The 48,492-nt window shown below is 66.6% G+C and carries 41 protein-coding genes; 27 read left to right on the top strand and 14 right to left on the bottom strand.

Annotated features, from left to right (window positions below):
* Positions 1 to 75: 75 nt before the first annotated feature.
* Genes ACTIMF_RS09200 through purD form a run of 4 tightly spaced genes read left to right on the top strand, consistent with a single transcriptional unit; the run spans position 76 to position 5,880 of the window.
* Positions 76 to 1,335, top strand: a complete 1,260-nt coding sequence (locus ACTIMF_RS09200) for a glycosyltransferase (RefSeq protein ID WP_442349984.1) — start codon at positions 76 to 78, stop codon at positions 1,333 to 1,335.
* Positions 1,332 to 3,377 carry an ArnT family glycosyltransferase gene (locus tag ACTIMF_RS09195; RefSeq protein WP_442349983.1) on the top strand — a complete coding sequence of 682 codons (2,046 nt, stop codon included), beginning with the start codon at positions 1,332 to 1,334 and terminating at the stop codon, positions 3,375 to 3,377. The genes ACTIMF_RS09200 and ACTIMF_RS09195 overlap by 4 nt, the downstream gene beginning before the upstream one ends.
* A 25-nt stretch (positions 3,378 to 3,402) precedes the next feature.
* Entirely contained in the window at positions 3,403 to 4,614 is a 1,212-nt protein-coding gene (locus ACTIMF_RS09190; RefSeq protein ID WP_442349982.1) for a low temperature requirement protein A, read from the top strand.
* Positions 4,615 to 4,617: 3 nt separating this feature from the next.
* On the top strand, positions 4,618 to 5,880 hold the full coding sequence (gene purD / locus ACTIMF_RS09185; RefSeq protein WP_442349981.1) for a phosphoribosylamine--glycine ligase: 1,263 nt from the start codon (positions 4,618 to 4,620) through the stop codon (positions 5,878 to 5,880).
* A 32-nt stretch (positions 5,881 to 5,912) separates the two neighbouring features.
* Here purD and ACTIMF_RS09180 read toward each other — a convergent pair whose 3' ends face one another.
* The gene (locus tag ACTIMF_RS09180) at positions 5,913 to 6,842 is read right to left on the bottom strand and encodes an alpha/beta hydrolase-fold protein (protein ID WP_442349980.1); all 930 of its coding nucleotides are present in this window, start codon (positions 6,840 to 6,842) and stop codon (positions 5,913 to 5,915) included.
* Between the two features lie 180 nt (positions 6,843 to 7,022).
* Here ACTIMF_RS09180 and purB point away from each other — a divergent pair, with 180 nt between their 5' ends.
* From purB to ACTIMF_RS09165, 3 genes are all read left to right on the top strand, one after another.
* A complete protein-coding gene (gene purB / locus ACTIMF_RS09175; protein WP_442349979.1) occupies positions 7,023 to 8,450 on the top strand; it encodes an adenylosuccinate lyase in 1,428 nt (475 codons plus the stop codon).
* 62 nt (positions 8,451 to 8,512) lie between these two features.
* A complete protein-coding gene (locus ACTIMF_RS09170) occupies positions 8,513 to 9,403 on the top strand; it encodes a phosphoribosylaminoimidazolesuccinocarboxamide synthase (protein ID WP_442349978.1) in 891 nt (296 codons plus the stop codon).
* Entirely contained in the window at positions 9,403 to 11,529 is a 2,127-nt protein-coding gene (locus ACTIMF_RS09165; RefSeq protein WP_442349977.1) for a S9 family peptidase, read from the top strand. The genes ACTIMF_RS09170 and ACTIMF_RS09165 overlap by 1 nt, the downstream gene beginning before the upstream one ends.
* Positions 11,530 to 11,593: 64 nt before the next feature.
* Here the strand turns inward: ACTIMF_RS09165 and ACTIMF_RS09160 are convergent, their stop codons facing one another.
* Positions 11,594 to 13,111: a DHA2 family efflux MFS transporter permease subunit gene (locus ACTIMF_RS09160; RefSeq protein WP_442349976.1), complete on the bottom strand. Its 1,518-nt coding sequence runs from the start codon at positions 13,109 to 13,111 to the stop codon at positions 11,594 to 11,596.
* The gene (locus ACTIMF_RS09155) at positions 13,108 to 13,581 is read right to left on the bottom strand and encodes a MarR family winged helix-turn-helix transcriptional regulator (protein ID WP_442349975.1); all 474 of its coding nucleotides are present in this window, start codon (positions 13,579 to 13,581) and stop codon (positions 13,108 to 13,110) included. The genes ACTIMF_RS09160 and ACTIMF_RS09155 overlap by 4 nt, the downstream gene beginning before the upstream one ends.
* Before the next feature lie 80 nt (positions 13,582 to 13,661).
* Between ACTIMF_RS09155 and ACTIMF_RS09150 the strand changes: the two genes are divergently transcribed.
* Genes ACTIMF_RS09150 through ACTIMF_RS09135 form a run of 4 tightly spaced genes read left to right on the top strand, consistent with a single transcriptional unit; the run spans position 13,662 to position 16,426 of the window.
* Positions 13,662 to 14,150: a glutathione peroxidase gene (locus ACTIMF_RS09150; RefSeq protein WP_442349974.1), complete on the top strand. Its 489-nt coding sequence runs from the start codon at positions 13,662 to 13,664 to the stop codon at positions 14,148 to 14,150.
* A gap of 53 nt (positions 14,151 to 14,203) precedes the next feature.
* Positions 14,204 to 14,443: a phosphoribosylformylglycinamidine synthase subunit PurS gene (purS, locus tag ACTIMF_RS09145; RefSeq protein WP_442349973.1), complete on the top strand. Its 240-nt coding sequence runs from the start codon at positions 14,204 to 14,206 to the stop codon at positions 14,441 to 14,443.
* Positions 14,444 to 14,450: 7 nt separating this feature from the next.
* On the top strand, positions 14,451 to 15,131 hold the full coding sequence (purQ, locus tag ACTIMF_RS09140; RefSeq protein WP_442349972.1) for a phosphoribosylformylglycinamidine synthase subunit PurQ: 681 nt from the start codon (positions 14,451 to 14,453) through the stop codon (positions 15,129 to 15,131).
* A 17-nt stretch (positions 15,132 to 15,148) separates the two neighbouring features.
* Positions 15,149 to 16,426 carry a M18 family aminopeptidase gene (locus ACTIMF_RS09135; protein WP_442349971.1) on the top strand — a complete coding sequence of 426 codons (1,278 nt, stop codon included), beginning with the start codon at positions 15,149 to 15,151 and terminating at the stop codon, positions 16,424 to 16,426.
* Here ACTIMF_RS09135 and ACTIMF_RS09130 read toward each other — a convergent pair.
* Positions 16,423 to 16,815: a winged helix-turn-helix transcriptional regulator gene (locus ACTIMF_RS09130; RefSeq protein WP_442349970.1), complete on the bottom strand. Its 393-nt coding sequence runs from the start codon at positions 16,813 to 16,815 to the stop codon at positions 16,423 to 16,425. The genes ACTIMF_RS09135 and ACTIMF_RS09130 overlap by 4 nt on opposite strands.
* Before the next feature lie 131 nt (positions 16,816 to 16,946).
* On the opposite strand from ACTIMF_RS09130, the gene ACTIMF_RS09125 reads away from it, so the two are divergent.
* Positions 16,947 to 17,804 (top strand): NmrA family NAD(P)-binding protein, encoded by an 858-nt coding sequence (locus ACTIMF_RS09125; RefSeq protein WP_442349969.1) that lies wholly within the window; start codon positions 16,947 to 16,949, stop codon positions 17,802 to 17,804.
* Positions 17,805 to 17,842: 38 nt separating this feature from the next.
* Here the strand turns inward: ACTIMF_RS09125 and ACTIMF_RS09120 are convergent, their stop codons facing one another.
* Genes ACTIMF_RS09120 through ACTIMF_RS09110 form a run of 3 tightly spaced genes read right to left on the bottom strand, consistent with a single transcriptional unit; the run spans position 17,843 to position 21,357 of the window.
* The gene (locus ACTIMF_RS09120; RefSeq protein WP_442349968.1) at positions 17,843 to 19,141 is read right to left on the bottom strand and encodes an outer membrane protein assembly factor BamB family protein; all 1,299 of its coding nucleotides are present in this window, start codon (positions 19,139 to 19,141) and stop codon (positions 17,843 to 17,845) included.
* 27 nt (positions 19,142 to 19,168) lie between these two features.
* The gene (locus ACTIMF_RS09115; RefSeq protein WP_442349967.1) at positions 19,169 to 19,807 is read right to left on the bottom strand and encodes a DUF305 domain-containing protein; all 639 of its coding nucleotides are present in this window, start codon (positions 19,805 to 19,807) and stop codon (positions 19,169 to 19,171) included.
* Positions 19,804 to 21,357, bottom strand: a complete 1,554-nt coding sequence (locus ACTIMF_RS09110; RefSeq protein WP_442349966.1) for an LVIVD repeat-containing protein — start codon at positions 21,355 to 21,357, stop codon at positions 19,804 to 19,806. Before ACTIMF_RS09110 ends, ACTIMF_RS09115 begins: the two co-directional genes overlap by 4 nt.
* Before the next feature lie 322 nt (positions 21,358 to 21,679).
* Between ACTIMF_RS09110 and ACTIMF_RS09105 the strand changes: the two genes are divergently transcribed.
* From ACTIMF_RS09105 to ACTIMF_RS09095, 3 genes are all read left to right on the top strand, one after another.
* The gene (locus ACTIMF_RS09105) at positions 21,680 to 24,229 is read left to right on the top strand and encodes an ATP-dependent Clp protease ATP-binding subunit (protein ID WP_442349965.1); all 2,550 of its coding nucleotides are present in this window, start codon (positions 21,680 to 21,682) and stop codon (positions 24,227 to 24,229) included.
* A 203-nt stretch (positions 24,230 to 24,432) separates the two neighbouring features.
* A complete protein-coding gene (locus tag ACTIMF_RS09100; RefSeq protein ID WP_442349964.1) occupies positions 24,433 to 25,383 on the top strand; it encodes a hypothetical protein in 951 nt (316 codons plus the stop codon).
* Between the two features lie 126 nt (positions 25,384 to 25,509).
* The gene (locus tag ACTIMF_RS09095; RefSeq protein WP_442349963.1) at positions 25,510 to 26,415 is read left to right on the top strand and encodes an SGNH/GDSL hydrolase family protein; all 906 of its coding nucleotides are present in this window, start codon (positions 25,510 to 25,512) and stop codon (positions 26,413 to 26,415) included.
* A 15-nt stretch (positions 26,416 to 26,430) separates the two neighbouring features.
* Here the strand turns inward: ACTIMF_RS09095 and ACTIMF_RS09090 are convergent, their stop codons facing one another.
* Positions 26,431 to 27,978, bottom strand: a complete 1,548-nt coding sequence (locus tag ACTIMF_RS09090; protein WP_442349962.1) for an acyltransferase — start codon at positions 27,976 to 27,978, stop codon at positions 26,431 to 26,433.
* Positions 27,979 to 28,186: 208 nt separating this feature from the next.
* On the opposite strand from ACTIMF_RS09090, the gene ACTIMF_RS09085 reads away from it, so the two are divergent.
* The gene (locus ACTIMF_RS09085; protein ID WP_442350027.1) at positions 28,187 to 29,230 is read left to right on the top strand and encodes an alpha/beta hydrolase; all 1,044 of its coding nucleotides are present in this window, start codon (positions 28,187 to 28,189) and stop codon (positions 29,228 to 29,230) included.
* A 4-nt stretch (positions 29,231 to 29,234) separates the two neighbouring features.
* On the opposite strand, the gene kstR is transcribed toward ACTIMF_RS09085, so the two are convergent.
* Positions 29,235 to 29,888, bottom strand: coding sequence for a cholesterol catabolism transcriptional regulator KstR (gene kstR, locus ACTIMF_RS09080; RefSeq protein ID WP_442349961.1), 654 nt, complete (start codon positions 29,886 to 29,888; stop codon positions 29,235 to 29,237).
* Between the two features lie 127 nt (positions 29,889 to 30,015).
* On the opposite strand from kstR, the gene ACTIMF_RS09075 reads away from it, so the two are divergent.
* From ACTIMF_RS09075 to ACTIMF_RS09040, 8 genes are all read left to right on the top strand, one after another.
* Positions 30,016 to 32,160, top strand: a complete 2,145-nt coding sequence (locus ACTIMF_RS09075) for an acyl-CoA dehydrogenase family protein (RefSeq protein WP_442349960.1) — start codon at positions 30,016 to 30,018, stop codon at positions 32,158 to 32,160.
* Between the two features lie 71 nt (positions 32,161 to 32,231).
* Complete coding sequence (locus tag ACTIMF_RS09070; protein ID WP_442349959.1) at positions 32,232 to 33,254, top strand: acyl-CoA dehydrogenase family protein; 1,023 nt, start codon at positions 32,232 to 32,234, stop codon at positions 33,252 to 33,254.
* The gene (locus ACTIMF_RS09065; RefSeq protein ID WP_442349958.1) at positions 33,245 to 34,396 is read left to right on the top strand and encodes an acyl-CoA dehydrogenase family protein; all 1,152 of its coding nucleotides are present in this window, start codon (positions 33,245 to 33,247) and stop codon (positions 34,394 to 34,396) included. Before ACTIMF_RS09070 ends, ACTIMF_RS09065 begins: the two co-directional genes overlap by 10 nt.
* A gap of 26 nt (positions 34,397 to 34,422) precedes the next feature.
* Positions 34,423 to 35,421, top strand: a complete 999-nt coding sequence (locus ACTIMF_RS09060) for a bifunctional MaoC family dehydratase N-terminal/OB-fold nucleic acid binding domain-containing protein (protein ID WP_442350026.1) — start codon at positions 34,423 to 34,425, stop codon at positions 35,419 to 35,421.
* The gene (locus ACTIMF_RS09055) at positions 35,418 to 35,870 is read left to right on the top strand and encodes a MaoC family dehydratase (RefSeq protein ID WP_442349957.1); all 453 of its coding nucleotides are present in this window, start codon (positions 35,418 to 35,420) and stop codon (positions 35,868 to 35,870) included. Before ACTIMF_RS09060 ends, ACTIMF_RS09055 begins: the two co-directional genes overlap by 4 nt.
* Positions 35,867 to 37,057, top strand: coding sequence for a lipid-transfer protein (locus tag ACTIMF_RS09050; RefSeq protein WP_442349956.1), 1,191 nt, complete (start codon positions 35,867 to 35,869; stop codon positions 37,055 to 37,057). The genes ACTIMF_RS09055 and ACTIMF_RS09050 overlap by 4 nt, the downstream gene beginning before the upstream one ends.
* A 24-nt stretch (positions 37,058 to 37,081) precedes the next feature.
* Complete coding sequence (locus ACTIMF_RS09045) at positions 37,082 to 38,695, top strand: AMP-binding protein (RefSeq protein ID WP_442349955.1); 1,614 nt, start codon at positions 37,082 to 37,084, stop codon at positions 38,693 to 38,695.
* Between the two features lie 72 nt (positions 38,696 to 38,767).
* Complete coding sequence (locus tag ACTIMF_RS09040; RefSeq protein ID WP_442349954.1) at positions 38,768 to 39,148, top strand: DUF732 domain-containing protein; 381 nt, start codon at positions 38,768 to 38,770, stop codon at positions 39,146 to 39,148.
* Between the two features lie 11 nt (positions 39,149 to 39,159).
* On the opposite strand, the gene ACTIMF_RS09035 is transcribed toward ACTIMF_RS09040, so the two are convergent.
* Together ACTIMF_RS09035 and ACTIMF_RS09030 are read right to left on the bottom strand one after the other, a co-directional pair.
* Positions 39,160 to 40,788 carry an ABC-F family ATP-binding cassette domain-containing protein gene (locus tag ACTIMF_RS09035; RefSeq protein ID WP_442349953.1) on the bottom strand — a complete coding sequence of 543 codons (1,629 nt, stop codon included), beginning with the start codon at positions 40,786 to 40,788 and terminating at the stop codon, positions 39,160 to 39,162.
* A gap of 12 nt (positions 40,789 to 40,800) precedes the next feature.
* Complete coding sequence (locus ACTIMF_RS09030; protein ID WP_442349952.1) at positions 40,801 to 41,433, bottom strand: TetR/AcrR family transcriptional regulator; 633 nt, start codon at positions 41,431 to 41,433, stop codon at positions 40,801 to 40,803.
* A gap of 108 nt (positions 41,434 to 41,541) precedes the next feature.
* On the opposite strand from ACTIMF_RS09030, the gene ACTIMF_RS09025 reads away from it, so the two are divergent.
* The gene (locus ACTIMF_RS09025; RefSeq protein WP_442349951.1) at positions 41,542 to 42,870 is read left to right on the top strand and encodes a flavin-containing monooxygenase; all 1,329 of its coding nucleotides are present in this window, start codon (positions 41,542 to 41,544) and stop codon (positions 42,868 to 42,870) included.
* Complete coding sequence (locus ACTIMF_RS09020) at positions 42,867 to 43,994, top strand: serine hydrolase domain-containing protein (protein WP_442349950.1); 1,128 nt, start codon at positions 42,867 to 42,869, stop codon at positions 43,992 to 43,994. Before ACTIMF_RS09025 ends, ACTIMF_RS09020 begins: the two co-directional genes overlap by 4 nt.
* A gap of 10 nt (positions 43,995 to 44,004) precedes the next feature.
* Here ACTIMF_RS09020 and ACTIMF_RS09015 read toward each other — a convergent pair whose 3' ends face one another.
* The gene (locus ACTIMF_RS09015; RefSeq protein WP_442349949.1) at positions 44,005 to 45,636 is read right to left on the bottom strand and encodes a substrate-binding domain-containing protein; all 1,632 of its coding nucleotides are present in this window, start codon (positions 45,634 to 45,636) and stop codon (positions 44,005 to 44,007) included.
* A 175-nt stretch (positions 45,637 to 45,811) separates the two neighbouring features.
* On the opposite strand from ACTIMF_RS09015, the gene ACTIMF_RS09010 reads away from it, so the two are divergent.
* Positions 45,812 to 46,222: a VOC family protein gene (locus ACTIMF_RS09010; protein WP_442349948.1), complete on the top strand. Its 411-nt coding sequence runs from the start codon at positions 45,812 to 45,814 to the stop codon at positions 46,220 to 46,222.
* A 1-nt stretch (position 46,223) separates the two neighbouring features.
* Here the strand turns inward: ACTIMF_RS09010 and ACTIMF_RS09005 are convergent, their stop codons facing one another.
* Both ACTIMF_RS09005 and ACTIMF_RS09000 read right to left on the bottom strand, forming a co-directional pair.
* On the bottom strand, positions 46,224 to 46,676 hold the full coding sequence (locus tag ACTIMF_RS09005) for a helix-turn-helix domain-containing protein (protein WP_442349947.1): 453 nt from the start codon (positions 46,674 to 46,676) through the stop codon (positions 46,224 to 46,226).
* Between the two features lie 70 nt (positions 46,677 to 46,746).
* A complete protein-coding gene (locus ACTIMF_RS09000; RefSeq protein ID WP_442349946.1) occupies positions 46,747 to 48,345 on the bottom strand; it encodes an MFS transporter in 1,599 nt (532 codons plus the stop codon).
* Positions 48,346 to 48,492: the final 147 nt, after the last annotated feature.

Genomic DNA, 48,492 nt, shown 5'->3' with positions numbered 1-48,492 from the left:
GGCGGCGGGATTGGCTCAGGAAGCTCACAGGTTAGTCGCAGAGGGGCCGGAGGTTGGCGGCCGAGAGTTGCTGGCATGACGACAACACTCGAACCTCAGCAAGCCGACGAGGTCGACGAATCCGCGGAATCGTGCCCGCCGGTCCTCGACATCGTCGTTCCGGTCTACAACGAGGAGGACGGTCTGGAGACGGCGGTCGAGCGCCTCCGGGACCATCTCAGCACACACGTGCCGTATGCCTCGCGCGTCACGATCGCCGACAACGCGAGCACCGACGACACCCTCCCGATCGCGCGCCGCCTCGCAGCGGAGTACGACGACGTCCGCGTCGTCCAACTCTCGAAGAAGGGTCGCGGCGGGGCCCTCAACCGAGTCTGGCGCACGAGCGACGCCGAGATCGTCGCCTACTGCGACGTCGACCTGTCGACGGACCTGAACGCACTGATGCCGTTGATCGCTCCGCTCATCTCCGGTCACTCGGACATCGCGATCGGGACACGGCTCTCGCGCTCGTCGCGGGTGGTGCGCGGACCGAAGCGAGAGATGATCTCGCGTTGCTACAACCTGCTACTGCGCACCACGATGCACGCACACTTCTCCGACGCCCAGTGCGGCTTCAAAGCGATGCGGACCGACGTCGCTCGCCGCATTCTCCCGTATGTCAAGGACACCGGTTGGTTCTTCGACACCGAACTGCTGGTGCTCGCCGAACGCATCGGCCTGCGAATTGCGGAAGTGCCCGTCGACTGGACCGACGACCCGGACAGTTCGGTGGACATCGTCGCGACGGCCGTCGCCGACCTCCGCGGGTGCGCTCGTGTCGCGTGGGCGTTCGCGCGGGGCACCTTGCCGATCGCGCAGCTGCGCGCCACTCTCGGACGAGACCGTCGTCCCGGGCCGCAGGTCGACGGCGTGCCCCACGGAATGGTCGGACAGGTCGTCCGCTTCTGCGCCGTGGGCGTCGCGTCGACCATCGCCTACGCGCTGCTGTACCTGCTGTTGCACTCGGTCCTCGGGGCACAAGCCGCGAACTTCGCGGCACTCGCCCTCACTGCGATCGCGAACACCGCGGTGAACCGTCGATTCACGTTCGGTATCCGTGGCTCCGACCGTGTACTCCGCGACCAGTTCGTCGGATTGTGCGTCTTCGGGTTCGGGTGGGCGGTCACCGCGATGGCCCTCGTCTGTCTGCACAGCTTCGCGCCCGATGCGGGGCGTATCGCCGAACTCGCAGTGTTGGTGGTCGCGAACCTCGTTGCGACCGCGACCCGCTTCGTCGGGCTGCGCACCCTGTTCTCAACTCGAGCGCGATCGGCCGAAGGCGAATCCGCATGAGCGACGACGTCTCCACTGATCGAACATCAGGTGGATCACCGTCGACTGAATCACCGTCGACTGAATCACCGTCGACTACGGTCACCCGGGCATCGCTCGCTGCGCTCCTCGTCGGCACTGCCGTCCTCTACCTGTGGAACCTGTCGGCCAACGGGTGGGCGAACTCGTTCTACACAGCCGCGATCCAAGCGGGTTCTCAGTCGTGGAAGGCCTGGTTCTTCGGATCGTCCGACATGGCGAACTCGATCACCGTTGACAAACCGCCTGCCTCCCTGTGGATTCCGGGCCTTGTGGTGCGCGCCTTCGGATTGAACTCGTGGACGGTCCTGGTCCCCGAGGTCCTGATGGGCGTCGCGTCGGTGTTCCTGCTCTACCTGATCACCCGTCGGATCTTCGGGCATTGGGCGGGAATCGGAGCAGGCGTGGTGCTCGCGCTGACTCCCGTCGCCGCGCTGATGTTCCGCTTCGACAACCCCGAAGCACTCCTGATCCTGTTGATGATCGCCGCGTGTGGCGCGCTTCTGAAGGCGACCGAGACCGGTCGTCTGCGCTGGATGATCGCCGCGGGCGTCGCTGTCGGCTTCGGCTTCCTTGCGAAGCAGCTCGAAGTGATGTTGATCGTCCCCGCGATGGTCATCGTGTACTTCGTGGCCGCGCCCGGCACGTGGCTACGCCGCGCGGGGCACCTTCTCGCAGCATTGGTCTCGCTCGTGGTCGGTGCCGGTTGGTGGGTCCTCGCCGTCACGCTCTGGCCGGCATCGAGCCGTCCGTACATCGGTGGCTCCCAGAACAATTCGATTCTCGAACTGACCTTCGGATACAACGGACTTGGCCGACTCTCCGGCAACGAGGAGGGCAGCGTCGTCCCCGGTGGGGGGATGGGCGAGGGTCCCGGCGGCTTCGGTGGCGGTCCAGGAGGCGGCCCCGGCGGCGGCATGTGGGGCCAGACCGGATTCTGGCGCATGTTCGACGCCGAGCAGGGCGGTCAGATCGCTTGGCTGATCCCGGCGGCGGTCATCACCTTCATCGCGGCGATCGTCGTCATCGGTCGCGCGCCGCGTACAGACCGGCGGCGCACCTACCTACTCCTCTTCGCGGGCTGGCTGGTGTCGGTGGCAGGCACCTTCAGCTTCATGGCGGGAATCTTCCACAGCTATTACACGGCGGCACTGGCGCCTGCGATCGCGGCAGTCCTTGCGGCGTCCGTCGCCGTGCTCTGGCCGTATCGCGAGCAATTGTGGATCCGCCTCACTCTCGCAGGCGGGACGTGGGCGACGGCAGGTTGGGGCTTCGCGCTGCTGGCGCGTTCGGCCGACTTCGTGCCGTGGTTGCGCTGGTCGGTCCTGGTCCTCGGCATCGCTGCGGGCGCAGCACTCCTCGTTACAGGCGGCAAGTCGTGGCAGCGCCGCGTCGCCGCGGCGGCTGGGACCGGCGCGATCCTCGCCGGATTGGCCGGACCCACCGCGTACACGATCGACACGATTGCCGCCGGGACGCAGGGCTCGATCGTCAGCGCCGGTCCGAGCAGCGGAATGGGTCCGGGTGGTCACGGCGGGCCCGGTGGACATGGCGGCGGACCGGGTGGACGAGGTGGTGGCCCCGGTGGCCGCCACGGCATGCGACCTCCGGGACAGATGTCCCCGATGCCGTTCGGCGAGATGAAGGGGCCCGGTGGTGGGCTGCTCAACAGCTCGGAGCCGAGTGAGCGACTCACCGCGACCCTGCGGACGGACGCCGACGATTTCACGTGGGTGGCCGCGGCAGTCGGCTCCAATGAGGCGTCCGGCTACCAGATCGCGACCGGCTACTCGGTGATGCCGATCGGTGGCTTCAACGGAACCGACCCGTCGCCGACACTGGCCGAGTTCAAGCAGCTCGTCGCGGACCGGGCGATCCACTACTTCATCGGTGGCAGTGGCGGAGGATTCGGCGGCTCCAGTGATTCGGACGGGACGTCGGCCCAGATCAAACAGTGGGTGGAGGCCAACTTCACCTCCACCACGATCGACGACGTGACTCTGTACGACCTGAGCGGCGGCTAGCGTGCGGAGGTACTAGCCTGACCACGTGCCTGTGCGAACTCAATTGCGGCGGATGGCGGGGCGAGACCCCGACGAAGGCGAGCGGGCCGGGAGTGGGCTCGAGGTCTTCTACGACCTGATCTTCGTCGTCCTGTTCTCGGTGGCCGGGGTCCAACTCGCGGACTACTTGGCTGAGGGGAAGGTCTTCGCCGCCGTCGTCGGCTACGTCCTCGTCTCGTTCAGCGCGATATGGGCGTGGATCAACTTCGCCTGGTTCGCGTCGGCGTTCGACACGGACGATCCGTGGTTTCGTCTGTCGGTGCTCGTCCAGATGGTCGGTGTCTCGGTGATGGCAGTCGGCGTCCCGCCGGTGTTCGCGTCGATCGAGGCTCACGCTCACGTGGATCTGAAAGTCATCGTCTTCGGATACATGGTGATGCGGATCGGGTTGATCCCGCAGTGGCTGCGCGCCGCCAGTCAGTCGACGCGGTACCGGTCGACCTGTCTGACGTATGCGGTGGCGTGCATCGCCGCCCAGGCGGGTTGGACTGTCGTCGCACTCGCGCCGATGGGACTGACCACGACGCTGATCGCGATCGCGGCCTGTGCCGTGGTCGAGTTCCTCGGGCCGTTGTTCGCGGAGACGAGAATTGCCAGTACACCGTGGAATCCGTTCCACATCACTGAGCGGTACTCGACGCTCATCGTTATCACGCTCGGTGAGGGTGTCGTCGGCACCGTCGCCGTCCTACAAGCGGAGATCGGTCTGACCGGGTGGACGCTGCAGACCGCCGTGCTCGGTGCGACGGCGCTCGGTGTCACCTTTGCGATGTGGTGGCTGTACTCGGTGATGCCGAACGGCGAAGCGCTCGCCGAGAACCGCGGCCGCTGTTTCCCGTGGGGCTACGGGATGATCCCGGTATTCATCGCGTGTGCCGCGGTCGGGGCGGGTATGGATCTGATCGCGAAGTGGATAGCGGGCGAGACCCACGACTCCGAGTTGACAGTGATGCTGGCAGCGGCGATTCCGCTGGCGATCTTCACCGTCGGCGTGATCCTCGCGCATTACTACCTCGCTGGGTCCTCCGGCATGGAGGTGGTCCTCATCGCAGCCGCACTCGTACCGATCATCGTCGCGATCGTGTCGGTCGCTGTCGGTGTGCCGCTCCTGATCGGGGTCGTTATTGGATCACTGGCTCCGGTCCTGCCGACCCTCGTCATCGAATTCAGCACCAAGTTCGAACCCGCTACGCTGTGACACGTGCGCGTACTGGTGATCGGCTCGGGCGGCCGCGAACACGCCCTTCTCCTCGGTCTCGACCGTGACCCGTCGGTGACGGAACTCCATGCGGCTCCGGGCAACGCCGGGACCGCGACGCTCGCGAGGAACCATTCCGTCGACGCGAAATCCGGGGACGCCGTCGTGGCTCTTGCCCGCGAGATCGGCGCAGACCTCGTCGTGATCGGGCCCGAGGTCCCGCTGGTGCATGGGGTCGCGGACGCGCTGCGCGACGCGGGCATCGCCGTTTTCGGTCCGAGCGCGACCGCCGCCCAGATCGAGGGCTCCAAGGCGTTCGCCAAGGACGTCATGGCCTCGGCCGGAGTCGCGACGGCGCGTGCCGAGAGCGTCACCGCTATCGCCGACGTCGACGCGGCTCTCGACCGCTTCGGACCCACCTGGGTCGTCAAGGACGACGGACTCGCGGCGGGCAAGGGGGTCGTGGTCACCTCGGACCGTGACGAGGCCCGCGCGCACGCGGTGGCCGTCATCGAGGGCGGGAACCCGGTACTGCTGGAGAGCTTCCTCGTCGGACCCGAAGTGTCGCTGTTCTGTCTCGTCGACGGTGAGACCGTCGTTCCGCTCCTTCCCGCCCAGGACCACAAGCGCGTCGGCGACGGCGACGAGGGGCCGAACACCGGCGGCATGGGCGCGTACGCGCCGTTGCCGTGGTTGCCCGATGGCATGGTCGACCGGATCGTCGACGAGGTAGTCGCGCCGGTTGCGACTGAGATGGTTGCCCGCGGTGCCGGTTTCTCAGGCCTGCTGTATGCGGGGCTGGCGATCGGCCCCGACGGGCCGTCCGTAGTCGAATTCAATTGCCGCTTCGGCGATCCCGAGACCCAGGCCGTCCTCGACCTGCTGGAGACTCCGCTCGGGGAGGTGCTCGGCGCGGTCGCGAACGGGACGCTTGCCGAACTCGAGTCCCTGCGTTGGTTCGAGGGCAGCGCTGTTGTCGTGGTCCTGGCGGCGGAGAACTATCCGGGTGCGCCGCGTACCGGTGACGTCATTTCCGGTCACGAGGCCGATGGTGTCCTGCATGCGGGCACCGCCTGGAACGATGCGGGCGACGTCATCTCCTCGGGCGGCCGTGTGCTGTCGGTCGTCGGACGTGGCGCCGACCTCGCGCGGGCTCGGGCCCAGGCATACGATCGTCTGGACTCGGTGAGCTTGGCCGGTTCGCATTTCCGCACCGACATCGGTGCGGCGGCGCAAGCGGGTCGGATCAGTATTCCCGCAGGTTGAGCGTGCGTGAGGTGGCCGTCGAGGCAGGGCCGTCAGGCCGCCAGTTCCCGACCCAGAAACGCCACTTGGTCGGCCATGACCGAACGCCAATAGCGAGTGGTGTGCCCGCCGGGCCCCGTCGCGAACGCCGCGGGTGGGTGCAGGTGCGCCGCCCATTGGCGGGTGTATAGGTAGAACTGATCCGATGTTCCGACGCTGATCATCAGCGGGATGTTTGCGAAGACGTGCTGCTGACCGAACATCGAGTTCGACTGGTAGTCAGCTTGGGAGTCGAAGGCGCGCGGCGGGAACGCAGTGGGATCGGCCCACAGCGCGGGGGAGCTGACGGCGATCGCCGCTACCCGTTGAGGACCGAGTATTGCGCCGATTCGCAGCGCCCCGTAGCCGCCCATCGACCAGCCGAACAGCCCGACTTTATCGGTCCGCAGATCGAGTTCCGGATTCTTCTCGAGCATCGGAATGAATTCGTCGATGATCATCGCGGCGCCGTCGGTTCCGTCGGTTCGCTGATGGTAGTAGTTGCGGCCCACGCCTACTGACGCGACCGCGAACGGCGGGTTCCCTGCGTCGACGTGCCGCTGGACGACGCCTTGGATGTTCAACGCCTCGCCGAAGATGGACTTCTCATTGGTGTTCAACGCGTGCGCGACGACGACGACCGGCAGTTCGCCGGTCACGCCGCGGGGCCGAGCCATCGCCCATCGGGTGGGGCGTCCGGCCATCTTCGCGGATACGAATTCTCCGGTGATCACCGGCGGATCGTCGGGGATGTTCGGCGGCGTCGTCTCGATGGCCAGTTCGTCGTCCGCCCCGGTGTGTGCCGCGCCCTCCGGGGTCAGCGCATCGTTCTGCGCACACGCCGCCAGCCCGAACCCGGCCAGACCGGCGGCCAGGCCGGTTCCGCCCACCAGGAGGGTGCGACGGGAGACCGCCCGCGCGGCGGTTTCCGGTGACGTCCTCACTCGTCAGCGAGGGCAGGTGCAGCGCTGGTCCTGCGGTAGCGGCATCATGACCTCGTCGATATGGGCGCCGCAGCCGTCCCACGTGGTCTTGCCGCAGGTCTTGCAGGTGACGGGGTAACACATGGCCTCCAGGATACGCGATTTTCGCTCCCACGATGCACCGGCACTAGACTGCACCACGTGGGAAAACCTGCTATCAGTAATGTCCTCGCCAATCGGTACGCGTCCGCAGATCTCGCGCGGATATGGTCGCCGCAGCACAAGATCGCGTTGGAGCGACAGCTCTGGATCGCGGTGATGAAGGCGCAGTGCGATCTCGGGATCGACGTCCCCGCGGAGGCGATCGCCGATTACGAGAAGGTCGTGGACCAGATCGACCTCGGGTCGATCGCAGACCGCGAGCGCGTCACCCGCCACGACGTTAAGGCGCGGATCGAGGAGTTCAACGCTCTCGCGGGCCACGAACACATTCACAAGGGCATGACCAGCCGGGACCTCACCGAGAATGTCGAGCAACTCCAGGTACTCCTGTCGCTGCAGCACGTTCGCGCCCACGGTGTCGCGGTGCTCGCCCGCATCACCGAGCGCGCAGCCACGTACGCGACCGTCGTCATGGCCGGCCGCAGCCACAACGTCGCCGCTCAGTCGACGACCCTCGGAAAGCGATTCGCGTCCGCGGCCGACGAGTTGATGATCGCCCTGACCCGTGTCGACGAGTTGATCGCCCGCTACCCGCTCCGCGGGATCAAGGGCCCGATGGGCACCAGTCAGGACATGCTGGACCTCCTCGACGGTGACGCTGACCGACTCGACCGACTCGAAGGCGCAGTCGCCGAACATCTCGGCTTCTCCAACGCGCTGACCTCCGTGGGTCAGGTGTACCCGCGCTCGCTCGATTACGATGTCGTCTCTGCGCTCGTCCAGGTCGCGGCAGGCCCGTCATCGCTGGCGACCACGATTCGTCTGATGGCTGGCCATGAGCTGGTCACCGAAGGTTTCCAGCCGGGACAGGTCGGCAGCTCGGCGATGCCGCACAAGATGAACACTCGCAGCTGTGAACGCGTCAACGGACTGGCGGTGATCCTGCGCGGCTACGCGTCGATGACCGGTGAGCTCGCAGGCGCACAGTGGAACGAGGGCGACGTGTTCTGCTCGGTGGTGCGCCGCGTCGCGCTGCCGGACGCCTTCTTCGCGATCGACGGTCTCATCGAGACGTTCCTGACGGTCCTCGCCGAATTCGGGGCTTACCCGGCCGTCATCGCCAACGAGCTCGACCGCTACCTGCCGTTCCTCGCCACGACCAAGGTACTGATGGCGTCGGTGCGCGCGGGTGTCGGTCGAGAGAGCGCGCACGAGGCGATCAAGGAGAACGCTGTCGCTGTCGCGCTCGCCATGCGTGAGGAGGGACGCGAGCCGGATCTACTCGACCGGCTCGCCGCCGACAGCCGCATCCCGCTCGATCGGGCACAGCTCGACGCACTGATCGCCGACAAGTCGGCGTTCTCCGGCGCTGCCGAAGCCCAGGTCGCCTCCGTCGTGCGGCAGGCGCAGCGATGGACGGACGCATACCCGGACGCCGCAGCGTACACGCCGGCCCCGATCCTCTGAGGCGAACTCAAGCCGCCTCGACTCATCTCCACGAAGACCGACCCGTAAGGTTCACCCACTCCATGCGTCCAGCACTCGAGTCCTACCGACACATCGCGTCCGGTAAGGTCCGCGACATCTACGAAATCGACGAGCAGACCCTGTTGTTGGTCACCTCTGACCGGATCTCCGCCTACGACTTCGTCTTGTCGACGCCGATCCCCGACAAGGGGCGGATCTTGACGGCGGCCAGCTTCTTCTGGTTCGAGGCGCTCGGGGTGCGCAACCACCTGGCGGGTGGCCCCGACGACGAGCGGATCCCCGCCGAACTCGTCGGGCGGTCGATGGTCGTGACGAAGCTGCCGATGGTGCCGGTCGAGTGTGTGGCGCGCGGCTACCTCACCGGCTCCGGTCTCGTGGACTACCGCGAAACCGGTTCGGTGTGCGGGGTCGCGCTACCGGACGGTCTCGGGGAGTCGGACAAGCTGCCGGAGCCGATCTTCACCCCGGCGACGAAGGCCGCAGTGGGAGACCACGACGAGAACGTCTCGTTCGAACGGGTCGCGGCAACCGTCGGCGACGACCTCGCGCAGGCGTTGCGACACGCGACACTCGACATCTACGGACGCGGTGCCGCGCTCGCTGCCGACCGGGGAATCATCCTGGCCGACACCAAGTTCGAGTTCGGTCAGGCAGCCGACGGGTCACTCGTCCTCGCCGACGAGGTCCTGACCCCCGACTCCTCCCGATACTGGGACGCGCAGGCGTACACGCCGGGGCGGGTGCAGCCCAGTTTCGACAAGCAGATCGTCCGCGATTGGCTCACCAGTGGTGACTCCGGGTGGGACAAGGCGTCTGAGCAGCAGCCGCCCGCCCTTCCGGACGACGTCGTCGAACGCACCAGAGAGCGCTATATCGAAGCGTACGAACGCATCTCGCAACTGCGTTTCGCCGACTGGGCGGATCGTCTCTGATGTCGGCCGCACCGGTGGCGAAGAAGGTCCGCTCCGAGCGCGTGCACCACGGCGACGTGTTCGTCGACGATTACGAGTGGTTGCGCGATAAGGCCGATCCCGAGGTGATCGCCTACCTTGACGGCCAGAACGCGCACACCGAAGCGCAGACCGCCGATCTCGCTGACCTTCGGGCCGCCATCTTCGGCGAGATCAAGGCCCGCACCCAAGAGACCGACATGGGACTGCCGACGCGCAGCGAAGGCTATTGGTACTTCGCGCGCACCACCGAGGGGCAGAGTTACGCCAAGTACTGCCGGTGTCCGATCCGTGGCGGCGACGACTGGACGCCGCCGGAGGTGTCCGTCGACGCGGCGCTGCCGGGCGAGGAAGTGTTCTTCGACGCCAATCGCGAAGCGGCGGGCACCGAGTTCTTCAGCATGGGCGCACTGTCGGTGTCGCACGACGGCGCTCGGCTCGCATACAGCGTCGACACCGAAGGCGACGAGCGGTACACGCTGCGATTCCGGGACCTCGGGACCGGCGTCGACCTGCCGGGCGAGGTCCGTGACACCGCGGGCGGGGCCACCTGGTCCAAAGACGGCCGGTTCGTCTTCTACCTCACCGTCGACGACGCCTGGCGTCCGGACACTGTGTGGCGTCACGAGGTCGGCGCAGGCGTCGACGACGTGAAGGTGTTTCACGAGCCCGACGAGCACTTCTGGGTGGGCGTCGGATCGACGCCGAGCGACGAATACCTGTTGATCGGGGCCGATTCGAAGCTGACGTCGGAGATGTTCGTGCTGTCGGCCGACGACCCGACCGGCGAATTCGTCTCCGTCGCGGGCCGAACCCCCGGCACCGAGTACGGCGTAGACCACGCGCGCATCGACGGCGAGGACTATTTCCTGATCGTCCACAACGGGGAGGTGGACGGCGCCAAGGCCGTCAACTACGCGGTGGACATCGCTCCCGTCGACGACGTCGCCGCGCGCCGACCGTTCATTCCACACGATCCGGCCCGTCGCATCGAGGACATCGACAGCTTCCGTGACTACCTGGTGCTCTCGTACCGATCGGACGCATTGCCCAAGCTGGCCGTCGCGGATCTACGTGCCGTGCACGGTGTCCCGACGATCGAGGACTTCGTCGACGTGCGATTCGACCAGGATCTGTGCTCAGCGGGTCTTGGATCCAACCCCGAATGGGGAACGCCGCGTCTGCGGATCGTCTACACCAGTTTCGTCGACCCCGTGGAGGCGCTCGACCTCGATGTCGCGACCGGCGAGCGGACGTTGCTTCGTCGTCAGACGGTGCTCGGCGACTACGACCCGTCCGAATACGTGGCGACCCGCGACTGGGCGACCGCCGAGGACGGTACCCGTGTCCCGGTCTCGTTGGTGCGGCGACGCGACCTACCCGACGGTCCGGCACCCGTTCTGCTCGTCGGCTACGGCGCGTACGAGACCCCGATCGACCCGGGTTTCGCGGTGTCCCGACTGTCTCTCCTCGACCGCGGAGTCGTCATGGCGTACGCGCATGTCCGCGGTGGCGGTGAACTCGGTCGCCCGTGGTACGAGGGCGGTCGACTCATGCACAAGCGCAACACGTTCACCGATTACATCGCCGTCGCCAGGCACCTCGTCGACACCGGACGCACATCGCCGCAGCAGTTGATCGCCGACGGCGGCTCAGCGGGCGGCCTCCTGATGGGCGCGGTCGCGAATATGGCTCCGGACCTGTTCCGCGGCGTGTTGGCAGCGGTCCCGTTCGTCGATGCCCTCACCTCGATGCTCGATCCGAGCCTGCCGTTGACCGTGACCGAATGGGACGAGTGGGGCGATCCCTACCACGACCCGAACGTGTACGAGTACATGAAGTCGTACTCGCCGTACGAGAATGTCGCCCCGCGCGACTACCCGGCGATTCTGGCTCTCGCATCGCTCAACGACACCAGGGTGCTCTTCACCGAGGCGGCCAAATGGGTTGCACGGCTGCAGGAATCGACGACGTCGGGTCGTCCTGTCCTGCTCAAGACGGAGATGTCGGCAGGTCACGGCGGTGTGAGCGGTCGGTACAAGCAGTGGGAGGAGACGGCGTACGAGCTGGCGTGGATCCTCCGTGAGTCCGGAGCGGTGACGCCGTAGCTGCGTACAACTGTGCCCCGCTGCTGTCGGCAGCGGGGCACAGTCGATGTGATCTCAGGCGTTGTCAGTGTGCCAGGACAGGTACTGCCTCGGCGTCCTCAGTCTGAGCGATCTTCTTACGGGGTAGGAAGAGCGCGGGGATGATCGTCAACGCGACCAGCACCGTACTGACGATGAACGTGGTGGCGAACGCCGACGCCGCGTCGTCGAACCCGAGGTCGAGGACACCCTGCGGAACGTTGGCGGGCACCATGTCGGGTGCGACGTTGGATCCGATGGCCAGGGTGGCGCCCGCGCTCAGTAGCCCGGTGTAGATCACCGTGATGACGGCGGAACCGATCGACGACGAGGTCTGCTGGACGACGTTCACCAGGGTCGAGCCGTCGTTGACCTGCTCGGGCTTCAGGGTGGCCAGAGCGGCCGACATGATCGGCATCATCGTCATGCCCATACCGAGACCCTGCACGAACAATGCGGCGCACAGGTACAGGTACGAGGTGTCCGGTCCGAGGAAGACAAACGCGCCGACACCGATGACGAGCAGCACCAGGCCACCGAGGACGAACTTGCCCGGGCCCATCTTGTCGGTCATCTTGCCTGCGATCGGCATGGTCAACATGGCGCCGATGCCCTGCGGGGCCAGCAGCAGACCCGCGATGAGCGTGGTCTCGCCGCGGACACCGATGAAGTACTGCGGGTACAGGAGCGACGATCCGAAGAACGCGATCATGAACGTGACCATGGTGATCACCGAGACCATGAGAGTCCGGTTCTTGAACAGGCGCAGGTCGAGCAGCGGCGTCTTGGTACGCATGGCGTGGAAGACGAAGCCGATGATGAGCAGGGCGCCGATGATCATCGGGAGGTACACCTTGGGGGCGTTGAACGTCGACTCCTCGGCACTCGAGGAGACGCCGAACAGGAACAGGGCGAGACCCGGCGACAGGAGGAGTAGACCGATGCCGTCGATCGACGGGCGGATCTTGTCCTTGTCGGTGGGCAGCACGAACCAGGCGTAGACGATGGCGATGAGGCCGATCGGGATGTTGATCAGGAAGACCCAGTGCCACGAGGCGATCTCGATCAGCCATCCGCCGAGGATCGGGCCCGCGATCGGGCCGAGGAGCATCGGGATACCGAGGACTGCCATGACGGAGCCGACGCGAGCCGGGCCGGCCGCCTTGGTCATGATCATCATGCCGATGGGCATGAGGAGACCACCACCGAGACCCTGGATGACACGGAATGTGACCAGGGTGCCGATGCTCGTGGCCAATGCGCACAGGATCGACCCGATCAGGAACAGGACGAGGGAGGCGAGATAGACGTTGCGCGTGCCGAACCGGGAGGCCGCCCAACTCGCAATCGGAATCACGGCGGCCAGGGCCAGCGTGTAGCCGGTCATCGACCACGCCACGCTGGCGGGTGTCGACGAGAACTCCTGCGCGAAGGTGTTCTGTGCGACGCCGACGACGGTCACGTCGAGGATCGACATGATCGCACCGAGGACGACCACACCGGCGACGATGAATACATCGCGGCCGAGTTTGTCCGGCGCAGGGGCCGAGACGGATGAAGTCATGAGGTCACTTTCTCTGATGAGAGGTGGGTGAGAACGTCAGACAGAGTGCTGCGCAAGGTGTTCCGCAGCTGCTCTGGCAATTTGGTGATCACGTCGGCGAGATCGTCGGAATGCTGCGTGAACTGTTCGGCCAGCAGCGTGCGCCCCTTCTCGGTGAGTGAGAGTCGCTTCACTCGGCGATCATCCGGATCTTCCCGGCGATCGACGAGCTCGAGACCGACTAGCCGATCGGCACCGCGACCCGCGGCCGCGAGCGAGAGGCCCACTGCGTCGGCCAGTGTGTTCACCGAGACCGCTTCGTCCTCGCGCCCCAGTGTGAAGAGCATTCGCAGATGCGAGAGCGGCATGTCGACCGCTGCGAGCGAATCTGCAGTGTGGGCGCTCTGTTGACACGCGAGTGTGTCGAGGAAACGGAACAGCACAGCACAGGTTGCGGTGACTGATTCGTCGGCGACAGCGGTAGAAGGCACGTCAACAACTTACGGCGACGCAACTGTTGCCGCAACACAACCAGTCGTGAGGTTGCTCACCGATGATTAAGCTGTGGGGCATGAGTCACTCGAACATCAAGTCCATCCCCGTGAACGCACTCGACGGCTCGCCGCTGAACCTCGGCGACCTGACCGGTCCGCTGCTCGTGGTCAACGTCGCCTCCAAGTGCGGGCTCACCCCGCAGTACACGGCACTCGAGCAGTTGCAGAAGACTTACGGACCCAAGGGGCTGACGGTCGTGGGCATGCCGTGCAACCAATTCATGGGGCAAGAGCCGGGAACCGCCGACGAGATCGCGACCTTCTGCTCCACCACATACGGCGTCAGTTTCCCGCTCTTGGAGAAGGCCGACGTGAACGGCGACGACCGTCATCCGCTGTACACGGCTCTGACGCAGACCCCGGATGCCGACGGCGAGGCGGGCGACATCGCGTGGAACTTCGAGAAGTTCCTCGTCTCGTCCGACGGTGAGGCCGTCGCCCGATTCCGGCCGCGCACAGAACCCGACGCACCCGAAGTGGTCTCGGCGATCGAAGCCGCTCTCTGAGAGCCGGGTACGATACCGCCGTACGACTTTCTCACCGAAGGAGCGGTTGCCTGATGGCACGTGTAGTGGTCGATGTCATGCCGAAGGCCGAGATTCTGGATCCCCAGGGGCAGGCGATCGTCGGCGCGCTGGGGCGTCTCGGATTCACCGGCGTCGCAGACGTCCGGCAGGGCAAGCGATTCGAGTTGGAGGTCGACGATTCGGTCAGCGACGCCGATCTCGAGCGCATCGCCGAAGACCTCCTGACCAACACGGTCATCGAGGGGTTCGCCGTCTCTCGAGTGGCGGAGTGATCACCAGATGACCGCACGCATCGGAGTCATCACCTTTCCCGGCACGCTCGACGACGTCGACGCTGCCCGTGCCATCCGTCTCGCGGGCGGCGAAGCCGTCGATCTGTGGCACGGCGACCCCGCCCTGAAGAGTGTCGACGCCGTCGTCGTCCCTGGCGGCTTCTCGTACGGCGACTACCTGCGGACCGGTGCCATCGCCAAGTTCGCGCCCGTGATGGGCGAAGTGGTCTCGGCGGCCGCCACGGGGATGCCGGTCCTGGGCATCTGCAACGGCTTTCAGATCCTGTGCGAAGCCGGGCTGCTACCCGGGGCGCTGACCCGCAATCAGGGACTGCATTTCGTGTGCCGCGACCAGTGGCTGCGCGTCGAGTCGAATGTCACGGCCTGGACCAGCCGCTACGAGCCGGGTGCCGAGATCCTGATCCCGCTCAAGTCGGGCGAGGGGCGCTACGTCGCGTCCGACGAGACGCTCAAGGAACTGCAGGGCGACGGCCGCATCGTGTTCACCTACGCGGGCGACAACCCGAACGGCTCCCAACTCGACATCGCTGGGATCGCCAGCGCCAACGGCCGTGTCGTCGGCCTGATGCCGCATCCGGAACACTCGGTCGAGGCACTCACCGGCCCGTCCGACGACGGCCTCGGCCTGTTCTACTCGGCGCTCGACGCCGTCATGGCCGCCGTCTGAGGCAGTCGGACAGAGCTATGGACACGACAGCGACAGCAGTCGGCCTCGGCGGGTTCGTCGACGCCTCGCCTTCGCCGTTCCACGTGTGCGCGAGTGTCGCGGAGTCCCTCGACGCCGCGGACTATACCCAGGTGTTCGAGGCGCAGCCGTGGCCCGCCGACGTCCGACGAGGATATGTCGTGCGCGGAGGGTCAATCCTCGCGTGGGACGCCGCGGTCCTCGATACCGTTGCGACTCCCACACGGGTGCCGTTCCGCATCATCGGCGGGCACACCGACAGCCCCAACCTGCGCCTCAAGCAGTATCCGGACCGGCGGGCCGCGGGGCTGTCGACCGTCGCATTGGAACCCTACGGCGGTGCCTGGCTGAACTCGTGGCTCGACCGCGACCTCGGGCTGTCCGGTCGGCTCGCGTACGCCGACGGCTCATCCGTCGCGCACGCCTCGGTGCGGATCGACGATCCGATCCTGCGCGTACCGCAACTGGCGATCCACCTGTCCGAGGACCGCAAGGGCGTGCACCTCGACCCGCAACGGCACGTCGACGCTCTATGGAGCCTCGACGAGAATGCCTCCATCGTCGACGTCGTCGCCGAACGGGCAGGCATTGACCCCGCAGCGATCCTCGGATGGGAACTGATGGCGCACGACGTCACGCCGTCGCGCATCGTAGGCGGCGGCAGCGAGTTCCTCAGCGCGCCGCGGTTGGACAACCAGGGCACCTGCTACGCGGGGCTCCGTGCGCTCCTGGACGCACAGCCGGGCCGAAGCGTCGCCGTCCTCGCGCTGTTCGACCACGAAGAGGTCGGGTCCGGCTCCGAGCGGGGAGCGTCAAGCGACTTCCTCGTCACCGTGCTGGAACGGCTCGTCGCCGCGAACGGCGGCGGCCGCGACGAATTCCTTCAGGCGATGGCGGCCAGCGTCTGTGCGTCCGGCGACATGGCGCACGCCACCCACCCCAACTATCCGGACCGTCACGAGCATGGACACCAGATCGCGGTCGGCGGGGGGCCGGTCCTCAAGGTGAATCAGAATCTGCGCTACGCATCCGACGCGACCGGCGAGGCCGAGTTCGCGATGGCCTGCCGGGATGCCGACGTTCCGCTGCAGCGCTACGTGCACCGTGCCGATCTGCCGTGCGGGTCGACGATCGGTCCGCTGACCGCGACGCGCACCGGGCTGCTGACCGTCGACGTGGGCGCCCCGCAGCTGGCGATGCACAGCTGCCGTGAGCTGATGGGCGTCGACGATGTCGCCATGTACTCAAAGGCTCTGCGGGCCTTCCTGGAACGCTAACGAGCGTCGTAGTCGTCTTGGGCCTTCCGCACCTCGGGTAGCCTGCCTTCGACGAGTTCGATCAGGCCTGCCAGGCGATCTGCCACCTCGGCTCCGAGATCGGTCAACGAGTACTCGACGCGCGGCGGGATCGCTTGCAGCACTGTGCGATTGACGAAACCGTCGCGTTCGAGCGACTGGAGGGTCGACGACAGCATCCGCTCGCTGACGCCGTCGACACGGCGTCGCAGGGCGTTGAATCGGAGCTCGCCGTCGCCCAGTGCCACGAGGGCGAGGAGTCCCCACCGGCTCGTCGCGTTCTGCAACACCGGTCGTGAGGCGCAGTCACGCGAGAAGACGTCCGGCTCCAGCGTCGGATCGACGTCGTCGGGTACAGATGTCGCTGTCATGGTCACCATTTTATACCTCCCGAAACATCTGTACTAATGTATGCAGTTGCACTGCACTTTAAGTAAGTGCACGATGAATTCGTACCGGCGTTCCAGTCAGTGGCAGCGTCGACGGATCGAAGGAGAATCGCATGACCACGTATGCAGTGACCGGAGCGACCGGCGGACTCGGCGGAGCCGCAGTGGCCGCACTCACAGCGCGGGGCGTCACCCCGTCCGACATCGTCGCATTCGTCCGAGACGAAGCGAAGGCGACGGCTCTCACTGAGGCCGGCGTCGTCGTCCGCGTCGCCGACTACGAGCAGTCCGACGCGCTGGACGCCGCGCTGGACGGCGTCGACCGTCTGCTGCTGGTGTCGAGCCCGGAAGTGGGGAAGAGGTCACCGCAGCACCGGAACGTCGTCGACGCGGCTAAGCGGGCAGGCGTCGCCTTCATCGCGTACACGAGTCTGCTCAACGCCGACACGTCGCCGTTGCTCCTGGCCGACGAGCACCGCGAGACCGAGGCGTACCTCGCCGACAGCGGAGTCGATCACGCTGTCCTGCGTAACGGCTGGTACTCGGAGAACTATGCGGCGTCTGCACAGGCCGCGATCGACGGCGGGGAATTCGTCGGATCGGCGGGCACCGCGACCGTGGCGCCCGCGGCCCGGGCCGACTACGCAGATGCGGCAGCGGCAGTCCTCCTCGCCCCGGACGCCGGGCGCGTCTACGAACTCGCGGGCTCACAGCATCTGACGTACCCGGACATCGCGGCCGCGTTCAGCGAGGTCGCCGGGACGTCGGTTCGCTACCGGGACGTTCCGGCCGCCGATTACAAGGCGTTGTTGATCACCGCCGGTGTGCCCGCGGGCGGGGCCGCGATCGTGGCCGACTCCGACAGCGGAGCCGCACAGGGTGCACTGGACTCGTCGTCGACGGACCTCGCCGACCTTCGGGGCGTCGAGAGCACGCCGTTCGTCGACGTGATCCGACGCGTGCTCGGCTAGTTCGGGCTCAAGACACCCTAGTTCGGGCTCAAGACACCCTAGTTCGGGCTCAAGACACTCAGTGTCGAACCTTGGCTCAGGACGATCCGTCCGTCGACGTCGGTCGCCTCGCCGTTGATCGGCAGAGTCCACGCCTGCTCGCCCGTCGACGGACGGAATGCGGTCAGCTGGCTGCTGTTCCCGAAGACCGCGACGTCCTCGGACGCGCCGACACACGAGAGCATGTCGACGTCCGAATCGGGCCGGTCGAACTCCGGTTCGGCGAGTTCGCCCACCCGATCGCCGCTGTCGAGTGCGAAGAAGACGCGCGAGCGGTCCTTGAGGGCGAAGGACACCTGCGGTCCGCAGGGGCGGGTGTGCGCTTTGGACAACTCGGTGTCCGAGACCTCCCAGGCGGCGTGGCCGGTCGCGGGGTCCATCACCTGGTAGCGGCCGTGCGCCTGCAGGACGGTGTCGCCTGCGGCCGTGACCACCGGCAGAGTCGACGGGCCAGGGACCAGTTGCAGGCCGTCGGCGCTCGAGACGCGAGCCGGGGCGACGACGCCGTCGGACACACGATAGAAATCGAGCGTCGTCGTGCCGTCGTGGCTGCGGGAGACGACGACGCCGGTCGGGTACGTCGTCACCTCGCAGTCCTGGCATGCGGCGATGTCCTCGCCGGTCTCCGGATCGATGACGAATCGTGCACCGTCTGCGGTCGCGACGGTTAGGACGCCGTCCTCGACGCGTGGACGCGCAGACGCGGCGAACGTGCGACTCCAGCGCTCGTCGCCGGACGACGACCGCAGGGACACCTGGTAGCCGCTGTCGTTGACGTGCACGAAGTCGGTGCCGACCCCGACCAATTCGGCGGTATCGGAACCGCTGGACGTCAGTTCCATGCTGCCGTTCTCACGGTCGACGACGAACAAGCCGTTCTCGGGGCCGTCGGTCCGAGTTCGTACCGAACAGCCGATCTCGCCGGAGTCGTCGAACGCACACGCGCCGAAACCGGCGTTGACCGGCTCATCCCATTGCTGTGCGCCGGTGTCCGCGTCGACGAGGACGTACATGCGGCGGATCCCTGCCGTGTACGAGACGAGCCACTCGTCCCCGGAAGTGTCGGCGATCGTGATGTCGCCGTCGCCGGTCAGTCCGGGCAGCGATTGATCGTCGAGCGTCCACGCGGTCGACGGTGCCGACGAGTACTCGGCCAACACACCGTGCCCTCCGGTGCTCGCATCGTCGGAGGACTGGCCGAGGACCAGGCCCGCCGTGACTACGAGGGCAGCAGCACCCACGGCGGCGACGGAGCCCATGCCGAACGGCAGACGTCGGAATCGGGTCGCAAGCGGCATGCGGTCAGTCAATCACGGGGCGGCCGATCATGGGGCGACGCCACGAGCGCGCAACAGGAGAGTCATCTGCCCGATCTCGTCGCCCTGCTCGGTGATCATCGACAACGCCAGCCTCCGGGTGGCCGCCGATGCGGTGTCCGAGTTCTGCGCGGCCGTCGCCATCTCGACGCCGCCGCGATGGTGTCGGATCATCAGTTGCAGGAACTCGATCTCGGCGGCGGCGCCGCGGGCGTCCGACAGTCGGGCGATCTCGTCGGAGCTCGCGAGCCCGGGCATCGGCGGCTCGTCGGCGTCGGTGGGCTCAGACGGTCCATGCTCGTGCTCCCCGGGATGCATCCATTCCATCGGATGGTCGGAGGTGAGCGGTAACGCGAACCAGTCGAGCCACCCGCGCATCGTGGCGGCCTCGGCAGCCTGTGTCGCGGCGATCCGGTCGGCCAGTCCACGGATCTCCGGGGCCACCTCGGTCGTCAGCGTGTTCGCGATCAGAATCGCCTGATCGTGGTGGACGCTCATGTCCTGGGCGAACCCGATATCGGCGGGGGTCGGTTCGTGCGATCGCTGTTCGGCGCGGTGGTTCTCCCAAGCGACTCCGCCGAAGAAGCCCGCGACGGCCAGAAGAAGTGCCAGGAGCACTGCGCACACCGCAGTAGTGGCTCGAGTCATCCGGAGACGGACTCCTGATCTGCGGGCGGCGTATAGACGTCCGGACTCAGTTGCAGAGCGTAGAACCCGCCGTCGGCGCAGGTGGTCCACAGTTGGTCGCCATGGAACTCGGGCGGGGAGAAACACCAGTCGGTGGACATGTCACCGCCGACGACCATCCCCGAGCGGGGGCCGAGGGCGTCGTTGAGCTTCGCTTTCCCGTTCACGATCGACATGCCGAGGCTCAGGAACTCGATGGCGGGCACCCCGATGATGGAGCCGAGTACGTGGGCGGAGTTCGGCAGTTCGGCGATGGTCGCGTTCTTCTGCGCGGGTGGATTGAAATAGGCGATCTCCCGGATCTTCGACAGATTGCGGATGTCGAACACGCGGATACCGGACGACTCCCACGAGCACGCGAGCGTCGTCGGATCGTCGGGGCGGTCGGCCGCGCAGTAGTGCGGGTTGCTGCTGAACAGGCTGTTGCCCATCGAGTCGGCCAGGTTCGTGTCGAGGTTCTCCGGCAGGTTGATCTCGAGTTTGATCTGCGCCGCGTACTTCGGTTTGTTCACTCGCGTCACGTCGAACACCTTGACGCCGCCCGAGCCGCCCTCGTCGGCGGTGATGATGTGCGGTCGGCCACGGTAGGTGACCGGGATCGAATGCTGATTGAGTTGCCCGTCGGGCCACAGATAGGCGGCCACGTGCCGTACCTGCGGGAATCGGGCTCGTCGCTGGATGGAGCTGATGTCGAGGACCGTGACGCCCGCCATGTTCGAGATGTACATGCGGTTCCCGTCGGGGGTGATGCCGAAACCGTGCCCGAGGAAGCTGTGCAGGCCCTGCCAGATGACGCGGGGCTTCCGGGGATTCGAGACATCGATGGCGCTGAGGTGCCCGGGGAAGACACCGGACGCCCAGTAGGTGCGTCCGTCCGGCGACCATCCGCCTTCGTGCGAGGTGAAGGGGAGCGGGGTCGCGGTACCTGGGCCGGGATTCAACAGGCGCGGGTGCGCGCAGTCCGAGATGTCGTAGACGGCGAAGTATCCACCGCCCCACAGCAACGGGACAGATGTGGCCGCGAGCAGCTTGCGCTTCTTATTGACCTTGAGGGTCTCCCAGGTGCCGCCGCGCATGGCGGGCGAGGTCAGTGACCCGACGACGTTCGGCGCGCTGGGATCTGCGACGTCGACCACCTGCACGCCGGGCTGGCGGACGAGGTTGTTCCCGGGGAACAGGCTGCCCGTGTAACTGCAGTGGTCGTACGTGACCGAGGTGATGCCACCGCCTGCGCCGCGGACGTTGCCGATCTCCGAGAGGTTGCAGTGGTAGCCCCGGCGCGAGCGACCCGAGTTCCGGTCCTCGACGGTGACCTGTCCCTGGAGGGCTCGCTCCGGGCTGGATCCGGGGCCGCAGTCGGCTCGGTCGACTGCGACGTCGGAGATGTCGCCGAAGAAGTGGTTCGCGGCGTTCGCGTCGGGCGCGACGGCCAACGACGCGGCGAGCGCGATCACCGACCCGATCGCGGTGACGGCGACGTATCGCCTGATCGATGGTCGTGCACGTGTCATGGCCGGTCCCCGACTTGCTGAGTGATTATGGCGTGCCGCAAGCTAACACGTAGATGGCGTCCGCCGGGTCCGGTTCGAGTGAATCGATGATCGATCGGGTCGCGTTGAGCGCCGTTCGCTCACGGCGTAGTCGTTCGGGAACATCATTCCTGCGTGCAGCGTTGTCAACCTCAGACCCCCATCGTGGTCGACGGCATCCGCCCGAGACCGGAGTAATGAGCGGGCGGCTGGTCGCGACCACTAAGGTGGACGTAGGGCTGGTCGTCATACTCTGCCGCGGGTGCGCGGCAACGACCGGGGCGCAAGCAATCGAGGGAGAACAATGTTCGAACGGTTCACCGACCGCGCACGCCGGGTTGTCGTCCTGGCGCAAGAAGAAGCGCGGATGCTCAACCACAACTACATCGGCACCGAGCACATCCTGTTGGGCCTCATCCACGAGGGTGAAGGCGTGGCGGCGAAGGCGCTCGAGTCGCTCGGCATCTCACTCGAGGCCGTGCGCAGTCAGGTGGAGGAGATCATCGGCCAGGGCCAGCAGGCTCCGTCCGGTCACATCCCGTTCACCCCGCGCGCCAAGAAGGTCCTCGAACTGAGTCTGCGCGAGGCTCTGCAGCTCGGCCACAACTACATCGGCACCGAGCACATCCTGCTCGGACTGATCCGCGAGGGCGAAGGCGTCGCCGCGCAGGTGCTCGTCAAGCTCGGCGCCGACCTGAACCGGGTCCGCCAGCAGGTCATCCAGCTGCTGTCCGGCTATCAGGGCAAGGAGCCGGAGACGGCAGGGACCGGTGGACGCTCGTCCGACTCGGGCACACCGTCGACGTCGCTGGTACTCGATCAGTTCGGCCGTAACCTGACGACCGCCGCGTCGGAGGGCAAGCTCGACCCCGTCATCGGGCGCGAGAAAGAGGTCGAGCGGATCATGCAGGTCCTCTCGCGTCGCACCAAGAATAACCCGGTCCTCATCGGTGAGCCCGGCGTCGGTAAGACCGCCGTCGTCGAGGGACTCGCCCAGGCCATCGTGTCGGGCAACGTCCCCGAGACGCTCAAGGACAAGCAGTTGTACACCCTCGACCTGGGTTCGCTGGTCGCGGGCAGCCGCTACCGCGGTGACTTCGAGGAACGACTCAAGAAGGTCCTCAAGGAGATCAACACTCGCGGCGACATCATCTTGTTCATCGATGAGCTGCATCAGCTCGTCGGCGCGGGCGCCGCAGAAGGTGCGATCGATGCGGCCAGCATCCTGAAGCCGAAGCTGGCCCGCGGCGAGCTGCAGACCATCGGCGCGACCACGCTCGACGAGTACCGCAAGTACATCGAGAAGGATGCGGCCCTGGAACGTCGTTTCCAGCCGGTCCAGGTCGGCGAGCCGTCGGTCGAGCACACCATCGAGATCCTCAAGGGTTTGCGCGACCGTTACGAGCAGCACCACAAGGTGTCGATCACCGACGGTGCGCTCGCCGCCGCGGCCTCACTCGCGGACCGGTACATCAACGACCGTTTCCTGCCGGACAAGGCCATCGACCTCATCGACGAGGCGGGCGCGCGTATGCGCATCCGCCGGATGACCGCTCCGCCAGACCTGCGCGAGTTCGACGATCGCATCGCCGACGCGCGCAAGGAGAAGGAGTCGGCGATCGATGCGCAGGACTTCGAGCAGGCTGCGAGCCTCCGCGACAAGGAGAAGAAGCTCGTCGCCGAGCGTGCCGAGCGCGAGAAGCAGTGGCGCGCGGGTGACCTCGACGTGGTCGCCGAGGTGGACGACGAGCAGATCGCCGAGGTCCTCGGCAACTGGACCGGCATCCCCGTCTTCAAGCTCACCGAGGAGGAGACCAAGCGTCTGCTCCGTATGGAGGACGAGCTGCACAAGCGGATCATCGGCCAGGAGGACGCCGTCAAGGCCGTCTCGAAGGCGATCCGTCGTACGCGTGCAGGCCTGAAGGATCCGAAGCGTCCGTCGGGCTCGTTCATCTTCGCCGGCCCCTCGGGCGTCGGTAAGACCGAGCTGTCCAAGGCACTCGCCGGCTTCCTGTTCGGTGACGACGACGCACTCATCCAGATCGACATGGGCGAGTTCCATGACCGGTTCACCGCGTCGCGACTGTTCGGTGCTCCTCCGGGATACGTCGGCTACGACGAGGGCGGTCAGCTCACCGAGAAGGTCCGCCGCAAGCCGTTCTCCGTCGTCCTGTTCGACGAGATCGAGAAGGCCCACTCGGAGATCTACAACACCCTGTTGCAGGTTCTCGAGGACGGTCGTCTCACCGACGGTCAGGGTCGCACGGTCGACTTCAAGAACACGGTGCTGATCTTCACCTCCAACTTGGGCACCGGCGACATCTCGAAGGCCGTCGGCATGGGCTTCAGTGGCACCGACGACGGTCGCGGCTCGAACTACGAGCGGATGAAGCAGAAGGTCAACGACGAGCTGAAGAAGCACTTCCGGCCCGAGTTCCTGAACCGTATCGACGACGTGATCGTGTTCCACCAGCTCAAGGAGAACGAGATCCTTGAAATGGTCGACCTGATGATCGCGCGCGTCGAGACGCAGCTCAAGAACAAGGACATGGAGATCGAGCTGACCGAGGAGGCCAAGGGACTGCTCGGCAAGCGCGGCTTCGACCCGGTGCTCGGTGCGCGTCCGCTGCGTCGCACCATCCAGCGCGAGATCGAGGACCAGCTCTCCGAGAAGATCCTGTTCGAGGAGATCAAGGCAGGTCAGATCATCCTGGTCGACGTCGAAGGCTGGGACGGTGAAGACGACGGCGAGGACGCCTACTTCACCTTCACCGGTTCGGACAAGCCGCGGGGCATCCCCGACGACGCGGTCGAGTTGACCAAGACGGCGGGAGGCGGCGAGAGCGACTCCTGAGCGAGCGCTGATCCCGCAGTAGACCCGGTACGCGAGCGGCCGACGGACTCCCGTCGGCCGCTCGTGCTCTGTCCGGAGCCCGCGGCGATTCGGAGTCGGGCGAATGACGCGACCTGACTGCACCTCGGCAGACGGTCTACGCTGCACATGTCGATTCGTCCTGCCGGTCGAATCGTGAACGCAACGAATCGGGAGCAGAATCCATGTCGTACGGACCGCCGAACCAGCCGCAACCCAACTTCGGCCAGCCGCCGCAGCAGGCCGGTGTGCCCGGACCCTCGAAGCCGTCCGTGCAGAGCAAGCTTCTCGCACCGACGGGTGCACGGAGCCGAAACAGCCTGATCGTCGGGGCTGGCGCCGCCGTCCTCGGTGTGCTGCTGATCGTTGTCAGCTTCCTGACCTGGCTGTCTCTGAACGCATCGATGTCGCATTCACTTGCCGGCGCCGGCGAGATGACCATGGACATCAACATGACGGTGAACGGTGTCGGCAGCGACTCGACCGACCTCGACGTCAATCTCCCTGGCGGAATTCCCGCGAGCGTCGCCGACGAGATCCAGGCGAACGCCGACCAAAGCTTCGCCGAGAGCACGGAGGCCGACGGCGACGGTCCCGGATCGCCCGCGATCTGGACGATCATCTTCGGGGTGCTGCTCATCGCGGGAGGTGCGCTCGTTGCGATCCGCCGTTTCCCCGGAATCGGGGCGATCATCGTCGCTGCGGCCGGACTCGCGACCACGATCGCGACCATCGTGTTCGTCGCTGATCCGCTCGGCGCGTTCGGCGGAGACATGGGTGAGATGGATGGTGGCTCCGGTGACGCAGGCGCCGGGTACGGCCTGTGGTTGGCGCTCGTCGTCTCATTGCTCGCTCTCGCGGCCGGTGCCGCGGCGGTGGCGCTGACACTGTTCCCCGAGAAGTTCGGCACGTCGAACCGTCCGGCAGTCCCCGGATTCGGTGGGCCCCAGCAGTTCGGCGGCCAGCAGCAGTACGGCCAGCCCCAGCAGTACGGCCAGCAGTACGGTCAGCCCCAGCAGTACGGTCAGCAGCAGTACGGTCAGCAGCAGTACGGGGCACAGCCGGGCTTCGGACAGCCCCAGCAGGGCCCCGGCTTCGGCCAGCAGCCCCCGAACTACGGTCCGCCGCAGGGCTGAGGACAGTCTCCTCGGGCTCGCCGCGACTGCTGGTCGCGGCGAGACTCGATCGGGGGTCGAAGATCACACGCCGGGCCGTCCTGCGGATTCGTGTTCCTCACAGGTTCTTATGTGAAACTACAAGTCATGCCTTCGTCTCGAATCCCGTTGTCGCGCGTTCTGATCGTCGTACTCACGATGGCGGTCGTGGCGGGCGTCGGCGTCGCGATTGCGACTTCGCGAGACGCCGACGGAGCCGCTTCGGCCAAACCGTTGATGGCGGCTCAGAACTCGCCTGCCGAGAAGCCCCGCTACGTGGCCATGGGCAGTTCGTTCGCGTCCGGTCCGGAGTCGAACAAGCGAGGTCCGAGCAACTGCGGTCGCAGCGAGGACAATTACCCGAACAAGGTCGCCGACACTCTGGGGTACCGGCTCGTCGACGTCACCTGCGCGGGCTCCACGACTTCTGACATATTGCGGCCGTCCAAGCGGTACCACAAGCCTCCACAGATCGACGCCGTCACCTCGGACACCGATGTCGTTACGCTCACCACCGGTGGCAACGACGTCGGCTACATCGGTCGGCTCGGAGTCCAGAGTTGCGCGAACCTCGCGATGACGGGGATCCGTCCGTTGCGTTGCAACGCGAACCGGGTCCCGTCACCCGCACCGGTCGCCGCGTCGTTCGTCTCTCTTGAGCATCGGATGGAGCAGATCGTGCATGCGATCAAGACCCGTGCGCCGAAGGCGAAGATCGTGTTCGTCGACTATCCGCCGGTGGTCTCCGTTGCCGATGTGGCCTGCCAGAAGCTGCCGCTCGCGCCGTGGGAGATCGTCGAAGCAGGCGTCGTCGCCGATTCGCTCGCCGCGGCCACCGCACAGGCTGCGCACGCGACGCGTTCGATGCTCGTCCAGCCGTCTCAGGCGGGCAAGGCGCACACGGTGTGCTCGTCCGCGCCGTGGTTGCAGGGTTTTCCCGGCTCGCCGCCTTACCACCCGACGGACACGGGCAAGAACGGCGTCGCCCGCCTCGTCATCGACGCGATGCGCTGAGCGCGGTAAACCCCGCTACTTCACCGGCTTCGCGTCGTCGGCCGTGTACTGGTCGACAGGAGCGTCGGTCACCGGATCGTCCATCTCGTTCACCTGCGACGGAGCGTCCGCGGCCAGGCCTGCGGCGACGTCGGCTGCCCGCTGCTCGCGAGTCTCCGAGAGCTGATGGTAGGCGACCACCGCGGCTGACAGGAGCAGCAGCGCGCCGATTGCCGCAATAAGGGAACCGATCGACGTGTTGCCACAGAAGCGAAGTGCGACGCCGAACGCGATTCCACCGGCGCCGATGAGCGCTGACTCGAATGGGCGCTGCTGGCGCCAGTCTTCACGCTCGCGTCCGGTGGTGATGAGGCTGACCGGGCTGCGGCGCAGAGTCTCCACCAGCGCGACGGTCAGGACGATCGTGATCAGATACGTGAAGAAAATGTTCCAGAACAGGCTGAGATCGGTCCACGCTCGGGTGGTGCTCATGACCTCCGAAAGCACGAAGACGTGCGCGAGGTAGATACCGTACGAGCGGTCCGACCCCTTGCGCAGGATTGTGTCCGGAGTGGAGCCTGGAGTCCGTCGTGCCTGCCAGATGGTGCCGAGGATGTACAGGATGCAGATGATCGACAGCAGCGCGAACGCGTTGTGCAGCATGAAGACGTTCGTCGCACGGAACATTTCCTCGGTCCCGGCAGCAGGATCCTCCATACCGGTCGCGATGTTGGCCTTACGAGCGAAGTAGACCAGCGTGGTGATGATCGTGGCGAGTCCTGCGCCGACGATGAACCAGCGCCAGCGCTTCATGAACACGGTGAACGCGTCGAAGTGGTAGGCCGCAAGACAGCCCGCGAAGATGAAGAACTGATAGGGCAGGATCGTCACCGGCAGGTAACGCCACAGCGCGCCGAAGACGCCGGACTCGAACAACGCGGTCGGTGCGCCGCGCACCATCTGGTACATGAACCACGCCTGGATGAGAGCACTCAGCGCGAGAAGGTAACGGTGGTAGCCCCACGTCCGCTTGATCACCCACAGTACGGCGGGGAAGACCAGGTAGATCTGCATGCTCACCGACATGAAGTACAGGTGGTACGCAGCATGGCCGGTGATCAGGTCGTACGCGATGCTCTTCACCGCGAGCTCGAGATCGTGCACGCTCGAGAAGATGCCGGTGACGCCGTCGACGCCGCCGCCGTCGTAATGCTTCTTCAGCCAGTAGAACAGCGACCACACCAGGAATGGCAGGCCGATCAGCTTGTACCGCTTGCGCCAGAACGACGGCGCATGCAGCTCACGATTGCGGTACTGGTAGGTCAGCACGAATCCGGTGAGCGCGAAGAAGCAGTAGCGCGTGTAGCGGAGCACCAGACCGACGCCCTGGGCGACGACCGCGGTGTACGGGACCATGCCCAGGATCACGTGATCGAGGATCACCCCGGCGAACGTGACCAGCCGAACGAAGTCGATCTGGTACAGGTGCCGGTCCTTTTTGACAGGCTTGTCCTTCGGGGTGGAATCGGCCTGCGCCGGGGTCACGACCTTCTCGCCGGGGAGGTCGCCTGCGTTATCTGACATAGGTGTAGCGGTCCGTCTCGTCCTTCGGGGCGCGCGCGGGCGCGTTTGGTGACTGTAGGCAGGCTACTCGCCCACTGAGTGGCTTCACGCATCGGAAGGTCTACGGGTCGGCGTGTTGTCGGGTTTGAGGGGCTGTACGTGGTTCCCGAAATGCGTCGCGCACGCTAGACTGCTGTGGCAGGTGTTTCTGGAGAGACTGATGGGGTTAATGATGCGAGTGTCTGTCGTGCGTGGGGTCGCCGCACTCTCTGTTGCTGTCGCAGCATGTTCGGGAGCGGGTACTGCGTTCGCCGAACCCCCGTCATCGACGGCGACGCCGAGCACGCCGGCAACGGCCCCGCTCCCGTCGCGCATCGTCTCGTCCGCAGACGTCACCTCACGCGAGAAGCTGCTCGAGGTGTACTCGGCGTCGATGGGGCGGAACATCTCGGTCACCGTGCTCCACCCGGAGAACGACGCGCGACCCGCTCCAGTCCTCTACCTCCTCAATGGCGCGGGCGGTGGCGAGGACTCGGCGACGTGGAAGGCCAAGACCGACTACCGGAAGTTCTTCGCCGACAAGCACGTCAACGTCGTCACCCCGAACAGCGGCGCGTTCTCGTATTACACCGATTGGCAGAAAGACGACCCCGTGCTCGGCCGCAACAAGTGGCAGACGTTCCTCACCGAGGAACTGCCGCCGCTCGTCGACAAGTCGTTCACTACGACCGGAGCCAATGCGATCGCAGGCATCTCCATGTCGGGCACGTCGGTGCTCAACCTCGCGATCGCTGCACCGAAGCTGTACCGTTCCGTGGCCGCGTACAGCGGGTGCGCCCGAACGAGTGATCCGCTGGGGCAGGCGTACATCCGCACCGTGGTCGGCGACCGGGGGCGCGGCGACATTACCAACATGTGGGGACCGTTGGACGGCCCCGGTTGGAAGGCCAACGACCCCTACTTGAATGCGGCCAAACTCAAGGGCGTCAAGGTCTACATGACCAGTGGTACGGGGCTGCCCGGCCCGTACGACGTACCGAGCGCGCGCCTCATCAACGGCGACCCGGCGGTGCTTCTCGACCAGGTCCTGATGGGGGGAGCGATCGAAGCCGTCGTGAACAGCTGTACGCAGCAGATGAAGCAGGCGCTGGACAAGGCGGGCGTCGACGCGACGGTCACGACCCGCCCGACCGGTTCTCACTCGTGGGAGTACTGGCAGCGCGACCTGCACACCACGTGGCCGTCGATCGCCAAGGACCTGAACGCGGCCTGAGGGTCTACTTGTCGAGCAGGAGTCGGACGGTCTGTCCCATCCGATTCGTCACATCGGCCGCGGAGACGCGACGTGTGAGCCACTGGACCAGATTCGACATCCACACGTCCGAGATGACTCGCGCGATCGCGAGTTCCTTCTCTGACGGCTCCTGAGGATCCTGCGGATCGAGGATCGCGCCGGCGAGAAGTCGGTCGATGATGCCCGCGACGCGGTCGACCTCGGCCGTCGCCGACGCGTCGGCGAACATGAACGCTCGTGTCATCGCCTCGGTCAACAGCGGGTCGCGCTGCATCGCGAACGTGATCATGTCGAGGACGAACTTCAGGCGCTCCATGGCGTCGTCGCCCGGCAGTTGGGTGCGGTCGACGCGACCTTCGACGCGTTCGAGTTCGCGCGCCAACGCGGTCACCAAGAGGTGGACTTTCGACGGGAAGTATCGGTACAGGGTTCCGACGGCGACGTCGGCCTTCTCGGCGACCGCGCGCATCTGCACCGCGTCGTAGCCGCCCTTCGACGCGAGCGACAGCGTCGCGTCGAGGATTCGGCGCCGGCGCTCGCGCTGAGCCGCCGACCCGACCTCGGCTCCGGACGTCGGAGCGGGGGCCGTCGGCGGTGCCGGTTGGTTGTCGCTCGTGGTGCTGGCCGGGCCTGCCATGTGCGGCATCCTCCTCGATGATCGGGCTGTCGCTGGTTGGCAGCGGCACTTCGCGTGGTGTACACCCTAGATGTCATTAGAACAGGTTCTAATTGGGTGCACCAACAGAAACGCAGAGGAATATCCCGTGACTATCGCCACGTCATCCGACCAGCAGGCCGTCCATCACAGCATCACCGAGTGGGCGGCCGCGAAATCAGTGGTCGAGGCGGTACGGGCGGACGTGGACGGCGCAGGTCCCTCCTGGTGCGGGTGGTTCCCCGAGTTGGGTGCGCTCGGGGTATTCGGGGCGGCCGTCGACGAGTCGCGCAACGGCGCGGGCGGCACGTTCGTCGACGTCGCGGTGATGCTCGAAGCATGTGGTGCGTCGTTGGTTCCCGGGCCGCTTGCTCCGACCGTGGCAGCGGCGTACGTGGCCGCACGTGCGGGTGCAGCTCAGGCCGACTCGCTGCTGGCGGGTGATCGGCCGGTGGTGACTCCCGCCGCCGTGACCGCGACCGGCGCTCCGTTCGTGGTGGCCGACGGAGTCCTCGACCTCGGACCGGTGCCGGGCTGGGCGGACGCAGTCGCCGTCGTCGCGCCGCTCGATCTCGGTGACGGCGACGCGCGGTGGTTCCTAATCGATACGTCGGCCGTGACGGTTGACGCCGCAGCAATGGATGGTCCGCTCGACGGGACCGCGGTCCCGAGTCGCGTCCGGCTGTCCGGCGTCGGAGACGCGGCACTCGTCGAGTTGGGCGACGGTGAGACCTTCGTCGCCGTTCTCACGCTCGGCATCGCCGCGTACCAGGCCGGCGTCGCACGGCACGCCCTCGACGTGGCGGTCGACTACGCAAAGGTGCGTACCCAGTTCGGCGCCCCGATCGGCTCGTTTCAAGCGATCAAACAGATCTGCGCCGACATGCTCACCCGTAGTGAGCAGCTCGCGGCGGCGGCATGGGACTTGGCGTCCGCCTTGGACTCGGGCGACCCGGACCAGACCCGGCTGAGCCGACTCGCCGCGACGGTTCTCGTCGCCGACCTCGCCCCCGCCAACACCAAGGACGCGATCCAGGTCCTCGGCGGTATCGGATTCACCTTCGAGCACGACGCGCACCTGTACCTGCGCTCGGCGCTGGCGACCCGCACGCTGCTCGGGCAGGGAAGCGCGGCGCGCGCCGAGCTCGCGCGGTTGGGACGTGCGGGCGCGCGCCGCGAGTTCTCGCTCGACCTCGACTCGGTGCAGGCGCGGCGCCCGGAGATCGCGGTGGCGGCCGAAGAAGTGGCGGCCACCCCCGAATCGGAACGTCGGGCAGCGCTCGCACGGACCGGGCTCCTCGCCCCGCATTGGCCGGAGCCGTACGGCCTCGGAGCCGGGCCGGCGTTGCAGCTGCTGATCGACGCCGAACTCGACCGTGTCGGCGTCGTCCGACCGGATCTAGTGGTCGCCGGGTGGGCGCTCCCGACGATCCTCGAGCACGGGACGCCGGCGCAACGCGAGAGATTCGTGGCGTCCACGCTCGCCGGAGACACCCGCTGGTGTCAGTTGTTCAGCGAGCCCGAAGCGGGTTCGGATCTCGCATCGCTGCGCACCAGAGCGGTACGGACCGACGGCGGTTGGCTACTGACCGGCCAGAAGATCTGGACGTCCGAGGCGCACATGTCGCAGTGGGCGGTCTGCCTGGCGCGTACCGACCCCGACACGCCCAAACACAAGGGAATCACCTACTTCCTCGTCGACATGGCGAGCGCGGGCATTGACATCCGCCCGCTTCGCGAGCTGACCGGCCGCGCCATGTTCAACGAGGTGTTCCTCGACGAGGTGTTCGTGCCGGACGAGATGGTCGTCGGCGCGATCGACGGGGGTTGGCGGTTGGCGCGCACCACACTCGCCAACGAACGCGTCGCGATGGGCGGATCCGGTCTCGGTAAGGAAGTCGACGCCTTGTTGAGGCAGATCGACGGCATCGACCTCGACGTCGAGCAGACCCGCGTTCTCGGCGGAATCATCGCGGACGCGCACATCGGTCGGGTCCTGGACGCGCGCGCCGTCGTGCAGCGACTCTCGGGCACGGATCCGGGAGTGACCTCGAGCGTCCGCAAGCTGATCGGCGTCGTCCACCGACAGGCGGTGCCGGAGTTCGCGACCGATCTGCTCGGCGTCGACGCGCTCGCGTCGACGACGGCGACCGAGCTGCTGTTGCTCAACCGCTGCCTGTCGATCGCGGGTGGAACCACCCAGATTCTGAAGAATGCGGCCGCCGAACGGATTCTAGGTCTGCCCCGCGGCTGAACACGTGACCAGCCGCATAGTCGATCTGATACAAATAGAACAAGTTCTAATTTGTAGATTGGAGGCACCGGATGGACTTCACCTTGGACCCGGCGGCCGCAGCAGTCGAAGAGGCCGCCGACGAGGTCGTGCGTCGTCTGGAACCGGACTGGGAGACCCGCTTCGACGGCAGTGGTTTCGACGACACTGCATGGCGGGCGTTCCTCGACGCGGGATTCCCCGCGATGCCGTTGCCCGGCGCCGTCGGCGGTGACGATCTGGACGTCGACTCGCTCCGACCGCTCGTCACGCGCGCCGGTCGCGACGCCGTCGTCACCCCGTTGCTGGGGACACTCGCAGCAGCTCTGACCGTGCGCGAGGACCTCGGAGCGGTCGCCGTCGCGATCGGCGAGGCCGGCTCGGCGCTCGGCGACCCGCAGGCGACCACGGCCACTTCAGAATCGGCCGGAGTCCTCGTCACCGGTGTCAAGACCGGTGTCCTGCACGCCGACGCCGCTGAGAACCTTCTCGTGACGACCGACGCGGGCGTCGCCGTTGTCGCCGCGGACGCCGACGGAGTGCGGATCACCCGCACCACGTCGTCGTCCGGATGGGGCGAGTGCACGGTCCGCTTCGATGGCGCCCGCGCCGACCGCGTGCTCGACGACTCGACTTCCGGGGACCCGGTGACCCGACTCGTCGACGTCTACCGCGCACTGCTCGCCGCCTATGCGTCCGGCCTCCTCACCGGCGCCATCGCGCGCACCGCCGAGCACGTCAGCACCCGCAACCAGTTCGGGAAGCCGATCGCGGCTTTCCAAGCCGTCGGCCAACAACTCGCCGACGTGTACGTGGTGTCGGCGACTCTCGACCTGGTCGCCGTCACCGCCGCATGGGAGCTCGCGCAGGGCCGTGACGCCGCGGTCGACCTCGGCACGGCGCTCTACACCGTGGCGTCCGAACTGCCGGCGACGATGCGCACCATGACTCACCTGCACGGCGGGATCGGCGTCGATGTCACCTACCCGCTGCACCGCTACTTCTCACTGGCCAAAGACCTCGCCCGACTGGTCGGCGGATCTGATCGCACTCTGGAGGTGCTCGCGTGTTCATAGCGCTCACCGACGAACAACTCGCCCTCCGCGACGAACTGCGCGTCTATTTCTCCACGCTCATCAGTGACGACGACGCGCACACCATGCGTACCGAACGCCACGGCCCGACCTACCGCAAGGTGATCAAGCAGATGGGCGCGGACGGATGGCTCGGCGTCGGCTGGCCAACCGAGTTCGGCGGCCACGGCTTCGGCGAGATCGAGCAGCAGATCTTCACCAACGAGGCGATCCGCGCGGACGTGCCGCTGCCGTCGGTGACTCTGCAGACCGTCGGCCCCACCCTGCAGAAGTACGGCACTGCCGAGCAGAAGGCCCAGTTCCTTCCGCGCATCCTGTCCGGCGACGTGCACTTCGCGATCGGCTACACCGAGCCCGAGGCCGGAACGGACCTCGCATCATTGACCACCAAGGCGGTCCTCGACGAGACCGGCGAGAACTACGTCGTCGACGGACAGAAGATCTTCACCACCGGTGGCCACGACGCCGACTACATCTGGCTCGCCTGCCGGACCGACCCGGAGGTCGGCAAGCACAAGGGCATCTCGATCCTGATCCTGGACACGCGCGATCCCGGCTTCTCCTGGACGCCGATCATCACCGCGGACGGCGCGCACCACGTGAACGCCACCTATTACAGCGGCGTCAAGGTTCCGGTGTCGATGCGCGTTGGCGAGGAGGGCGACGGCTGGAAGCTGATCACCACCCAGCTCAACCATGAGCGGGTCATGCTCGGGCCGTCGGGACGCATCAGCGGCATCGCCGACAAGGTCCGCGAGTGGGCTCGTTCGAGCGGTGTCGACGACGAGCCCGAGGTCCGTCGCGTCTTCGCGAAGATCGACGCGTTCGAGCGGCTCAACGAGCTCCTCAACTGGCAGGTCGCCTCGAGCGGCGAGATCTCGATGGCGTCGGCCGCCGCGACCAAGGTGTTCTCCACCGAACGGGTGCAGGCGATTCACCGGATGGTCGACGAAGTGGTCGGGCGGTACGGCGACTTCGCCGACCCGGCGACCGCCGACCTCGTCGACTGGCTCGACATGATGGCCAAACGCAACGCGGTCATCACATTCGGCGGCGGTGTCAACGAGGTGATGCGAGACATGATCGGAACCGCAGGCCTCGGCCTGCCGCGAGTGAAGAGGTAGTCGTAGTGAGTTCGCCAGAATCGACGATCTCTCCCGAATCGACCGTCGACCAGATCTACGCGGCCGCCGACGTGATCAAGGCGTCCGGCGCAAGTGCGCAGACCCTCGGGCGTGACCCGATCAACCGGCCGATGATCCACAACTGGGTCGAGGCGATGGGCGATGCGAACCCGATCTACGTCGACGACGACGCGGCACGCGCGGCCGGACACGACGGCATCGTCGCACCACCCGCGATGGCCCAGGTGTGGACGATGCGCGGCCTCCACGGCGTCCGCACCGACGACGACCCGTTGGGGCGGGCGACCGCGTTGTTCGACGCCGCCGGCTACACCTCGGTGGTCGCGACCGACTGCGACACCGTCTACCACCGGTACACCGCGCCGGGCGAGGAGATGGCATTGTCGTCCGAACTCGTCGACGTCGTCGGGCCCAAGCACACGGCGCTCGGGGAGGGCTGGTTCTTCACCACGCGCAACACGTGGCGAGTGAAGGGCAGCGACGAGATCGTCGCGGAGATGAACTTCCGCATCCTCAAGTTCGCACCCGGCTCCGCCAAGCCCGCGAACCCGGCACCCGATCTGGATCCGGCGAAGCTCATCCGGCCGACGGCCTCCCGCGACACGGCCTTCTTCTGGGACGGCATCGCGGCCCACGAACTGCGGATCCAGCAACTCGAAGACGGTTCGCTGCGGCATCCGCCGATCCCCGCGACGTGGCGTCCGCGCGAAGCCGACGGAGAGTTCGGGACAACTCACTATCGCATCGTCTCGGGCCGGGGCACCGTGTACAGCCACGTAGTCCACCACGCACCGAAGGTGCCCGGGCGACCACTGCCGTTCGTCGTCGCCCTCGTCGAACTCGACGAAGGTGTCCGGCTGCTCGGCGAACTCCGGGGCGTCGACCCCGCGGACGTCCGGATCGGGCTGCCCGTGCAGATCACGTTCCTCGACTTCCCGGCAGACGGCGACCGACCCGCGTGGACGCTGTACGCGTTCACGCCACGTGAAGGAGGCGACCGGTGACCGCCGGAACCATCTCGGTGGGCGCGACGCTGCCGCCGTTGACGATCGAGGCGACCCCGACGTTCGTGGTGTCGACGGCGATCGCCACCCGCGACTTCCAGGACGTGCACCACGACCGGGACCTCGCGCACCAGAAGGGGTCCAAGGACATCTTCGTCAACATCCTCACCGACACGGGTCTGGTGGAGCGCTTCGTCACCGACTGGGCCGGTCCACGGGCCGTCATCGCGTCCATCGCATTGAAGCTGGGAGTGCCTTGGTACGCCTACGACACTGTGACCTTCACCGGTGAGGTGACCGAGGTCGAGGAGGGCGGAGTCGAGCAGGGCGGAGTCGAGGAGGGGGGAGTCGACGGTGCGCGGGTCACCGTGGCCGTGACCGGAACCAACTCGCTCGGCAAGCACGTGATCTCCACAGTCGTCTTCACTCGGAAGGAGCAGGCGTCATGACCGGTACAGACGGGTCCCGCTCACTGTCGGGGAAGGCCTCGATCGCCGGAATCGGTGCGACCGACTTCTCCAAGAACTCCGGCCGTAGTGAACTGCGGCTGGCCGCAGAATGCATCAACGCTGCTCTCGATGACGCCGGGCTCACCGCCTCGGACGTCGACGGTCTCGTCACGTTCACCATGGACACGAACATGGAGATCGCCGTCGCTCGCGCCGTCGGCATCCCTGAACTGACGTATTTCTCGCGCATCCACTACGGGGGTGGGGCAGCCTGTTCCACCGTGCAGCAGGCGGCGATGGCGGTCGCCACCGGGGTGTGCGACGTCGCCGTCGCCTACCGCGCGTTTAACGAACGGTCCGGAAACCGGTTCGGTCAGGTCAACGCGGCCGTAGCGAACCAGGAGAACTCGTCGGGCACCGACAACGCGTTCTCGTACCCGCACGGTCTGTCGACGCCTGCCGCGTTCGTCGCGATGACGGCGCAGCGCTACATGCACGAGTACGGCGCCACCAGCGAGGATTTCGGTCGAATCGCCGTCGTCGATCGCAAGCACGCGGCGCTCAACCCGAAGGCGTTCTTCCACGGAAAGCCCATCACGTTGGAGGACCACCAGAACTCGCGGTACATCGCCGAGCCGCTCCACCTGCTCGACTGCTGCCAGGAGTCCGACGGTGGCGTCGCGATCGTCGTCGTCTCGCCCGAGCGAGCCAGGGATCTGCGCACCACCCCGGTATCGATAGCGGGTGCGGCGTCGGGCAGCGGGACCGACCAGTTCATCATGACCAGCTACTACCGTGACGATCTGCCCGCGCTGCAGGAGATGGGCCTCGTCGGACGGCAACTGTGGGAGCAGTCCGGCCTCGGCCCCGACGACATGGACCTGGCGGTGCTCTACGACCATTTCACCCCGTACACGCTGATCCAATTGGAAGAGCTCGGCTTCTGCGGGCGCGGCGAGGCCAGAGACTTCATCGCCGACCCCGGAGCTCTCGAAGTCGGCGGCAGGCTGCCGTTGAATACCCACGGCGGCCAGCTCGGGGAGGCCTACATCCACGGGATGAACGGCATCGCCGAAGCCGTCCGCCAACTCCGCGGCCAATCCGTCAACCAGGTCGACGGCGCCTCGAAGGCACTCGTCACCGCAGGCACCGGCGTCCCGACGTCTGGCCTCGTCCTCACCCTCTGATCCCAGCTCAAGGAGACACCCGAGATGAAGTTCAACCTCGCAGACGTGTTCGAGACCGTCGCGGACACCGTTCCCGACCGGGTCGTGCTCAGTTACGAAGGCACCTCGTACACCTACGCCCAGATGGACGCGCTCACGACACAGGTCGGGCACATGCTGTCCGCTCACGGCGTCGGCCTCGACGATCACGTCGGCCTGTTTCTGAAGAACAGCGTCGAGCACGTCACGAGCCTGCTCGGGCTCCTCAAGGTGCGGGCCGTGCCGATCAACGTCAACTACCGCTACACCGACCCCGAACTCGAGTACATCTTCGAGAACTCCGACTCGAAGGCGATCATCGTCGAGCTGCCCGAACATCAGCGGTCCGTCGCACGGTTGATGCCGAAGCTTCCGCTGCTGAGGACCGTCTTCGTGATCGGCGACGTCGACGAGGAACTGTCGGCGGCCGTCGCAGCCCTCGACGGACGGACCGTGGACATCGTCGACTTCGGCGAGCATGCGAATGCGCCCACCGAGCGTGACTTCGAGACTCGTACCGGCGACGAGCACTACATCATCTACACGGGCGGCACCACCGGCTACCCGAAAGGCGTGGTGTGGCGACACGACGACTTCTTCCGCAAACCGATCTCCGGCGGCAACCCGTACGGCGACCCCCGTGAGGACCTCGACGAGATCGCCCGCGAGGTGCCTAATTTCCCGTCTATCGCCGCACTCATCGCGGCGCCGCTGATGCACGGCGCGGCGTCGTACCTCCTGTTCACGTTCATCGCCCTCGGCTCCCGGCTGATCCTGGAACGCGACTTCGACGCCGAGAAGATCATCGAGAACATTCCCCGCGATCAGACGCAGATCATCCTGATCGTCGGTGACGCGATGGGTATCCCGCTGGTGCAGGAGATGGAGCGGCAGAAGGACTCCACCGACATGTCGTCGCTGTTCTCGATCACGTCGGGCGGCGCGATCTGGAGCAGGTCCGTCCGAGACCGGATGCTCGCGGTGAAACCGGAACTGTTGATGCGCGATAACTTCGGCGCCTCCGAATCGGGCAACGACGGCGAGATCATGATGGACGAGAGCGGCAACCTGTCGGTTCCACCCACCGACCGCATGATGATCGTCGACGAGCGATTCGAGCAGATCACCATGCCGAACGAGCCGGGGCTGATCGCGCGCGTCGGCAACGTGCCGGTCGGTTACTACAAGGACCCGGAGAAGTCGGCGCGGACGTTCCCGACACTGCCGGACGGCCGCCGGATCTCGGTGCTCGGTGACATGGGGTACCTGACCGAGGACAAGCACATCGTGTTCCAAGGCCGCGGCAGCCAGTGCATCAACTCGGGTGGCGAGAAGGTGTACGCCGAAGAGGTCGAGGCGGCGATGCACGGTCACCCGGCGATCGCGGACGCCCTTGTCGTGCCGGTCCCGGACGAGAAGTACGGGCAGCGCGTCGGTGCCGTCGCAAGCCTCAACGAGGGCGCGCCCGAGCCGTCGCTGGAAGAGATCCAGGAGCACTGCCGCCAGAGCATCGCCCGGTACAAGGTGCCGCGTAGCGTCGTCTTCGTCGACGAGGTCAAGCGCACGCCTGCGGGCAAGGCCGACTACCGCTGGGCTAAGTCTGCGGCCGTGGCGGACTGACTCCCTCACTGACACGGTCGGTTCGTGCGCTTAGAGTGAGTGCATTCGCCTTCCTACGAAACGGAGATCGTCATGCGTGTGAGAACTGCGTTCCTCGCCCCGATGGTCGTCGCGGTCGCACTCGTGTCCGCAGCGTGCGGATCCGACGACTCGGACTCGGGCGCACCGGATTCGTCGCAGCGGCAGGCGTATCTGTCGGCGGTCAAGTTGAGCGGCGTGAAGTTCGCCGACGACGACGAGGCGGTCTCGGTCGGTCAGAAGATCTGCGAGGATCTCGAGAGCGGCACCAGCGTTTCCGACGCGGCGAAGGGTGTGAGCCAGGCCGCCAACTCCGGGCAGGGTGCTGCGGTGGTCGGCGCGGCCATGGGGTCCTTCTGCCCGGGAGCAGCAGGCGACATGATGCCCAAGAGCTCTGACCTGCCGACGATGCCCAGCATCGATCTGCCGGGCTGAGCGGCGCCGATTCAGCGTTCAAGTTCGGGGCCGCCGAGTTCGGGGACCTGCCGCAGCGTTCGGTCCGCATCGAGTTCGAGGACGATGTCGATTCCGACCTCCTGGAGGAACCGGTAATCGTGGCTGACGACGAGAAGCGCGCCGCGGTAGGCGTTGAGCGCCTGTGTCAACTGGCGCACGCTGGTGACGTCGAGGTTGTTCGTCGGCTCGTCGAGGATGAGCAGGGCAGGCGGTGGTTCGGCGAACAGCAGCTTTGCCAGACTGACCCGGAAGCGCTCGCCGCCGGACAGCGTGGAGACTGGCCGGTCGACGGCCGCACCGCGGATCAGTAGGCGTGCCAGTCGATTCCGGATATCGCCCGGGGTGGCGTCGCGCGTGACGGATCGAACGTTCTCCAGTGCGCTTGCCCCATCGTCGAGTCCATCGAGGCGCTGAGGCAGATACCCGTACGACTGGGTCAACAGACGCCCCGACGGGAGTCCGGCGACGCGATCGTCGCCGCGCACCAGGTGGGCGAGGAGTGTCGACTTCCCGGATCCGTTCGGTCCGACGACGACGGCGCGTTCGGGGCCCTGGATGACGACGTCGCCGTGCACCGTGGCGAACTCGATCAGGCGACGACCACGCGGCAGGTCCGGAGCCGGTAGGTCGAGAGCGATGTCGTCGTCGTCTCGGATGCGTGCATCAGCGGCGTCGACCGCCGCCTGCGCCGACTCGACCTTGCCGTCGAGCGTTCCGCGGAGCGCTCCGGCGGACTCCTGTGCCCGACGCTTACGCGCACCGGCGAGGATCTTCGGCAGTCCGCCGTCTGCTTGCGCCTTCTTACCGGTGCGGGCGCGGTGGGCGAGCCGTGTCTCGGCATCGACGCGTTGCCGCTTCTCGGCCTTCAGGGTCTGCTGGGCACTGCGCGCGGCCTGCGCGGCAGCAGCCTGATCGATGTCGAGCGCCTCGCGCCATGCGCTGTACGGTCCGCCGAAGGTCGTGAGCGAGCCGGCGTACAGTTCGGCGGTCGCCTCCATGTGGTCGAGGAGCTCGAGGTCGTGACTGACGACGATGAGTGTGCCAGGCCAGTCGTCGACGAGATTCGCGAGCCGTGCGCGCGTGGCGCGATCGAGGTTGTTGGTCGGCTCGTCGAGCAGCGTGATCGGAGTGCGGCGCAGGGACAGGCCTGCGATGGCCAGGAGCATCGCCTCGCCGCCGGAGACGTCGGCGACGCGGCGGTCGAGATGATCGGCGGACAGACCGATCCGTTCGAGCGACGCTTCGACGCGGGCCGGCAGATCCCAGTCGTCGCCGACGGTCTCGAAGTGCTTCTCGTCGACGTCGCCGGACTCGATGGCCGCAAGTGCGGCCAGCACTCGATCGACGCCGAGCAGTCGGGCGACGGCGGTGTCGGCGTCCAGGGTGAGGGTCTGCGGGAGGTATCCGACCTCGCCGACCGTGTCGATGTGCCCGCCCGTCGGGGTGAGATCTCCGGCGATCAGGCGCAGGAGCGTCGACTTGCCGGAACCGTTTCGGCCGACCAGGCCGGTGCGTCCCTCGTCGAATGCGCCGTCGACGTTGGCGAGTGCGAGCGAGCCGTCGGGCCAGGCGAACGTGACGTCGTGCAGGGCGACGCGGGTGTGTGCGGGAGTAGACATGTGGCAGCGACGCTACCCAGGCGGGGGGACGGGCGCACCTGATTTTCCGGGCGGTGCGAGCGCCGGGAACCAGATGTCACTGAGAACGTCGGCGGCCTGCTCCGGCGAGAACTCGATCGTGCCCTGGATCTGCGATCGCGTGAAGTACCGCTCGAGCTGGGTCACCAGCAGTTCGATCCGGAAACGTGCCTCGTCCCGACGGTTCGCGGGCCACCGGGCGAGGTAGCCGGGCATCGCGTCGCTCAGTGCGGTGATGGATGCGCGGCCGATGGCGTGGAACTCCGGCTCCACCGCCAGTGCCTCGTCCCAGGCGGGAAGGATGTCGCGGTTCGTGGAGAACCAATCGAGGGCGTGGCGGATCCAGCCGGTGAACGCCTCACGCGATCCGTCGGTGAGTGCGACGTCGAGATCGCGATAGACGGCGGCCGCTCGCTCCTGCATGGTCTCCGCGCTGATCTTGGCGAGGACGTCCATCTTGCCGGTGAAGTGCAGGTAGAAGGTCGCCCGGCTGCACCCCACCTCGCGGGTGATGTCGTCGACGGTGACGGTCGAGTAGCCACGAGCGACGAACAACGACTTCGCCGCGTCGATGAGGGCACGGCGGGTCCTGCGCTTCTGCTCGTCACGCAGCGTCGACTTCGTCATGGCATTCATGATGCTCGGTGGACATTAACGAGGCAATCTGACAACTCACTAGACCCAGTGTCAGTGAAAGTTCTACCGTGACGGAGACGACGTTCGAGGAGTGGACACATGACTGACAACACGGTCGCGATCATCGGCGCCGGATGCTCCGGCTTCACGACCGCGAAACGATTGACGGACCAGGGCATCGGTTTCGACTGCTTCGAGATGTCCGACGACGTCGGCGGCAATTGGTACTACGGGAATCCGAACGGCCGGTCGGCGTGCTACCAGTCGCTGCACATCGACACCTCGACCAGTCGGTTGGAGTTCGAGGACTTCCCGGCGCCTGCCGATTGGCCGCACTTCCCGCACCACTCGTTGATCCACCGGTACTTCCGCGATTACGTGGACCATTTCGGTCTACGGGACTCGATCCGATTCGGGACTGCCGTTCAGAAGGCTGTGCATCGCTCCTCGGGCGGCTGGGATCTGACTTTGAGCACGGGAGAAGAACGCTCCTACGACGCGCTGGTGGTTGCGAACGGACATCACTGGAATCCGGCGTCTCCGGACTATCGGGGACACTTCGACGGTCAGATCATCCATAGTCACGACTATCGGACGCCGGTCGATCCCGTCGACATGCACGACAAGCGCGTGATGGTGGTCGGGATGGGCAACTCCGGACTGGACATCGCCTCGGAGGTGTCGAACCGGACGATCGCCGAGCACGTCTGGGTGTCGGCTCGGCGCGGTGTGTGGGTGCTGTCGAAGTATCGCGGAGGCAAGCCCGCCGACAAGATGATGATGCCGCCGTGGATGCCCAAGAGGCTCGGTCTGGCCATCTCGCGGCGAGCGATCAAGAAGTCGTTGGGTTCCATGGCGGGCTACGGGCTTCCGGAGCCGGACCACGAGCCGCTGTCGGCGCATCCGTCGGTCAGCATCGACTTCCTCGCGAAGGCCGGCTCCGGCGACGTGACCTGTGTGCCTGCCATCGACCGACTCGACGGCGACGCCGTCGTGCTCGCCGACGGCGGCCGGATCGCGGTGGACGTGATCGTGACGGCGACCGGCTACCGGATGTCGTTCCCGTTCTTCGACGACCCGGCGCTGCTGCCCGACGATGGCCACCGGTACCCGTTGTTCAAGCGGATCTTTCATCCGCAGTTCGACGACCTCTACTATGCGGGACTCGCACAGTCGTCACCGACGATCGTCAACCTCGCCGAGCAGCAGAGCAAGATCATCGCGGCACACCTGGCGGGGCGCTACCGGCTCCCGACCGCCGACGCCATGCGGGAGGCCATCGCCGCGGACGAACGCAGACACCTCGGGCAGTACTACGACGCACCCCGACACACCATCCAGATCGACTTCGCGCGCTACGTCAAAGACCTTCTCGCCGAGATCGAAGCGGGCGAGAAGCGGATGCGCGAACCGGTGGGCGCCCGGTGACCCTCGACGGGCACTGCGCAGCCGAGTTCGCCGGGGTGCAGGCCGCGTTCGAAGCGGAGTTCGCCGCGGGCAACGAAGTGGGCGCGTCGTTATGCGTCATGGTCGGAGACGACGTCGTGGTGGACCTGTGGGGCGGCGTCGCCGACGAGGCGACCCGGCGACCTTGGGTGCGTGACACCGTCGCCACGACCTACTCGGTCACCAAGACCATGACGGCGTTGGCTATCCTGGTCCTGGCCGACCGGGGTCGTCTGGACGTCGATCAGCCGGTTGCGCGGTACTGGCCGGAGTTCGGCAGGGCGGGCAAGGACGAGGTGACCATCGCGCAGGTGCTCGACCACACGTCCGGTGTCTCCGGGTGGCAGCAGCCGATGACGGTCGACGACCTGTATCGGCAGCCGGACGCGGCTGCTGCACTGGCCGATCAGGTTCCGTGGTGGACGCCCGGTGACGGCTCGGGGTACCACGCACTCACTTTCGGGACGATTCTGGCCGAAGTGATCGCGCGCGTCACCGGCACCACCCTCGGGGCGTTCCTCGAATCGGAGATCGCCGGCCCTCTGGGAGCCGACTACCGCGTCGGCATGCGGGGCGGCCTGGACCGCATCGCCCCGATGGTTCCGCCGCCTCCCGCCCACGTCGATCTGGCGTCACTGCCCGCAGACGTCGAGCCTCGACGAACGCTCGGCAATCCGGTCTTCTCGGCCGCGATCACCGCCGACCCGACGTTTCTGGCTGCCGAACTGGGTGCCGTGAACGGTCAGGGGAACGCCCGCTCGGTAGCCCGACTGCAGTCGATCGTCACCGGGCGTGGACGCGCGGGCGGCCGCGCATTCCTGTCGGCGGAGACCGTCGATCGGATCGTCGAGACGAGAACCGACGGGGTGGACCGGGTGCTGGGCGTCCCGGTCCGCTTCGGGCTCGGGTGGGCGTTGTCAAGCCCGGCGATGCCGGGTGTGCCGGACGGTGATGTGTGCTGGTGGACGGGTCTCGGCGGTGCCGTCGTCTCCTGTGATCTCGGGCGCGGGATCACCGTCGCCTACGTCATGAACGCGATGGCGCCCGGATTGATCGGCGCCCCGCGCCCGAACAGGTATCTGGCTGCGGTCTACGAGTCGCTCTGACTCACTGCGCTCATGCGTCTTCGACGCGGTACGACACGGCCTTGAGGAGTATCGAGCCGATGTCCTTGGGGTCGTGTGCGACGAACGTGCTGCCGCGGGTCGCCTCCGAGATCCGTTCGAGCGCATCGGCGTCCGCGTCGTCGGAGATGCCGATGGTGACGATCGGGATGCGCCGCGCCGGATTCTTCATGATGTTCAGTTCGGATACGAGTTGGTCAAGGCTGATTGAGTGCGGGTCCTCGTTGCGGCCGTCGGTCATCAGGATGACGCTGTTCGAATACGCGGGATCGTAGGTGTCGTACACCTTCTTGAACGCGGCCAGCGCGGTGTCGTACAGCCCAGTCCCGCCACCCAGATTCGTGAGGCTGGTGTCGATGGCTCTGGTCAGGACATCGCGGTTGAGGACGCCGTCGGTCTTGTCCAGGACCGGGGCGATCGGTGCGACCTCCCGGTAGGGGGTACCGGAGCCGCCGCGGTCGATGCTGAACTCCCAGTATCCGAGCGCGGTGTTCTTGGGTAGCTTGCGCAGCCCGTAGACGGAGGCTTCCTTGAGCAGTGCTGCGCGGGAGCGCCCGCCCGCGTCCTGGCGCATGGAGCCGGACACGTCTTGGACGACGAGGGCACGGATCGGTCGGGTCAGGGCCGTCCACTTGCGGCCGATGTTGTCGATGAACGCGCGGTCGGGAGCATCGATCATGGTGACCTCCCCGACGCCCTCGCCGTCGGGCAGCGGTGAGCCGTCGGCGGGCCGGACGTGGTGCTCAGAACGGATGCGCGCGCCGTCGTCGCTCTTGACCGTGTCGGCGAGTGCCATGATCGCGTCGTTGGAGGTTACGGCCCGCCCCGAAGGGGCGACGTTCGCCACGCGGTAGTCGAGTGCGACGGTTCCGGTCTCGGGAACTGTGGCCGTGATCCCCGGGGCTGTGATCTCTGGGGCCTTGGCTCCCGCATCGGCCGCGAAGGTGGCGTAGGCGCGTTCGGAGACGAGCGCGAGGGACGTCCCGTCGTCCGCGGCCATCGTCGCCAGGTCGGGAGCGCCGTCCTCGTCGTTCATCCTCAGGGCGCGACCGGTCAGGGTATCGATCAATTGCGTGTGGGTCATCGAGCCGTTCGACATCTCGGCGAGCGCGCCGACGACCGCGGCGTTGCTGACATCGCTGGTGGCAGGCGAGTCGACGCGCAGCGGCGGCGTCGCGAGGACTTTCGACCAGGACGGGACCTTCGGCAGGTCGCGTCCTGCGACGACGATCGGCGAGGTTCCGATGGACGGTCCGATCCCGGACCACGTGTGCCCGAGCGCCGTCCCTACCTGGCGGATCCGCGACTGCGACTCGGCTACCCAGATATCGGGCGTTCGACTGCCCGCGAGACGGTCGGCCACGTGACTGGCGGCGATGGCCTCCACCGTGAAGTCGAAGCAGGAGGATTGCTCGGTCTGATCAGCGAGTTCGCTCACGTAGTCGGCGAGGTCGCCTTCGGCGATCACCGAGACGGGCTCGACCTTGTCGCACGATGCCCGAGTGCTGTCCCAGACGACGTACACCCCGATGGCGAGGACCGCCACCAGTGCGACGGACACACCGACCCGAAGTCCGGTGCTGTGCGACGCACCGCCGTCGGTGTTGTTGACGTGTCGACCCATCTGGGGGCGCCTCCTTGCGAGAATGTCGTGATCGCGAAGAAGGCTAGCCCACGAGCGTGAGGCGCGGCACAGTGGTACTGCAAAAAAAAGGGGGTACTGCATGAAGGGCACCGCATCCGCATCACGTCCGAAACGTTCATGACGGTGTTGCGGGTACCGGTCTAACGTCGTCGTCATGACCCAGACGAATGCCCACTCGCCCAGACTCAACGCACTGTCGATCGTCTGCGACGATCTGCAGGCGACGCTCGCCTTCTATCGCCGTATCGGACTGCCGATCCCGGACGCCGCCGACGATGCGCCGCACGTCGAAGCGGACCTCGGCGGATTCCGGGTGATGTTCGACCCGGTGTCGACGGTCCGCGGATTCGACCCAGACTGGACACGGCCGCGGGAGGGGTCCTCGCCGATGAGCCTGGCATTCGAGTGCCCGTCGGCCGACTCGGTCGACAGCATCGTCGCCGATCTCGCCGACCTCGGCGCGCGGGTCGTCCGCCCGCCGTTCGATGCGCCGTGGGGTCAGCGTTATGCGACGGTGCGCGATCCGAACGGCAACGAGGTCGACGTGTATGCGGCCGGTGGCTGACCTACTCGGTGAGCCCGAACTCGGCCGGGCGTCGTCCGGTGAGACGGACGATGTCTCGGTACAGGTGTGGATAGTCGGCGTAGCCGGCGGCGGTGGCCGCATCGGACAGCGAACGACCGGCGCGCAGCATCTCGATGGCGTCGCCCGCGCGAAGGATCACCTGCAGTTTGCGCGGGCCGTAGCCGAATGCGGCGACGCAGCGGCGGTGGAGTTGACGTTCGCTGAGGCCGAGTAGATCGGCGGTCGGCGCCGCTCCCGCGCCCCGGGACAGCGCCGCCACCGTCGGGCCGACCCACGGCTCGACCGCGGCGGACGCTGCGGCCTGCGCGGCGTGGGGTGTCCGGAGTCGCCATGCGAGCGCGGGTGCGACGTCAGCCAACGGAACCGTGAGATCGGGTGTCGGCGCCCGCCACCGATACGGTGTCGCCGTCGAAGACCAGGTCCATGCAGCCATCCGGATAGACGAGCACCGGGTCGCTTCCGATCCGGTGTGACCACGACTGGGCCCGCCGGTCGTCCATGAATCAGTCGTCCATGTGTTGGGAGGGGGCCGAGACGGCGTCGTCGACGACCTTGAGTGGGGTGAACCAGCCGAGGAACACCGCCCCGACGGCCAGGACACTGCCGAGGACGACGAATGAGGTCTGCAGCGGTTCTTCGAACGCGGCCCGTGCGCCCGCGGTGATCTCGTCGGCGAGACTCGACGCCATCGGACCGAGTTCGTCGCTGACCTTCACCGCGCCCGCCATCGAGTTGCGGATCGCCTCGTCCGCGACCGCGGCGGCATCGGGGTCGATGGGCGAGATCTGGGCCGCTGCGGCGTCGGCGGTCGGTCCGATCCGGCTCTCATATCCGGCTGCCATGATGCTGCCCGCCAATGCGATTCCGATCGCCGCGCCGATCTCGCGGGCGGTGTCGTTGACAGCCGAGCCCACTCCCTGATTGTCCACCGGAGTGTTCGACATGATCGCGGTCGTCGACGGCGCCATCGCCAGGCCCATGCCGACCGCGCACACGCCGAGCATCACCGCGACCTTCCAATAGGCGTCGATGTCGAAGACGCCGAGCGCGATCACCCCCGCCGCCGTCACGCCGATACCGATCGAGATCACGAAACGCAGCGAGTCGAAGCGGGCGGCGACCCAGTTGCCGATCAGTGCGAACGATCCGACTCCGACGACGAGCGGGAACAACGCGACCGCGGACTTGAGCGGCGAGTAGCCGAACACCAACTGCAACTGCTGCAGAATCAAGAAGAACAGGCCGAACGATGCCAGGAACTGCAGCATCACCGATAATGACCCGGCGGCGAACGCGCGGTTGCCGAACAGATCGACGTCGAGCAGGGGATCGGTGCGTCGACGTTCGACGAGGATGAACACCGCGACGAGTACGACGCCCACGCACAAGCAGGACAGGACGAGTGGATCGGTCCAGCCGCGATGCGGACCTTCGAGGAGTCCGAACACGACGCCTGCGATCGCCGCGGTCGACGTGAGCGAGCCGATGACGTCGAAGCTGCCGGGGTGCTCGTCCTTCGATGAGCCGATGGTCAGGACGAGGCCGAACACGAGGGCCGTCGAGGCGGCGAACGTGATGAACACCGAGTGCCAGTGGAAGTAGTTGAGTAGGACGCCGGTGACGAAGAAGCCGGCGATCGCGCCGACGCCGGCGACGGCGGCCCACACGCTGATCGCGAAGGCGCGCTTGTCCTTCGGGACGCCCGCGGTGATCAGCGATAGCGTGGTCGGCATGATCAGGGCTGCGCCCGCGCCGGTGACGAAGCGGGTGACGATGAGTGCGGTCGGGCCCTCGACCCAGATGGCGGCGAGCGAACCGAGGCCGAAGACGACGAGGCCGATCAGCAGGACGCCGCGCCGACCGAAGCGGTCGCCGATCGCGCCTGCGGGCAGCAGGAGTGCGGCGAGGATGAGCGTGTAGCTGTCGAGAATCCACGTCATCTGCCCGGTCGTGGCGCCGGTGTCCGCGGCGATATCGGGCAGTGCCGTGTTGAGGGCGGCGATGCCCGCAACGACTAAGCTGACGGCGGCGCAGGTGATCAGGACGAGCCACCCGGCGCGGAGCGAGGTCGATCCGTCATCTGTTCGATATTCGACACGCATCGTTAGTTCACCTGTTTCTCTGGTAACTCGTGTAACTGTAGTCACACGGGCAAATAACCGCCCGACACGAACGAAAGTGGATGATCATGGCTGCAGATCGAATTGCGCGGTCTCCCGAATTGAGCGATGTCCGACTCCATATCGGGC

It is taken from the genome of Gordonia sp. (in: high G+C Gram-positive bacteria) (assembly GCF_052106715.1).
Classification (GTDB): domain Bacteria; phylum Actinomycetota; class Actinomycetes; order Mycobacteriales; family Mycobacteriaceae; genus Gordonia.
Note: the sequence above shows the minus strand (reverse complement) of the source record. Positions and strands in the feature narration are given on the sequence as shown.

What these genes read in the sequence shown, in the direction of transcription:
- ACTIMF_RS09200 (WP_442349984.1), top strand. Translation starts at nt 76, where the DNA reads ATGACGACAACACTCGAACCTCAGCAAGCCGACGAGGTCGACGAATCC.
- ACTIMF_RS09195 (WP_442349983.1), top strand. Translation starts at nt 1,332, where the DNA reads ATGAGCGACGACGTCTCCACTGATCGAACATCAGGTGGATCACCGTCG.
- ACTIMF_RS09170 (WP_442349978.1), top strand. Translation starts at nt 8,513, where the DNA reads ATGCGTCCAGCACTCGAGTCCTACCGACACATCGCGTCCGGTAAGGTC.
- ACTIMF_RS09165 (WP_442349977.1), top strand. Translation starts at nt 9,403, where the DNA reads ATGTCGGCCGCACCGGTGGCGAAGAAGGTCCGCTCCGAGCGCGTGCAC.
- ACTIMF_RS09160 (WP_442349976.1), bottom strand. Translation starts at nt 13,111, where the DNA reads ATGACTTCATCCGTCTCGGCCCCTGCGCCGGACAAACTCGGCCGCGAT.
- ACTIMF_RS09150 (WP_442349974.1), top strand. Translation starts at nt 13,662, where the DNA reads ATGAGTCACTCGAACATCAAGTCCATCCCCGTGAACGCACTCGACGGC.
- purS (WP_442349973.1), top strand. Translation starts at nt 14,204, where the DNA reads ATGGCACGTGTAGTGGTCGATGTCATGCCGAAGGCCGAGATTCTGGAT.
- purQ (WP_442349972.1), top strand. Translation starts at nt 14,451, where the DNA reads ATGACCGCACGCATCGGAGTCATCACCTTTCCCGGCACGCTCGACGAC.
- ACTIMF_RS09135 (WP_442349971.1), top strand. Translation starts at nt 15,149, where the DNA reads ATGGACACGACAGCGACAGCAGTCGGCCTCGGCGGGTTCGTCGACGCC.
- ACTIMF_RS09130 (WP_442349970.1), bottom strand. Translation starts at nt 16,815, where the DNA reads ATGACAGCGACATCTGTACCCGACGACGTCGATCCGACGCTGGAGCCG.
- ACTIMF_RS09125 (WP_442349969.1), top strand. Translation starts at nt 16,947, where the DNA reads ATGACCACGTATGCAGTGACCGGAGCGACCGGCGGACTCGGCGGAGCC.
- ACTIMF_RS09120 (WP_442349968.1), bottom strand. Translation starts at nt 19,141, where the DNA reads ATGCCGCTTGCGACCCGATTCCGACGTCTGCCGTTCGGCATGGGCTCC.
- ACTIMF_RS09115 (WP_442349967.1), bottom strand. Translation starts at nt 19,807, where the DNA reads ATGACTCGAGCCACTACTGCGGTGTGCGCAGTGCTCCTGGCACTTCTT.
- ACTIMF_RS09110 (WP_442349966.1), bottom strand. Translation starts at nt 21,357, where the DNA reads ATGACACGTGCACGACCATCGATCAGGCGATACGTCGCCGTCACCGCG.
- ACTIMF_RS09105 (WP_442349965.1), top strand. Translation starts at nt 21,680, where the DNA reads ATGTTCGAACGGTTCACCGACCGCGCACGCCGGGTTGTCGTCCTGGCG.
- ACTIMF_RS09100 (WP_442349964.1), top strand. Translation starts at nt 24,433, where the DNA reads ATGTCGTACGGACCGCCGAACCAGCCGCAACCCAACTTCGGCCAGCCG.
- ACTIMF_RS09095 (WP_442349963.1), top strand. Translation starts at nt 25,510, where the DNA reads ATGCCTTCGTCTCGAATCCCGTTGTCGCGCGTTCTGATCGTCGTACTC.
- ACTIMF_RS09090 (WP_442349962.1), bottom strand. Translation starts at nt 27,978, where the DNA reads ATGTCAGATAACGCAGGCGACCTCCCCGGCGAGAAGGTCGTGACCCCG.
- ACTIMF_RS09085 (WP_442350027.1), top strand. Translation starts at nt 28,187, where the DNA reads ATGATGCGAGTGTCTGTCGTGCGTGGGGTCGCCGCACTCTCTGTTGCT.
- kstR (WP_442349961.1), bottom strand. Translation starts at nt 29,888, where the DNA reads ATGGCAGGCCCGGCCAGCACCACGAGCGACAACCAACCGGCACCGCCG.
- ACTIMF_RS09070 (WP_442349959.1), top strand. Translation starts at nt 32,232, where the DNA reads ATGGACTTCACCTTGGACCCGGCGGCCGCAGCAGTCGAAGAGGCCGCC.
- ACTIMF_RS09050 (WP_442349956.1), top strand. Translation starts at nt 35,867, where the DNA reads ATGACCGGTACAGACGGGTCCCGCTCACTGTCGGGGAAGGCCTCGATC.
- ACTIMF_RS09045 (WP_442349955.1), top strand. Translation starts at nt 37,082, where the DNA reads ATGAAGTTCAACCTCGCAGACGTGTTCGAGACCGTCGCGGACACCGTT.
- ACTIMF_RS09040 (WP_442349954.1), top strand. Translation starts at nt 38,768, where the DNA reads ATGCGTGTGAGAACTGCGTTCCTCGCCCCGATGGTCGTCGCGGTCGCA.
- ACTIMF_RS09035 (WP_442349953.1), bottom strand. Translation starts at nt 40,788, where the DNA reads ATGTCTACTCCCGCACACACCCGCGTCGCCCTGCACGACGTCACGTTC.
- ACTIMF_RS09030 (WP_442349952.1), bottom strand. Translation starts at nt 41,433, where the DNA reads ATGACGAAGTCGACGCTGCGTGACGAGCAGAAGCGCAGGACCCGCCGT.
- ACTIMF_RS09025 (WP_442349951.1), top strand. Translation starts at nt 41,542, where the DNA reads ATGACTGACAACACGGTCGCGATCATCGGCGCCGGATGCTCCGGCTTC.
- ACTIMF_RS09015 (WP_442349949.1), bottom strand. Translation starts at nt 45,636, where the DNA reads ATGGGTCGACACGTCAACAACACCGACGGCGGTGCGTCGCACAGCACC.
- ACTIMF_RS09010 (WP_442349948.1), top strand. Translation starts at nt 45,812, where the DNA reads ATGACCCAGACGAATGCCCACTCGCCCAGACTCAACGCACTGTCGATC.
- ACTIMF_RS09005 (WP_442349947.1), bottom strand. Translation starts at nt 46,676, where the DNA reads ATGGCTGCATGGACCTGGTCTTCGACGGCGACACCGTATCGGTGGCGG.
- ACTIMF_RS09000 (WP_442349946.1), bottom strand. Translation starts at nt 48,345, where the DNA reads ATGCGTGTCGAATATCGAACAGATGACGGATCGACCTCGCTCCGCGCC.